Below are 42297 nucleotides of genomic sequence, written 5' to 3'. Positions count from 1 at the left end.
GGTGGACATTGCCATAGCCGCTGACATCAGCGTAGCCCGTGTGGTAGCTCGACCGTTAAGGAGTTCGACTGTGGTAACCAGACGAAGCAAACGCGGCGTGTGCTGCTTTGCAGCCGCGGCAGGGTTTACTATCGGAGCGGCTTCTTCGCCTGCATCGGCAGACAAGACCGTTTACTACACTGACAGTTGCGTGGAACGGGAAAGCGGTGACATCGGCGGCTATGTTGTCATCGTCTCGGACGGCAAGCCTTTCCCGGTGATCCAACTCAGTTGGTCTGAAGGCGCACTGAAGCAGCCCGTCGCCGCCAGAGTCACCAACTATGATCGAGGGTCCGGCCAATTATCATTTCAGCTTCGATCCAATGGGATGAAGGTGAGACGCGCGATATTCAGTTCGACGGCAAGGTTACAATTGATCGGATGACAGGCACGTTCGCGGTGCCATGGGAGATTGCCCGGAAAGCCGTAGAACTCAAGGTCCGGTCGCGCAAAGCTGCATTTGAACCCACAACGACTTGCCGAACGTAGCTGACATGCCGTGATACTTGCTATCGTCTGTGCGCCGATCGGTATCGCTGTGCTCCCCCATCCTGCAGATGCAGTCATCTCAGTGGCTGAGACGATTCGGATCGGTGTGCGTTGCCAAGGCGTTCTAATTCGCGCGTGCGTTTGGCGATGTCATCCAACTCGAAGCTCTGCGAGGTCATGAAGGCCCCCGAGCCCGCGTCCGGGTCGCTCGCGAGACGGCGGGTTTCGCTCAAGTGATGATGGAGCCAGGCCTTCTGTTCTGCCTGCAGCTTCGCCCGCCCTGCGCCGCTTTCTCGATGCAGCAGCAGTTGGTATGCGGCGTTCAACCGCGCATCCCATTTGTCGATCTCGGTCTTACCGCAATCCAGCATCCTGCTTGAAACGCCGTCCGAACGATCGACGCATGCTGCCATCTCGTCGTCCGATTGTGCATGGGCGCACGGAGCGATGATCACGAGCAGGCCGACAAGGCCATATTTGAAGGTCACGGGAGATGACACCTATCGTTTAGGGACGCTCAATGGCGCAATGATTTCGTGTCGCTTTTGCGGCGGCACGCCCGCAAAGGTGCTGCGACAAGCGTGGCAGCGCGATCCACGGCAACAAAAAGCCGGCGTTGCCGCCGCGCCTCGAAGATGCCGCGTGCTCAGATCGGCTGTGCCATCCAGCGCAAGAACCGGCTGATCGCACCGGGCGGCCGTGCAACCGCCGGCTCATCGGGTTGTTCGGCCGCGAGGCAGCGGTTGTTGATGTAGTCCAGGAACCGGATGTCGTTCGGCTCGGTGACGGTAAAGCTCTCGCCGCCGGTGAACACCGTGTAGTCGTAGAAGAACGGGCCGACGTACGGCGTCGCCACCAGCGAGGCGAAGTCCTTCGAGAACACGAAATCGGACGGCTCGAGCCCGCCCTCGGTCATCGCCCGTTCCAGCCCAGGCAGCCTGCTCATGAACTCGGCGGAGAAGCCGCCGGCGGTGGATTGCAGTGTGATCGGCATTACGACCTCGCATTCGCGCCTCGCCATCTGCGCGAGCGCTCCATGCGTTGGTCGGATCGAGGCCATCAGAGGTTCGCTTGCGTCCGCCAGGCGCGTGTTGCAGGTCACGCCCAAACAACCGCTTGTGGTCCATAGCCAAATGTCTCTGGGGTTGCGTCGGCTCATCGGACTGGAGCGGGCGCCGCCCGGTTTAGCCACCATGGACGGCTATTGACCCATCAGCGACATGCGAGGCGAAGTCTGCTACCGTGCAAGCGGGTGCGGGGCGTCTAGCTGGACGAGATGGCCCACATGTTCGACCTCTTGAGTGATGTCTTTGAGACCATCAGGCTCAAAGGAACACTTTACTTCCGTACTGACTATTCGCCACCTTGGGCCATTACCGTTCCACCATATCAGCAAGCCGCACGGTTCCATTTTGTGATCCAGGGGTGCTGCCATGTGAGCCTCCCGTCCGGCAGCAATATCGTTCTTGAACCAGGCGATGTCGTTTTGATTCCCCGCGGTCGGGGGCATGTCCTTGCCGATCGTCTCGGCCGAGCGCCGGCGCCGCTAGAACGCGTGATCCAAGAATCTGGTTACGACGGCAAGGGCGCGTTTGTGATTGGCAAGAGTGACCCTCAGGCCACGACGCAAATGGTTTGTGGTCACTTGGGCTTTTCGCAGGGCGCCGATCATCCGCTGCTTGGCGCATTGCCCGAAGTAATCCTGATAACCCAGCCCGACCGCGCTCGTTATCCGCTGCTTGACGAGTCATTGCGCTTGGTTGCGCGGCGAGCACTGAGTGACGAGGTCGGCGCCGCCGCTTCGATCGCCCGTCTGTCGGAAGTTTTTTTTATCGAGGCTGTGCGGGCAAGCGTCGAACGTCATCTGCCACTGGCCAACGTCATGGCCGCAATGACCGATCTTCATATCGGCCGCGCCCTTGAACTGGTGCACAAAACGCCCGGCGATCCATGGACGGTCGAAACTCTCGCAAAAGCAAGCGGCATGTCGCGGAGCCGCTTCGCGGAGCGGTTTACGGAACTCGTCGGTGTTGCGCCTATGGCTTATGTCACGGAATGGAGATTGCAAAAAGCTTTGGCCAGGCTCAGCAGTTCCAAAGCAAGCGTGAAAGAGGTTGCAGCTCAGGCTGGATACCAATCGGCGGCCGCCTTTGCGCGGGCATTTTCCCAACGCTTTGGAATTCCTCCGACCGATACTCGTGATCTTGAATCGTCATAGGTTTGCATATCGTCCCAACTGTCTTGCAGACAGTCCATACTTTGCTTGCGTGTCTTGCTCCTGCCTCCTGCGCGATCCTAGGTGATTGGTGTTGCATAGCGGCCACTCAAACCAAAGGAGTCCATCGTGCAAATCACTCGACAGGCCACCCATCCCGTCACTCGCTTCGATCCCAGGTTCGTCACCAAGACGGTGCACGCTTACCTGGACTATCCGGTTGCTGCGAGCTTGATCGCCTTGCCCTTCGTGCTCGGACTCGGCGGCTCAAATCCTTCGGCAAAATGGATCGCCGTCGTCACTGGCGTGGCGGCGATCATTCTGACGTTCTTCACGGATCACAAGACCGGCGTGATCCGGATTATCCCGTTCTCATTTCATGTCGCGGTTGATGCTCTCGTCGGCATCATCTTCGTGACGGTGCCGTTTGTCCTCGGCTTTACCGGGTTCGATGCCTGGTATTACTGGGCAAACGGCGGGGCGCTGCTGGTGGTGCTCTGCCTGCAGAAGCCTGATGCGATGCAGATGCAGACAGCAAGCGCTTGAAGTCCACTTGCTCCAGCGCTGCAACATTTCCGGCAAAGAGACAAATGACTCAGGAGAAAATCGCCATGAAGGCAATTCTGGTAACGGACCAGGCTGCGGGAAAGGCCGGGATGAAGCTGGTGGAGCGGCCCGAGCCGCAGGCAGCGATAAACGACGTCGTCGTTCAGGTTCATACGTCGGGATTCGTCCCGACTGAACTGGAGTGGCCCTCGACCTGGACCGATCGCCTCGACCATGATCGAACACCGTCGATCCCCGGCCACGAGCTCGCTGGGGTCGTCAGCGCGCTCGGCTACGGCACGACGGGGCTGTCGGTGGGACAGCGAGTGTTCGGCCTCGCCGATTGGTATCGCGACGGCACCCTGGCGGAGTATGTAGCCATTGAGGCACGCAACCTCGCGCCGCTCCCGGATGATGTCGACTTCACGGTGGGCGCAAGTCTGCCAATCTCGGGCCTCACCGCGTGGCAGGGACTGTTCCAGCACGGTCGCCTTCAGGCGGGGCACAGCGTACTCGTGCATGGTGCGGCCGGCGCAGTCGGTTCGATGGTGACGCAGCTCGCACGAGAGTTCGGCGCTTACGTCATCGGTACCGGACGCGCCGCCGACCGTCAGACGGTGCTCGACTTCGGTGCGAAGGAGTTCGTCGACCTCGACCACGACACACTGGAAGGCGTCGGCGGCGTCGATCTGGTGCTCGATGGCATCGGCGGCGAGGTCGGAAAGCGGTCCGCACGCCTGATTCGAGCCGGAGGAACGCTGGTGTCCATCGTCGGGCCGGTCGAGGCCCAGCCCGCCGACGGCCGCGCGGTCGACTTCGTCGTCGAGTCCGATCGTGCCCAACTGGGTGAGATCGTCCAGAGGGTGCGGGACGGACGACTGCGCACGAACATCGGCAACGTCGCGACCCTCGACGATGCCGTCGCCGCCTTAAACCCGACCGAGCGACGTAAGGGGAAGACGATCATCCGCGTTCGTCCCTGAGCTACGCACTCGGTGTCCGATGTGCTGGAATTTGCATAGTTGAGGAGTCCGGTCCTGGCAGGGGGCCTGCAGTCTGCTGCCCATGAGACTCGCGCGCCACACGCCGTAGATCGAGGTGCGTGCCGAAGCATCATGCCAAAAACCAGCCCATCCTGCAGACAAAACAAAAAAGCCGGCGTTGCCGCCGGCTTTCGTGTCTGTTGGTCGCCGCCTCGCGATCAGTGCGCGGCTTCGAGTGCTGCTTCCTGCCGGGCAATCGTGCCCTTGACGGCCGACTGCACCTTCTCGAAGGCGCGGACCTCGATCTGCCGCACGCGCTCGCGCGACACGCCGAACTCGGCGGCGAGGTCTTCCAGCGTCATCGGCTCGTCCGCCAGACGACGCGCCTCGAAGATGCGGCGTTCGCGCGGGTTGAGCACGCCGATCGCGCCATTGAGGGCCTGGCGGCGATGATCGAACTCTTCGCTCTCGGCCATCAGGGCTTCGGCGTTGGGCGAGTTGTCGACCAGCCAGTCCTGCCATTCGCCGGCTTCGCCGTCGTCGCGGATCGGGGCGTTGAGCGACGCGTCGCCACCGAGGCGGCGGTTCATGTCGACCACGTCCTGATCGGTCACGCCGAGGCGCTTGGCAATCAGCTTCACCTGGTCGGGGTGGAGATCACCCTCTTCCAGCGCGGAGATCTTGCTCTTCGCCTTGCGCAGGTTGAAGAACAGCTTCTTCTGGTTCGCGGTGGTGCCCATCTTCACGAGCGACCAGGAACGCAGAATGTACTCTTGTATTGACGCCTTGATCCACCACATGGCGTAAGTGGCGAGACGGAAGCCCTTCTCGGGCTCGAATCGCTTCACCGCCTGCATCAGGCCGACATTGCCTTCCGAGACGACCTCGGAGATCGGCAAGCCGTAGCCGCGATAGCCCATGGCGATCTTGGCCACGAGCCTGAGATGGCTGGTGACGAGCTTATGCGCCGCGTCGCGATCATCATGCTCGCGCCAACGCTTGGCGAGCATGTACTCCTGCTGGGGCTCCAGCATGGGGAACTTGCGGATCTCGGCGAGGTAACGGGAAAGACCGGATTCTCCGTTGAGGACCGGTAACGTAGCTGTACGGGCCATTCGAGCGCCCTCCAGTGGTTCAGACCCCCGATAGCGGCGGGCCCGGCAGGTGGCCGCTGGGCTAAAGCCGGCCAGGCTGCGATGTTCCGCGCTGGATATTCAGCGCAGGTGCAACATACACCAAACTGTCCGTGATAGGGAAGGATTGCTGACGTCACGTCCCCGTGTGGCAGGTATAACCTGTTGTCATGACGTGCCTTTTCCGGGAGGGGTGCGTCATACCGCCGCTGCCAGCGCCCGCTGCAGGAGAAGCAAATCCTCCGGCAGGGCCGACTCCCAGCGTAAAAGTTCCCCGGTGCGGGGGTGTTCCAAAGCCAGCAGATAGGCGTGCAGGGCCTGCCGGTCGAGGGCGGTAAGTGCGTCCTTACCTTCCGGCCCGAGATGGCCGGCCTTGGTCTTGAAGTGCGAGCCGTAGACGCTGTCGCCCATCAAGGGGTGGCCGAGATGGGCAAGGTGCACCCGGATCTGATGGGTCCGCCCGGTCTCGAGCCGGCAGGCCAGCAGCGAGGCGACCGGTTTGCCGTCGCGGCCGGCAAAGCTCTCTCGCACCTCGAAATGGGTGATCGCCTCGCGGCCGCCCTGGCGCACCGCCATTTTCTCGCGGGCATGCGGGTGGCGGTCGATCGGTGCGTCGATGGTGCCGTGGGGCCGGTTCGGCACACCCCAGGCGAACGCCATGTAGCCGCGCTCCATCGGGCCGGTGCGGCCGTGGTCGGCGAACTGTGCGGTCAGCGACTGATGGGCGTGGTCGTTCTTGGCCACCACCATCAGCCCGGTGGTGTCCTTGTCGAGCCGGTGCACGATGCCCGGCCGCTTGACCCCGCCGATGCCGGACAGGCTGGTGCCGCAATGCGCGATCAGCGCGTTGACCAGCGTTCCCGTGGCGTGGCCGGCCGCCGGATGCACGACAAGGCCCCTGGGCTTGTTGATGACGATGATGTCGTCGTCCTCGAACACGATATCGAGCGCGATGTCCTCGCCCTGAGGCTCGGCGGGCACGGCCTCCGGCACGTCGATTATGATCGTATCGCCCTTGGCGACATGATAAGCGGGGTCGCGCACGACGGCGTCCTTGACCGCCACGGAACCGGCGAGGATCAGCGCCTTCAGCCGGGACCGCGACAGCTCCGCAGTGCGCTGTGCGAGCACGCGGTCAAGCCGGGCCGAGCCCTCGTCGCCTGCGACGATGACCTCCAGCTTCCGACCGCCATTCGAAGAGACCTGATTCAAATCGACCTGTTGCAAAGATATAGAGCCTTGTGATGACCGACACCGCTGTGACCGAACCGACCCCCGACCAGGCCGCGCTGATCGCGCGGGTGCGGCGCATGATGCTGATCGCGGGCCTGACCTCGGCCTTGGCCGTGGCCGTCGTGTTGATTGCCATCGGCTACCGCCTTTATCGCAGCGAGGGAAGCCCCGTTTCGGTATCCGACGTCACTGCTGCGCTGCCGAAAGGCGCCCGCATCGTCGCAACCGGCGTCGCCGGCGAGCGGCTGGTGCTCACGCTCGATATAGGCGGTGCAACAGAGATCCGCACATTTGATGCAAAGACGCTGAAACCTGTCGGCAGGCTGAGCTTCGTCAACGAACCCTGATCGAAGCATTCGCGAAGCGGCGCGGCCGATCAACCAAAAGCTGTAGCGCATTTTTTGCGCATGCGTTCGTGCATCGAGAAGGTGTGTCGCCATCTTTTCGGCCGAGTTGCACGCTCAGCTTGCGCCATGCAGCAATCCAACCCCAGCGCTTCCATCGAACAATCCGCTGAATCCGATGCGGCAGGGGCGTGCACCGACCCGACGCGTCGCGCGGTGCTGACTGCGCTCGCGGGCTGCGCCTGTCTTGCCGCGATCGAGCCCGCAGCCGCCGATGACGACGAGCAGCCGGGCGCGAGTGAGCGACCGCAAAAAGCCGATCTGCTTGTGCGCGCCGAGGGCGACAAGGCCGGCCAGGTCATCAAGTCGGATGATCTGAAGCTCGGTGGTCCGCCGGTTCGCGCCTGGCCGCAAGATCCGAAGACCTCCGTCGTCCGCAAAGGTTCGCGGCTGAACGAGGTGGTGCTGGTCAAGCTCGATCCGAGCGAACTGGACGATGCCACACGCGCCCGCGCGCCTGACGGCATCGTCTGCTACTCCGTCATCTGCTCGCATGCCGGATGTCCGATCACCGCCTGGGTGAAGGAAGAGCAGGGCGACAAGACCGTTCTGAAATGCATGTGTCATAACTCCGAATACGATCCGCGGCAGAATGCGCAGGTCGTGTTCGGGCCGGCGCCACGTCGCCTCGCGGCATTGCCGCTGACGGTTGCCGACGGCGCGATCACGGTCGCAGCGCCATTCGTCGGGAAGGTGGGTGTTCAGCAGGGAGGATGAGGCCACACCGGGAGTTCTGCACGACCTAAACAAAACTGAAAAACAAAACAGAGCAGGGAGGTAGCATCTCATGACAAGCAAGCAGTGGTTACTGTCGAGTTGTGTCGCATTCACGTGCCTGATGTCGACCTACGCCGTCGCGGGGCCGATCGAAAACTACAGTTCGGTGACGTCAGCGCGCCTCGAAAATCCCGAACCCGGCAACTGGATGCTCTATCGCCGGACCTATGACGGACAGGGTTTTAGTCCGCTCAACCAGATCAACACATCCAACGTCAAGGACCTCAAGCCGGCCTGGACCTTCTCGACCGGCGTGCTCGAAGGCCATGAAGCGCCGCCGATCGTCAACAACGGCGTGATGTTCGTCGCAACCCCGATGGGGCAGGTGATCGCGCTCAACGCCAAGACCGGCGAAGAGTACTGGCGCTACAAGCGGCAGCTTCCCGACGATCTGTTCCAGCTGCATCCGACCAGCCGCGGCGTCGGCTTGTGGGAGGACAAGCTCTATCTCGCGACGACTGACGATCATGTCGTCGCGCTCGACGCCAAGACCGGCAAGGTGGTCTGGGACACCAAGGTCCAGGACTACAAGAAGGGTCAGTACATGACGCTGATGCCGCTCGTCGTCGACGGCAAGGTGATCGTGGGCGGCTCGGGCGGTGAGTTCGGCGTGCGCGGTTATGTCGTCGGCTACGACGCCAACAGCGGCAAGGAGCTCTGGCGCACCTTCACCATTCCCGGCGAAGGCGAGCCCGGTCACGAGACCTGGAGCGGCGACGACTGGAAGTCCGGCGGCGGATCGGCCTGGATGACCGGCACCTACGACAGGGACACCAAGACGGTCTATTGGGGCGTCGGCAACGCCGCGCCGTGGCCCGGATCGATGCATCCCGGCGACAACCTCTACACCAGCTCGGTGATCGCGCTCGATCCCGACAACGGCAAGATCAAGACCCACTTCCAGTATCACCAGAACGATTCCTGGGACTGGGACGAGGTCGACGCGCCGATGCTGATCGACATGCAGCGCGATGGAAAGTCGTTCAAGAGCCTGGTCCATCCCGGGCGTGATGCGATCTTCTGGGTGCTGGAGCGCAAGGCGGACAAGATCAACTATGTCGCCGGCTGGCCGTTCGTGAAGACCAATGTCTGGAAGGGTGTCGAGGCCGAGACCGGCCGGCCGATCCTCGATCCCGACCACAAGCCCGTGCTCGGTAAGCGGGTCGAGTTCTGCCCGTCGCTGTGGGGCGGCAAGGACTGGCCGTCGGCGGCCTATAGCCCGAACACCAAGCTCGTCTACGTTCCCGCCAACGAGAACTTCTGCGGCGGTTTCACCGGCGAGAAGCAGCCGTTGGTTCCCGGCCAGCTCTGGCTCGGCACCAAGCCTGAAGACATCGGACTGATCCCCGCGCCGAATGCCGACCATTTCGGCGAGTTGCAGGCGTGGGATCCGGCCACCGGCAAGAAGGTCTGGCAGCACGACTACAAGACGTCGCAGCTGTTCGGCGCGGTGACGGCAACCGCTGGCGATCTCGTTCTCGCCGGCGGCACCAACGACCGTGCCTTCCGCATCTTCAACGCCAAGACCGGCGAGCTGCTGTGGGAACAGAAGACCAACTCCGGCATCATGGCGATGCCGATGTCCTATGAGGTCGATGGAACGCAGTACATCGCGGTCCAGTCGGGCTGGGGCGTCGACGCCCAGCGCATCCAGGATGCATTGGCCGGCAAGGTCAAGGGCTTCGAGAACAACGTCCCGCAGGGCGGCGTAATCTGGGTGTTCGCGCTCGACAAGAAGTAATGCACGCGACCTGAGCCTCGGTTCTGACTAAATCAAGGCCGAAGCTCGGGCTCCATGGTTTGGCCGACAGGGGGCGATGCGATCGGGAAGCGGCGGTTGGGGAGACCGGCCGCTTCCCGGTCCGCTTACAACTCTATCCGCGTCATTGCGAGCGAAGCGAAGCAATCCATGCTGCCACAAGCGGAAGCATGGATTGCTTCGTCGCTGTCGCTCCTCGCAATGACGGCGCGGTTCCGATTCCGCGGTTCAAGTATCAAACTCATCCCTTCCAAGAAAAAACGCCCGCGAACAAGGCTGCCGCGAGCGTCCAGAATTTCTGAGGTGGGGTTCTCATCGATCTCCTCCGGAGTTTCGATGAGAACGGCCCGTCTCGCCTAGCGTTCCTGCCTCAAATCTCCAGCTGCTTGCCGATCGGAAGCGCGCGGATGCGCTTGCCGGTGGCGGCAAAGATCGCATTGATCAGCGCCGGCGCGAACGGCGGCACGCCGGGTTCGCCGACGCCGCTGGGCGGCGTGTCCGCTCCGGGCGGCACGATGTAGACGTTGGTGATCGCAGGCGATTCGTCGATCCGGATCACCGGGAAGTCGTCGAAATTGCTCTGCTGCACCTTGCCGTCCTTGAAGCTGATCTCGCCGTATTTGGCGAGGCTCAGCCCCATGATCGCGGCGCCTTCGATCTGCGAGTGGATCCGCTCCGGATTGACGTAAGTGCCGCAATCGATCGCGGTGTCGACGCGCGGCACCGTGAGCTTGCCCTTGTCGTCGACCGCGACCTCGACGATGGTCGCGATGTAGCTGACGAACGAGCGGTGCACGGCGACGCCGAGGCCGTGGCCTTTCGGCACGCTCCGGCCCCACTCGCCCTTCTCGGCGACCAGCTCGACCACCTTGCGCAGCCGCGCGGTGTCGATCGGGTAGCTCTCATAGGGCTCGCCGTAGTTCCAGGGATCCTTCACCGAGGACAGGTTGACGATCCGGGGCGATCCGATCAGCTCCAGCAGCATCTCCTTCTGGTCGCGGTTGGTCGCATGCGCGATTTCCCCGACCATGGACTGCACTGCGAAGGCGCGCGGGATGTTGGAGACCGATCGGAACCAGCCGATCCGCGTGAACGCGGCGGCTTCCGGATTCTCGCACTGCAGATTGGCGATCTCGAACGGGTTGTCGATCAGGCCCATGCCGAGCTCGAACGGCGCTTCGTGATTGGCGCCGGCGGCGAAGGTCGAGGCGATGGTCGGCGCCACGCTGCGGTGCCGCCACGCAATCACCTTGCCGCTCTTGTCGAGACCGGCCTCGATCCGTTCCACCGAGACCGTGTGCAGGAAGTCGTGATGGACGTCGTCCTCACGGGTCCACTGCACCTTGACCGGCGCGCGAGTTCCTTCGACAGCAACGCCGCCTCGAGCGCGAAGTCGCATTTCGACTTGCGGCCGAAACCGCCGCCGAGCAGCGTCACGTTGACGGTGACATTGTCCTCGGGGATCCCAAGCGTCTTGGCGACATCCTCGCGGGTGCCGCCGGGACTCTGGACGGGGGCCCAGATCTCGGCCTTGTCGCCCTTGACGTCGGCAACCGCGACCGGCGGCTCCATGCTGACATGGGCGAGATGCGGCAGATAATACTCACCTGTGATGACCTTGTCGGCGCTCTTCAGCGCCGCATCGACGTCGCCTTCCTTGCGCACGATCAGGCCGGGTTTTCGCGCGGCCTCTTCCAGGGAAGCACGATAGGTGACGGAGTCGTACTCGGCGTTGGCGCCGTCATCCCAGACGATCTTCAGCTGGTCGCGGCCCTTGATCGCAGCTCCCGTGTTGCGTGCTATCACGGCCACGCCGCCGAGCGGCTGGAACTTGGACGGCCAAGGCCAGCCCTTGACCTCCATCACCTTCTCGACGCCGGGCACCTTCATCGCGGCAGCGTCGTCGAACGACTTGACCTTGCCGCCGGTGACCGGCGGACGGGCAATCACCGCGTATTTCAGGCCGGGCAGCCTGACATCGGCGCCGTAATTCGCCTTGCCGGTGGTGATGTCGTGCAGGTCGACGATCGAGACCTCGCCCTTGCCGAGATAGCGGAAGTCCTTGGGGTCCTTCAGCTTGAGGCTCTTGATGTCGGGCACCGGTTCCTTGGCGGCGTCGGCCGCGAGATCGCCGAAGCCGATCTTGCGTCCACTTGAGCTATGCACGACCTCGTGTTTCTCGGCTTTCACCTCGGTGACCGGCACGCCCCATTTCTTGGCGGCGGCGGCTTCCAGCATCGCGCGCGCCGAGGCGCCGATCTGGCGCATCGGGATCAGATAGTGCCGCGTGCTGCGCGAGCCGTCGGTGTCCTGGTTGCCGAACTTGACCTCATCGCCATGCGCCTGCTGGACATGGACGCGCGACCAGTCGGCCTCCATTTCCTCCGCGACGATCAAGGGCAGGCTGGTGCGGACGCCGGTGCCCATCTCGGCGCGGTGCGCAAGGATCGTGACGATTCCGTCGGGGGCGATCGCGACGAACACGCGCGGGTCGACCACGACGCCGTGCGGCATCTTGCCGGCACCGGTTTCATAGGCGAACGCCTGGCGCGTCATCACGGGTGCGGCGAGCACGAAGCTGCCTGCAATGCCGAGCCCCTTGAGGATGCTGCGGCGCGAAACGTTCTCTACCTTCACGTGCTTCTCGAAGCCGCGAAGCCTGTTCGGATTGGTGATGATGTTCATGTCACACCCCCGTCGATGCGAGATGGACGGCATTCTCGATCCGCTGATAGCAGCCGCACCGGCAGATATTGCCCGACATGGCTTCACGGATCTGGCCGTGGTCGGGCTTCGGGTTCTGGTTCAGCAGCGCAGCCGCCTGCATGATCTGGCCGGCCTGGCAGTAGCCGCATTGCGGAACATTGACCTGGCGCCACGCCTTCTGCACCGGATGGTCGCCGGTCGGGTGCAGGCCCTCGATGGTGGTGACCTCGCGGCCGACGACGTCGGAGACCGAGGTGATGCAGGCGCGGACCGCTTCCTTGTCGACGATCACGGTGCAGGCGCCGCACAGCGCCTGGCCGCAGCCGAACTTGGTGCCCGTGAGGCCGGCCTCGTCACGGAGATACCACAGCAGCGAAAGATCCGGGTCGCCGTCCCAATTCTGTTCCTGGCCGTTGATTTTTAGTTTGATCATGGTCTGTCCTCGCTCTGCTTAAGCTATTGACCGGTTGCGGCGCGAGGTGCGGAACGTCTTCCATCGCCTGCGGCCGCGCTGATGTTTGTTTTTGCCAAGATATATTCGTGAGCCAAATTGCCGCGCTAAGGCCGTGCGCTTTGTTCCAAGCACTCCTCTCGCTATCCGGCGCCGTGCAGGCGCAGCATGGTGAATGGCTGCGATGTTAGCAGAGGCAGGCCGACGGTGACTTCACAGCCAGGTGTTTTGCATTTCCATTTGGCGAAAGCAGGGCCGTGCATGATGCAGAGATGACATCCTGACGTGGTCATCATGCAATCGACGATGGTGTGCGGCCGCATGGCTGATCCGCGCGCCGGGCCCCTCGGGCAGGGCGCTCCGGGACCCCTTTCCGTGCTGAAAACACGGGCACGGCATGGTAAGCATGGATGACAAAATCCCCGCCGCAATGCACAAGCCATCTTGCGGCGGGGCGATTTCGAGGTTATTGCCTTCCCCCTCAACGCTCCCTTCGTCTAGCGGTTAGGACGCGGCCCTCTCAAGGCTGAAACAGGGGTTCGATTCCCCTAGGGAGCGCCATTTCCTCCGATTTCCTGCATGATCGCACCGTAATTCCCGCGGCCTCACGCCGCGGCGAGCACCGGTTGTGCCGGCCGTCGCGTGATCATCAGCGACAGCACGGCGGCGATGATGCCGGTCAGGCCGGCGATCATGAAGGCCTGCAGATAGTCGCCCTGGCTGGAGCGCATGAAGCCGGCGAAGAACGCGGCGCAGGCGGCGCCGAGTTGATGGCCGGCGACGACCCAGCCGAACACCAGCGGCGCGTTCTTGTCGCCGAAGGCTTCGTTGGCGATCCGCACGGTCGGCGGCACGGTCGCGATCCAGTCGAACCCATAGAACACCGCGAATACCGACAGGCTCACAAGCGAGAAGTCCGAGTAGGGCAGGTAGATCAGCGACAGGCCGCGCAGCCCGTAATACAGGAACAACAGCTTGCGCGGATCGAAGCGGTCGGTGAGCCAGCCCGACAGCGTGGTGCCGAACAGGTCGAAGAATCCCATCAACGCGAGCAGGCTCGCGGCCTGCACCTCGACGATCCCGTGGTCGCCGCAGAACGCGATCAAATGGGTGCCGACGAGACCATTGGTGGTGAAGCCGCAGATGAAGAAGGTGGCGAACAGGAACCAGAACGCCCGCGTCCTGGCGGCGCGCGCCAGATTGCTGAGCGCGGCGACGAACGGATTTCCCGCAGCAGGCGGCGCGGCTTGATCGTCGTGCCGGCTGCCGAACGAGCGCAGGCCGACCGAAGCGGGCCGCTCCGGTACCAGAAAATACACCAGCGGGATCAGCGCCGCGCAGCATGCGGCGACCGTCAGCACCACCGGCTTCCAGCCGCCCCACGCCACCAGCGCCGCGAGGCCCGGCATGAAGATCAGCGTGCCGGTCGCGGTCGACGCCGTCAGAAGCCCCATGACGAGGCCGCGATTGGTGGTGAACCAGCGATTGACGATGGTGGCGCCGAGCACGTTGGCGACCGCGCCCGAGCCGATGCCGGAGAGCAGCCCCCAGGTCAGGAACAATTGCCACGGCGCGGTCATGAAATAGCTCGCGCCTGTTGACGCCGACATCAGCACCAGCGCGCCCAGCACCGTGCGGCGTATGCCGAAGCGCTGCATCACCGCCGCGGCGAACGGGCCGGCGAGGCCGTAGAGGAAGATGCCGACCGCGGCCGACGAGGAGATCACGCCGACGTCCCAGCCGAACGCCTGTTGCAGCGGCAGCATCAGCACGCCCGGCGTTGCGCGCAGGCCGGCGGAGGCGAGCAGCGAAAGGAAGATCACGGCGACGACGACGAACGCATAGTTCTGCCCGAACGGGCGTCTCGACACGGGGGCGGCTTGAAGCGGGGTCTGGGTCATGTTACTAACCGGTACGTATTGCGATGCGGCGTGTATACGTACCTGTTAGTAACATTGTCAAGACCCCCTGCGGGAGGATCCGGAGAACGTCATGAAGAAAGCCGTCGAACCATCAGCGGAACGCCCGGCCAAAGCGTTTTCGAGCGAAGTGGCTACCGGTTCGCGTAAAGAAAACGCGTCAAAACAAGAATCTGGAGCCCCGTTCCGATCCCATCGGAACGGAAAAGGCCCCAGGGCGGCCGACCGGATCCGCGCCTCCGCCAGCGAGCTGTTCTATCGCGAGGGCATCCGCGCCGTCGGCGTCGACGAGGTGGTCGAGCGCGCCGGCGTCACCAAGCCGAGCCTCTATCGCAGCTTCGCCTCCAAGGACGATCTCGCCGCCGCCTATATGCGCGACTACGACCTCGACTTCTGGGAGAAGTTCGAGAATCCCGGCGGAAAGTCGTACAGCGATCCGCGCGAGCATGTGCTCGCCTATATCCGCGTGCTGTCGACGCGCGCGGTGCGCAAGGGCTATCGCGGCTGCGGCCTCAGCAACGCCACCGTGGAATATCCGTCGCGCGACAATCCCGCGCGGCAGGTCGCCGAAGCGCACAAGAAGGTCTTCCGCAAGCGCTTGCGCGAGCTCGCAAGCAGCATGGGCGCGCGCCACCCCGCCGTGCTCGGCGATGCCTTGCTGCTGCTGATCGAAGGCATCTACGTCACCGGCCAGCAATCGGAGGAGGGGCCGGCGCAGTCGGCGCTTACCGTGGCGAAGCTCCTGATCGATGCGAGCGTGGCGAAGGCGTGAGGCGGATGACCGGCGGCGAAGCCGGCCGCCTCAAGCCCAGCGTCGAAACACCAGGCTGGCGTTGACGCCGCCGAATCCAAAACCGTTCGAGATCGCGTGTTCGATCGCCATTCGCCGCGCAACGTTGGCGACCAGGTCGATACCCTCAGCGGCGGAATCGGCATTCTCCAGGTTGAGCGTGGGCGGCGCAACCTGGTCGCGCAGCGCCAGGATCGTGAAGATCGCCTCGATGCCGCCGGCTGCGCCGAGCAGATGTCCTGTCGCCGACTTGGTCGCGCTGACGGCAATCCCTCCCGCGCGTCCGAACACGCGCTTGATCGCCTCCAACTCGCTGAGATCGCCGACTGGCGTCGATGTCGAATGCGCGTTGAGATGCTGGATCTGGTCGGGCCGCAATCCCGCCTGCTCCAGCGCCGCCAGCATCGCACGGCGGGCGCCGTCGCCGTCTTCGGGACCTGCGGTGATGTGATAGGCGTCCGCCGTGGTGCCGTAGCCGACGAGCTCGGCGATCGGCTGCGCGCCGCGCCGCAGCGCATGTTCGAGCTCCTCGATGACGAGCACGCCCGCGCCTTCGCCCATCACGAAGCCGTCGCGGTCGCGATCGAACGGCCGCGAGGCGCGGGCCGGCGTGTCGTTGAACGACGTCGAAAGCGCCCGCGCCGCCGCAAAGCCGCCGAGGCTCACCGGATCGATGCAGGCCTCCGCGCCGCCGCAGATCGCAACATCGGCCTCATTGGACCTGATCAGGCGCGCGGCATCGCCGATCGCCTGAACGCTCGCGGCGCAGGCGGTCACCGGCGCGCCGATCGCACCCTTGAAGCCGTAGCGGATGCTGATGTGCCCGGCAGCGAGATTTGCCAGGAAGGCGGGCACGGTGAATGGCGACAGGCGGCGTGTCCCGCTCTTCTCCACCGTGCGCACGGCGTCCGCGATCGCGGGAAACCCGCCGATCCCGGTTGCGATCACGGTCGCGGTGCGCTCCTCGGCCCGCGCCTCGGCCGGCATCCAGCCGGCCTGCGCGATCGCCTCCGCCGCGGCAAGCAGCGCGAACAGGATGAACCGGTCCATCTTCTTCTGGTCCTTGCGCGGCGCCGCGAGATCAGGATCGAACCCGCCCTCGGCATCCCCGGCCTTGTCAGGAACCACGCCGGCGACGCGCGCCGGAAGGCTCATCGCCCACTCCGGCAATGCGCAAAGCCCCGAATGCCCCGACAGCAGCCTCGACCAGACCAGTTCGGTGCCACAGCCCAGCGGGGACACCGTCCCCAGGCCCGTCACAACAATTCGACGCATGGTGCTCCTGTTGGGCTCCTGCCTGCGTGGCTGGGACTGCCGGGGGTTTCTAGCCTGTTTCTATGTATGACGATCATCATTTATACCTTCGACCAGTCGGGCGTCAAGGAGCCGGAGCACGCCGCTCGCTGGGGCTCCTGCGCATCTTGCAACGCATCGCGTTACCCGGCGCGGCAACGCCGCGCGCTCGGACCATTTCGAGAATGGAAATTGAGTGCACTGTCACCGTAACGCGAGCCGCGCGAAGTGCTATTCGTTGGGCTCAAAGGCCCAATGATCAAGCCTTCTTGCTTTTCTCGTCGCGTTTGAGCTGCTGCTGCTTGTACTCGGCTTGTATTGCCGGATCGTCGTTGTTTCCGCGAACGGTATCCGTCTCGCCCCTGCCTCCATCGAGCCCCTTGGCTGCCGCGATCTGCTCTTTGAGATCGCTGACTGCCGGCCGGATGTAAGGTTCGAGATATGTGTCGAGGATGCCTTTGCCAGGGTCGTCGAGCTCGTTCGTGAGCGCTTGGAGGTAGGCGGTCTTGTCTGTGGCGGCCCAATCGATGCTGAAGCCGGCGCGTTGAGCCAGTATCGAGTGAACAACCATGATCGTGCGGCCATTGCCATCCAGAAAGGGATGGCCGTGGGCCAGATAGCCCATGACCTCACCGGGCTTTTCGCGCATGGTCTTGGGATCGTTGCCGAGCCTCACGGCGTGCTCGATTGCGTTTTGGATGGACTTGGGATGCGCGAACAAAACGCCGCCCCGGCTAACGGCGATGTTCGGTGCCGTTTGAAGACGGTCCTGCCCGGCCCACGGATACATCGCTTCGAAGAGGGTCTTATGCGTGGTCAGCACGTCCGCGTGGGTCAGGGCCTTCTTTTTCTGGAGCGCTGCGAACGCATCGTCTATCCCGGTCGTGAAGGAGGCATGTTCGAGCCTTCTTACAATCGCGGGATCTTTCTCTTGGGCAAGATTGCGTAGGTATCCGCGCGCTTCGAAGTCGCCGAACGGATCGAACGTCACGGCCTGGCTTCACGCAGATACTGGGCCTGAAGCAGGATCATTTCCGGGCGTGTGATCCGCTCCGCGCGGACCAGGCCAATAAGCAGCCGCTCGATCTCGTCCAACTCGACCGTATCCCCGGCCAGGCGCGAGATATGATGAGCCAGGCGGTCGTTTGGACCCTCGGAATAGGACACGTGAAACCTCCGGGCGAGGGCCCGGATGTACTCTGCGGTCGAGGAGGCGGTGACCTTAGCCATACCGACAATGTAGCACTTTCTGACTGAGATTTCATTAACGAAAAGGCATCTGAAATCAGTGAGTTGAGGGTGCTTTTTTGGACGGTCGATTCGAATTGCGACAGTGCACTCAAATGTTTGCCGTCACTGCGATCGATCTCAATCGCGGTTTCGGCTCAACAAGTGTGGGGCGGATAACGCTCGCAATTGCGGTCACAGTGCGGGACTGCCACCGTAACGGACCGGTTGTGTCTCCCAAACACTAGCGCCGCCGGATCGCGCGCTGCGGGGAAGGCCTAGACCTCAATCTCGATTGGAACCGGCACTGGCAGACCGATGCCGGTGCGGATCGGCGTATAGATGTCCACGTCCGGGTTAAGCGCCCGGAGCGTGACGATCAACGCGTAGCGGCTCTTGCGATTGCAAATCTCAAGCGACGCCCGATTCCGCCACCATCCATTGACTGGCTTCACGCACAGCGTATCGCGATCCAATAGATCGATAGCCGGTCCTGTCCACACATCGCAGTGCAACGATCCCGCGCTGATGCTGTCCTCGCCAAGCATCCAGTTCGGGTCCGCGCCCTCGAAGGTGGGCCGGCGCATGCCGCGTGGCCGCTCTGCCGTGTTCACACGCTGCTTGAATCTGGCAACCGTCTCACGGCGGCGCTGATGGTCAAATCGCATGCCGTGCGATTGATAGCGCTGCGGGTCTACGTTTGCCGATAGACCGGGGTTTGGGTCGATGAAATACGAGAGCGTGACTTTGAGCTCGACGCGCTCGTTGCCAAGCCCCTCCAACAAGTTCGGCGGAATGGGCAGCGTGTAATAATGGCATTTGTTGAACTTGCGACCGCCACGCTTGAATGGCTGAATCTCCGCCTGCGCGAACAATGCGACATGGTTGTTGGCCGAGGCGAGCGCTCGTTCAAGACTTGGAACGCCATACCCAAATCGCCGGACCATTGCGTAGCGGGCGCGTTTGGATTGAGTCGCTGTTAATTCCTCCAACATGGCGGGCGTCCACTCCGCGCTATGCACCATCATGGCGCGGACGGTCTCGGGCCAGTATTCCGGATGCTGCGCTTGGATCTGCGCTGCCATCCGTGCCCCTTGGGCCGCCGCCGCACTGGTTGCATCAAACGGCACCAATGGCGCCCTCGCAACGTCCCTGCCGGTTGTCAGAAGTGAGAGCGAGCCCATGGATGCGCACGCAGTCTGCGCTGGATCAATGGCGCGATTCCCGGCCTCAATTACAAGTTCTGGCTTGATTGGGGAAATGCCCTGACGCCATGCCGTGCTGGTCCGGCTATGGGGTGACAGCGTTCCAACCGAAGCCATTGGCGTCCAATGCTCGAACCCTTCATCGTGGATGTTCACCAGATCGGTGCATCCGCCGATGGTCAGCGCATTCCATGCTTGTGCCGGGTCTTCAATCGGGAAATCGTCCTGCGGACGGAGCAATGTGCAATCCTGCTCCGGCGGCGTATTGCCCGCCGATACAATGAACAGCCGTTTGCGTCGGTCAGATTCTGGAACATCTTCATCTTCGCCATCGCCGATCATCCGGCCGACCGCGGCTTGATCAATCGCCGCGCTCCAGGTCGAAGCTGTTGCGCCTGAGACGTTTTCGTTTGTAACTGCCATGCAGAAAATACGGCCTCGTTCCGGTGCATGAAACTCCGGTAGCGCCACAGCCGCTTGCGTTAGGACGCCGTAGCTACGAGGGTCGTTCGGATCGAAGCCACGCGGCGGTAAGATTTTGACCGACTCCAAGCGGTGGCGGAGCGTGCGCGGTTCGGTGTCTCCGAGCGGAGCTGTCAAATCCCCGTGCAGGACCAACCCGGCCATGCCGGTACCGTGGCCATACCTATGATGGTCGTCCGTGTTCCAATCGTCGTCCAACGCGTGCAAATCATCTTGGGCGAGCGCTGGTTCAATCAACGCATGACCGCGATTTACACCGGTATCGAAAATACATACGGAAGGCACATTCGCGCCCGGCCAGACAATTCGCTCGGCAAGACCGTCCACCCATTCGTGTTCATCACCCGAGATTTCATCCGTGTAAAACGCTGGGTTGTCGGTGGCGCGACGAAGTTCAGCAATTCCACCGGTTGCGAACAACATCAACTCTACCGTCGCACGTGTCGTGTAAACCGGAATAACGACGATCTCCGGAAACAACAGTCGACGATCAGCAGCCGCCATTTTTACGTCGAGGCGTTCACGAACCGTTTCAACTTCAACGACAAGATCGCGGTGACACCAGAGCGCCCACCAAATCGAGTCTTGCGGATTCGGTGGCAACGCCTCCGGGTCATCCGTCCATGCGCTTGCCAAACGAAATTGGCGGAACTCCTCAATCGCTTCGACCTTGGTACTTTTTGGCGGTTTACCCGACTTTTTCAGCAGTTCGCCGTTTAGGTAATCATCCAAGATAGCTTCAAGCACTGACCGCGCCTCGTCGGGAACGTAGAGCGCAATGGTGCGAACGCCGTTGTCGGCATTGTATTTGCTGGCACCGGCACGGATGCCGTCACGCTTGAGATTGAGCACCTCCGGATCAGTGCCGCGTCGCAGTTCAACTTCAATTCGTGAACCCGTAACCGCCGGTAACCGGTCGTCTTGGGGGCGCGTTTGATCGGCAAGGGCCAATGCCGCCGCCAACTCACCTTGCAGTCGGCGTCCATGCTCTTCGCGTTCACGGGCTCCCGGATCGCCGCCCGTACCTTCGCTGGCATAGTCCTGCTCAGCCGAGAAACGCCCAATGTCAATGTGCGGAAGATTGAAGCGGGACGGCATACATTACTTGCTTTCCGAATCCAGAAAAGCCGTCCGCATCGCGTGGCGCTCTTGCAGACGATTGACAATATCATCCGTAGTCACCGATTTGCGCTCATCTAAGATCGCCATTTTTACGGCGTCGTCCGCCGCACGCACGATCTCGGATTGGCTCAAACCTTCTGCCGAATGAATGATCGATGTCCATTTGGCAGCAACGATCTTCATGGGGGCGGTGTTCGCAGTAATAAGCTGTTTGATCTGCGCCGAGGTCGGAGTGTCAAACTCAAGAACTTGATCGTAACGGCGCAGCAATGCGCGATCGAGCAATGACGGGTGGTTGGTGGAGCAAATGATAACGCTGTCCGTGGAATTGCCTTCTTCCATGAACTGCAAGAACGAATTGAGCACGCGGCGCATTTCGGCCACGTCATTGACCGCCGTACGCTGGCCACCCACGGCATCAAACTCGTCAAATAGATAAATGCCGCGGCGTTTGGCGGTCTCATCGAATATCAGACGCAGTTTCGCTGCCGTCTCGCCCATGTAGCGCGTGATGAGACCTTCAAGCCGGATGATGAAGAGCGGCAAGTGAAGCTCGCCCGCAACGGCCTCCGCCGACATGGTTTTGCCGGACCCCGGAGGGCCTACAAAGAGCAAATGCCGATTGGGCGTCTTGCCGTGTTCGCGCAGCCAATCGCGGCGGCGCTGCTGGCGCAGAATATCGGTAAACCGAGTCATCAGACGGTCGTTGAGAACCACGTCCTTGAACTTGTAACGCGGCTCGCGCATCTCAAGCAGCCCTTCCAGACTGCCACGCGGATGGGCAAAGGGGATCGGTACCGATGCGCCGCGCGATTGCTGCGCACGCGCCTTTTCGATTTCCTGACGCAGCTCTTCAGCGGTCGTGCGTCGGCCTTGCCGCGCCTCAGCAGCGGCGATCTGCAAAGCAATCGAGAAGAAAGCATCGTCGTCGCCTTCAGCACGGCTTCTCAAAAGCGCTAGTATGGCCTTCGTATTCGACACTGGACCCAAAACCTCTTCTGACGGGCGAATCTTACACGATGGGGGGGCGGGCTTCGACGGAATTCTAGCGGCGGTCCCCAGATGCGCATGTCTGGGTTGGTTTTATGTGAACTTTTGCGGCGGTGCGTCAGTCGTACGGGCCGGAATCAGGAGCAACGCCGCTGGCGCGGCAAGGCTCAAAGCGGATGTGGCTGCCATCACCTGGTCGCCAAGCGGCACAAGCAGCGGGCCGAAGGTGTGCACGGCAAGCAAAAGCCACTTACTTCATCCCCTCCAACATCCTCCGCGCCTCCCCCAGCAACGCGCGTATCTCCCTCCGTTCAACGATCGCAGCCCTGCTGAACAAACCATGCTTGCGCGCGTTCCGGTTTGCCCTGGGCGCGCCGGATCCCGGTGCGCCGCCGTGCATGCGGCAGCGCGTCTTGCCGTGGACCGCTGGCGCGCGGCACGCGCCGCCGATGCGGGTTTTGGCGCCGCAGCGCGGGCTCGCCAGCATCGGGCCCGTATCGTTGGCGTGATCGCTCATGCTTGTGCAGCCTGCGTGCTATCTGCGGCTTCGCGCCGTCGCCTGGCGCGCGAGGCCTTCGGCGCGGTCCGCGCGGCGGATGTCGGGGTCTGATCCGACACGATCACGCGCGCATGCTGGGTGACGTTGCCGACGATGGCCTTGCCGCCGTCCTCCACCTTCACGTTCTGCACGGTGATCGCGGGCTCGCCGCGGCTGCGGTAGCGGTTCAGCGCCTCGATCTGGGCGGGAAAGGTGTGGGCGAGCCGGCCGAGCGCGCGCGCGGCGCTGTCGTGCTGGGCGAGGTCCTTGGCATGCGCGAGGTGATGGGCGCAGCGCATCGCCATCACGTGAACCGACACCATCTGCGCCACCAGCATGGCCTCGATGGAATCCCGTGGGCCAATGCTTCTCACCATCGAGAGCATGAAAGCGAGGTTGACCTGGTCGGGGCTTCCGCCGCTCACGCTGGCCTTGATCAATTGCCTGAGGATGCCGTCCATCGCCTCGCGGTCGGGGACTCCAAGCGCTTCCACCATCAGCTCTGCGCCCAGCTCGGGATCGGGATGGTCGATGCAGAAGCCCTGCGCCGAGAATTTGATGCGCGGCGCTGCGGCAGCTTCGGTCGGGTTGGATGCGGCGATCGCCGTTGGCGTCGTGAGGTCGGGAGCGGTGTCCATGTCGGGTTCTCCTGGCAGGCGCGCGGCCACGCGCCGGCGATCGTTCGCCGCGGCGAGCCGGTGCGCGTTCAATGGTGGTGAGTGTTTTCGGGCCGCAAACCGGCGCGCCCGCCGGGGCGGGACGACGCGGGGTTGCACGATTTCGGAATATTGGAAGTGTGCCGCTGAGTTGCCCGACGTGTCAAGTCGGCATGCGAGCGTCGGCGGCCGCCGCCGCCGCCACTGTGCATGGGGTTGTTCCTCGAAATTTGGCAGGCACGAGTGCTGCGCCTGGTCGCGCGGGAGTTCCTGCGTTTCCCGCAACCCTGTATCCGAAGACAGCGGGGCGCGGATCGTTATACTGGCGACATGTTTGTGACCGGGCTCGACGCCCGCTGCGAAGGACGCCGCTGAATGTCTGAGACCATTGGCTACCCCGATCCCGGCCTCGATCTGTCCGATGGTTTCAAGCCGCACACCTCGCATTGGGGCGTGTTCTCGGCGCGCCTCGGCAAGGCCGGTCTCGAAGTCCGGCCCTATGCCGGCGATCCAGATCCGAACGGCATCATCAACAATTTCCCCGGCGCGCTGCGCCACCAGGCGCGCATCGCTCGGCCTGCGATCCGCCGCGGCTGGCTCGAGCGCGGTCCCGGGCCCGACGATCGCCGCGGCCGCGACGAGTTCGTCTCGGTCAGCTGGGAGCAGGCGCTCGATCTGCTCGGCGGCGAGCTGACGCGGATCCGCGACACGATCGGCCCCGGCGCGGTGTTCGGCGGCTCCTATGGCTGGTCGAGCGCGGGCCGCTTCCATCACGCGCAGAGCCAGGTGCATCGCTTCCTCAACGTCGCACTCGGCGGCTATGTCCGCTCGGTGAACAGCTATTCCTCGGGCGCGTCCTCGGTGCTGCTTCCGCAGATTCTGACGGGTTACGAGGACATCACCAAGCGCAACGTCACCTGGGAGCAGATCGCCGCCGAGACCGACATCGTGCTGGCGTTCGGCGGCATGGCGCTGAAGAACTCCATGGTGGCCGGCGGCTCGATCAGCAAGCATGTCGAGCGCGGCGCCATGGCGGCGGCGCAGCGGCGCGGCTGCCAGTTCATCCTTGTCAGCCCGCTGCGGGACGATCTGCCGGTCGAGGCCGGCGCCGAATGGCTGACGGCCACGCCCGGCACCGACACCGCGCTGATGCTCGGCATCGTCCACACCCTGGTCAGCGAGGGCCTGCACGATCAGGCCTTCCTCGATCGCTACACCGAAGGCTGGCCGGTGTTCCTGCGCTATCTCACGGGCGAGAGCGACGGCGTGCCCAAGAGCGCCGAGTGGGCCGCGGCGATCTGCGGCATCGACGCCGACACCATCAGGACGCTTGCGCGTCGGCTCGCCGGGCGGCGTGCGTTGATCACCGTGTCGCATTCGCTGCAACGCGCCGAGCATGGCGAGCAGCCGGTGTGGATGGGCATGGTGCTGGCGGCGGCGCTCGGCCAGATCGGCCTGCCCGGCGGCGGCTATGCCTATTCGCTCGGCGCGATCGGCTATTACGGGCGCCGCGTCAACGCCGTGCCCGGGCCGACGCTCGGTCAGGGCCGCAACGGCGTCGCCGACTTCATTCCGGTGGCGCGCATCGCCGACATGCTGCTCAATCCCGGCATCAGCTATCGCTACAATGGCGAGACGCGCACCTATCCGGATATCCGGCTGGTCTATTGGGCGGGCGGCAATCCGTTCCACCATCACCAGGATCTCAACCGCCTGCGCAAGGCGTTTGCGCAGCTCGACACGCTCGTCGTGCACGAGCTCGCCTGGACCGCGACCGCGCGTCACGCCGACATCGTGCTGCCCTCGACCATGACGCTGGAGCGCGAGGACATCGGCTATTCCAGCAACGATCCCCTGATGGTCGCCATGCACCGGATCGCCGAGCCGTTCGGGCTTGCGCGCGACGATTACGAGATCTTTGCCGATCTCGCCGAGCGGTTAGGGGCCCGCGAGCCCTTCACCGAGGGGCGCACGTCGCGGCAATGGCTTGAACATCTCTACGAGCCGACCCGCAAGGCGCTCGCCGCGCGCGGGCTCGAGGCGCCGAGTTTTGAGGAACTCTGGGAGCGCGGCAGCCTGGTGGTGCCGCAGCATCTCGACGACGGTGGCTCGCTGCGCCGCTTCCGCGAGGACCCGGTGGCGCGGCCGTTGCCGACGCCGAGCGGCCGCATCGAGATCTTCTCGCAGAAGATCGCGGATCATGGCGATGCGGATTGTCCGGGCCATCCGGTCTGGCTCGAGAAATCAGACACGCCCACGTCAGACTCGCCGTGCTTCCTGGTCGCCAACCAGCCGGTGACGCGGCTGCACAGCCAGCTCGATTTCGGCGGGCACTCGGTTGAGGCCAAGCATCGCGGCCGCGAGGTCGCGCGCATGAATCCGCGCGATGCCAAGCCGCGCGGCATCGCCGATGGCGACATCATCCGCATCTTCAACGCGCGCGGCGCCTGCCTGGCCGCTGTCCATGTCACCGACGGCGTCGCGCCCGGCGTGGTGCAGTTGCCGACCGGCGCCTGGTACGATCCGATGGACCCCGAGGACGAGGCGCCGCTCTGCGTGCACGGCAATCCGAACGTGCTGACGCGCGATATCGGCACGTCATCCTTCGCGCAGGGCTGCACCGGCCAGCTGACGACGGTTGAGGTCGAGCGCTTCAACGGCAATCTGCCGCCGATCCGGGCGTTCGATCCGGCGTAGCCGATCACGAACAAATCATCGGTGGACGCTGGATGGCGCCCATTCGTTCGGCTACGGCATCACGAGATCATTCGTGATTGTTGGACCCGTCGAGATGCATCTGAAAGCACTATTTTTCGCCGTCGCCGCGACCGTAGCGCTCGGTGCGTCCAACGCATGGGCGCAATCGGCCGCCGAGCCCGCTTATGGGCCGGAATTGCAGGGCTTCGATTATCCCTATCCGGTCGAGCACTATCGCTTCAGCTCGCAGGGGCAGGAGCTCGACATGGCCTATCTCGACGTCAAGCCGGCGACGCCGAACGGCCAGACCGCGGTGCTGCTGCACGGCAAGAATTTCTGTGCCGCGACCTGGGACGGCACCATCAAGGCGCTCAGCGGCGCCGGTTACCGCGTGATCGCGCTGGATCAGATCGGCTTCTGCAAATCCTCCAAGCCGGAACGCTATCAATTCACCTTCCAGCAGCTCGCCGGCAACAGCCGCGCGCTGCTCGCCTCGCTCGGGATCGAGCATTCGATCATGGTCGGCCACTCGACCGGTGGGATGCTGGCGATGCGCTATGCGCTGATGTACCCGGACGCCACCGACCGCCTGGTGCTGGTCGATCCGATCGGGCTCGAGGACTGGAAGGCCAAGGGCGTGCCGTGGCTCAGCCTCGACGGCTGGATGCAGCGCGAGACCCGCGTCACCGCCGACAGCATCCGCGCCTATGAGCGCGCCACCTATTATGCCGACACCTGGGATCCGTCCTACGAGACCTGGGTGCAGATGCTGGCCGGCATGTATCGCGGGGAGGGCCGCGCCGCTGTGGCCTCGAGCTCGGCGTGGCTCTACGACATGATCGCGACCCAGCCGGTGTTCTACGAATTCGAGCAGATCAAGCCGCCGACCTTGCTGTTCGTCGGCGACAAGGACACCACCGCGATCGCCAAGGACACCGCGCCGCCGGAGATCCGCAAGACGCTCGGCAATTATCCGGTGCTGGGCAAGGAGGCAGTGGAGCGGATTCCGCATGCGCAGTTGATCGAATTCCCCGATCTCGGCCATTCGCCGCAAATCCAGGCGCCGGCGCGCTTCCACGCGGCGCTGCTCGGCTGGTTGCAGCATCCGGAAACCGGCGCGATGCTGGTCAAATAGGGGCCGATGACATCATGACGACAGCAGAACTGGTCAGCGTGTTCACGGTGGATGGGCAGGGCGGCAATCCCTGCCCGATCGTGGTCGATGCAAGCGGCATGAGCGCGTCCGATATGCAGGCCGTTGCACGCCGCCACGGTCACGAGTCCGGCTTCGTGTTGCCGGCGCAGAGTGACGATTTCGACGCCACGTTCCGCTTCTTCGTTCCGAACCACGAAATGGAAATGTGCGGCCACGCCACCATCGGTGCACTGTGGCTGCTTGCGCGTCAGGGGAAATTGCCCGGCGACACGATCCGGATTTCAACGCGCAGCGGTCCCGTCACCGGCTTCATCAGCCGTGATCGCAACGGCGAGCCGGGTGTCCAGATCACCCAGCCGGCCGGCAACACCGTTCCGCTCACCGATGCGCAACGCGACGATGTGCTGCAGGCGCTCGCGGTCAGGCCGGATGCGATCGGCGCCGCAAAGCCCTGCAATGCGGTCACGTCGCGGATCAAGACGCTGATTCCTATGCGCTCGCCCGAAGCGCTGAACGCGCTCGATCCCACAGCCGAGGATGTCGAAGCTGTCTGCGGCCGGATCGGATCGACCGGCCTCTATCCCTTCGCGGTGATCGACCGCGACGCTCGTCTGTTCGAGGCGCGGCAATTCCCGCGCTCGTCCGGATATCGGGAAGATGCCGCAACCGGCATTGCGGCCGCGGCACTGGCATTCGGCTTGCTCGACAACGGTCTGGTCGCTCCTGATGACGAGGAGATCCGAATCCTGCAAGGCAGGGCGATGGGGCGCCTCTCGGAAATTCGCGTCCGCATCGGCTTCGCCGGCGGCCGTCCTGTCGGTTGCCTGCTCGGCGGCAGTGTCGAATTGATGGCTGCGCCGTCACACTGAAATCAGCGGCTGTGAACCCGCCGCTCGAGGCGCCGGTCCTGCAAGGACAGTCTAGGCCGACTCCGCGCTTCTCTTGGTGCGCTCCCGCGCGCTGGCGTGCACCGGCGACGATCGCCGGGCGCCGGGGCCAGGATGCACGTGGACGTGCTTCGCGCTCAGCGGCTCGCCGCATTCCGAGCAGACCATGACAGGGTCGAACATCTTCCCGCAGGTCTTGTGTTCGTGCAGCAACGGCCGGCCGCGCGCGTCGACCATGTGGACGTTGCCCCAGTGCACGATCGACATGATGATCGGATAGAGATCGAGGCCCTTCTGGGTCAGGATGTACTCGTAGCGCTTCGGCGCCTCCTGATAGGGAATCTTGCGCAGCACGCCGAAGCGCACCAGCTTCTTCAGCCGGTCGGCGAGCAGATGCCGTGTGATGCCGAGCGATGCCTGGAAGTCATCGAACCTGCGGATGCGCAAGAAGCACTCGCGCAGGATCAAGAGGCTCCAGCGGTCGCCGATCACCGCGACCGTGCGGGCCAGCGAGCACGGCTCCTCCTCGAGGGTATCCCATTTCATCAGCGTCTCCTGCAGTCACGCAAATCAAATTCTAAAACAGAACTTACGTCATTTCAATAGGATGCCTGCAAATCGGCTGCAAGTCAGCCATTGGATGATAAATATCATATTGACAGTTCTAAAATAGAACTTATGGTCGCGGCCATGATCAACCCGGCCAGGCTGACGGCCGTTGCCAATCGAAGGGAAGGGCGTTCCATGGCTGCTCCGCTCAAAGTCGAATTCCATTTCGATTTCGGAAGTCCGAACGCCTATCTCGCCGAGCTCGCACTGCCGGATATCGAGAAGCGCACCGGCGTGAAGTTCGACTACATCCCGGTGCTGCTCGGCGGCGTCTACAAGGCGACCGGCAACATGTCGCCCGGCGAGTCGCTGCGCGGGATCAAGAACAAGCCGGAGTACAACGCGCTCGAAACCGAGCGCTTCCTGCGCCGCCACAACATCACGACGTTCAAGACGAACCCGTTCTTTCCGGTCAATACGCTGATGCTGATGCGCGGCGTCATCGCGGCCGATTTCGAGGGGTTGTTCGAGCCCTATTTCCGCGCCGCCTATCACCACATGTGGTCCGAGCCCAAGAAGATGGACGATCCGCAGGTGTTCCGTGAGGCGTTCCTGTCCTCCGGCCTCGATATCAACCGCATCATCGCCCGAGCCCAGCAGGATGACGTCAAGAAGAAGCTGATCGAGAACACCAGCGACGCGGTCGCGCGCGGCTCGTTCGGGTCGCCGACCTTCTACGTCGGCAGCGAGATCTTCTTCGGCAAGGACAAGGTGCGCGAGGTCGAGGAAGAGATCGTCGCGCAATTGGCCGCGGTGCGGCGCAAGACCGCCTGAGCGGGAAATTCCTCAACACAACAAGCCCAAAGGGCTGCGACAGGGAGGTTTCAGTGCAGGCGTCGACCCAGATTGTTGAAGGAAGTGTGGAAGGCTTGCCGAACCGCATCCATGAGGTGATGGATCACCACGTGGTGGCGACGCCGGATCATCCGGCGCTGGTCGACGACAAGATGCGGCTGAGCTACCGCGAGCTCGATGAGACGGTCGGCCGCGTCGCCGAGGCATTGCAGGCGCTGGGCATCCGCGCCGGCGACCGCATGATGATCGTGAGCGAGAATTCGATTCCGTTGGCCTGCCTGCTGCTGGCGGCGAGCCGGCTCGATGTCTGGTCGATCGTGGTCAACCCGCGGCTGTCGCTGCGCGAGCTGGATCAGATCAGGGATCACAGCGGCGCCCGCCGCGTGTTGCTCACCGCTGACGTCTCGCAGGAGGCGGCTACCCATGCCGCGCGCTACGAAGCTGCCGTGCAGGACGTCGGCCCGCTTCGCGGCATCGCCGTCACCGGCCTGAACCTGGCAACCGTGGCCGAGCCGGTCGAGGCCGACGGCGCCAACCAGGTCGCGGTTCTGATCTACACGTCCGGCACCACGGGCGCGCCGAAAGGCGTGATGCTGACCCATCGCAATCTGCTGTTCAGCGCCCGGGGCACCGCGGGCTTCCGCAAGATGTCGGCCGATGACGTGCAGTATTGCGTGCTGCCGATCTCGCATATCGTCGGCATCTCGCTGCTGACGATGACCTTGATGGTCGGCGCAACCGTGCGTCTGGTGGCCAAATACGATCCGGCCGCGCTGGTCAAGGCGATGGCCGAGGAAGGCATCACGATCCTCAATGGTGTGCCGGCCACCTATCAGCGCCTACTCGAATACCGCCGCAATGCCGGCCTGCCGAGGCTCGATCGCGGCCGGTTGCGCGTGATCTCGGTGGCCGGCGCGCCGCTCGATCTCGATCTCAAATCCCGGGTGGAGCAGGAACTCGGCCTGCCGCTGCTCAACGGCTACGGCATCACCGAATGCTCGCCGGGAATCTCGGGCGTCCGGCCCGACAATCCGCGGGCCGACCACGCGGTCGGCACCGTCATGGCGGGCATCGAGGCGCGACTGGTTGGCCGCGACCTCAAGCCGGTTGCATCAGGCGAAGTCGGTGAACTCCACGTCCGCGGCCCCAACGTGATGCGCGGCTATTACCGTGCGCCGGATCTGACCGCCAAGGCGATCGATCCCGACGGCTGGTTCAACACCGGCGATCTGGCCCGCTTCGAGAATGACGCCCTCTACATTGTGGGGCGCACCAAGGAGATGATCATCCGCTCCGGGTTCAATGTCTATCCGGCCGAGATCGAGGCCGTGCTGAGCACGCACGACGCCGTGGTGCAGTGCGCCGTGGTCGGCCGGTCGGTCGAGGGCAATGAGGAGGTCGTCGCCTTCGTGCAGCTGATCAAGGGCTCGACGGCGACGGTGCAGGACCTGATGGCCCATGTTGCTCCGCAACTGACCTCGTACAAGCGTCCGTCGGAGATTATCCTCATGGACGCGCTGCCCGCGACATCGACGGGCAAGCTTCTGAAGCACAAGCTGGCGGAGTCGCTGCGCAGCTGAGGCTGAGCCGTCGCCGCAAGCCAGTTCACTCGAACAAGACCGGAGTACACCATGCAGAAGAGAAACAAGACGGTGGCCGTCATTGGTGCCGGTGATTTCATCGGTGGCGAGATCGCCAAGAAGTTCGCCTCCGAGGGCTTTACGGTCTTTGCCGGCCGCCGCAACGGCGACAAGCTCGCGCCGCTGGTCAAGGAGATCGAAGCCGCCGGCGGCGAAATCCATGCGCGCTCGCTCGATGCGCGCAAGGAGGAGGAGATCACTGCGTTCCTCAACGACGCCGACAAGCACGCGCCGCTGGAGGTCTGCATCTTCAATATCGGCGCCAACGTCAATTTCCCGATTCTCGAGACCACCGAGCGCGTGTTCCGCAAGGTCTGGGAGATGGCCTGCTACTCCGGCTTCCTGGCCGGACGCGAAGCGGCGCGGTTGATGACGGCACGCGGCGAGGGCAACATCTTCTTCACCGGCGCAACCGCGTCGTTGCGTGGCGGCAGCGGCTATGCGGCCTTTGCCAGCGCCAAGTTCGGCCTGCGCGCGGTGGCGCAGGCAATGGCGCGCGAGCTCGGGCCGAAGAACATCCATGTCGCGCATCTGATTATCGACTCCGGCGTCGACACCGAATGGGTGCGGCAACGCCGCATCGAGGCGCTCGGCCCGAACGCGCTCGACGATCCCGATCTGCTGATGCCGCCGGCCTCGGTCGCTGCGTCATACTGGCAACTCTACCAGCAGCCGAAGAGCGCCTGGACCTTCGAGCTGGAAATCCGGCCCTTCGGCGAGAAGTGGTAGGGAGCATCGGAAATGGAGCTCGCGCTATCCCCTGACGATGCGGCGTTTCGCGACGAGGTTCGCGCGTTCATCAAGGACAAATATCCGGAGGAGATGCGCGTCGCCAATCCGGAGACCGATCTCTCCAAGGAGCAGATGCTGCTGTGGCATCGCATCCTGCACAACAAGGGCTGGATCGCGCCGCTCTGGCCGAAGCAATATGGCGGGCCCGGCTGGTCGATCACCCGCCGCTTCATCTTTGAGCAGGAGACGACGCGCGCCGGCACGATGCCGCCATTGGCGTTCAGCGTCACCATGGTCGGGCCGGTGATCTACACCTTCGGCAACGACGCGCAGAAGCAGAAGTTCTTGCCGCGCATCCTCTCCGGCGAGGACTGGTGGTGCCAGGGCTATTCGGAGCCGGGCTCCGGCTCCGACCTCGCCACCGTTCGCACCAAGGCGGTGCGCGACGGCGACCACTACATCGTCAACGGTCACAAGACCTGGACCACGCTGGCGCAGCATGCCGACTGGATATTCTGCCTGGTCCGCACCGATCCCACGGCCAAGCCGCAGTCCGGCATCTCGTTCCTCTTGATCGACATGAAGTCGCCGGGCGTCACCGTGCGCCCGATCATCACCATCGACGGCTCGCACGAGGTCAACGACGTCTTCCTGGAGGATGTCCGCGTCCCTGCCGAGAACCTGATCGGCGAAGAGAGCAAGGGCTGGACCTACGCCAAGTTCCTGCTCGGCAATGAACGCACCAGCATGGCCGGCATCGGCCGCTCCACGCGCTATATCAGCCGGTTGAAAAAGATCGTGAAGGCCGAGATCCCGGAAGACGATCCGGCCCATCTCGAATTCATCAGGGACATCGCCCGTGTCGAGCTCGACGTGCTGGCGCTGGAGGCAACGGAGTTGCGCGTCGTCGCCCAGATGGCGCGCGGCATCGACCCCGGACCTGCGGCGTCATTGTTCAAGATTCGCGGCACCGAGATCTTCCAGAACATTACCGAGCTGACGCATCGGGCGATCGGCAATTACGGGCTTGCGATCCGCGAGCATCCGATCAGCGCCAACCACTTCATGCCGGGCCCGGACTACGGCCACACGGCGTCGGAGAAATATCTGAACTCGCGCAAGCTCTCGATCTACGGCGGATCGAACGAGATCCAGCGCAACATCATCGCGAAAGCGGTGCTTGGTCTTTAGCTACAAGGCAACGAGGATCCGATGGATATCCAGTTCACGGAAGAGCAGGAATTGTTGCGGTCCAGCGTACAGCGGCTGCTGCGGGATCAATATGATTTCGACGCCCGTCGCAAGATCGTTGCGAGCGAGGACGGCATTGGCCGCGAGCAATGGGCCGCTTTTGCGGAGCTCGGCCTGCTGGCCGCGCCGTTTTCGGAAGCAGTCGGCGGGCTCGGCGGTGGGCCGCTGTCGACCATGATCATCATGCAGGAGTTCGGCCGGCATCTCGTCGTGGAGCCGTTCGTCGAGACGGTCGTGGTTGCCGGCGGCCTGGTCGAGCAGGTTGGGTCTGACGCGCAGAAGCGGGCCTTCATTGCCGACATCATCGCAGGGTCAAAGCTCTGGGCGCTGGCCTGGACCGAGAAGGGCTCGCGGTTCGATCTCGCGACGGTCACCACCACGGCGCGCCGGGACGGCGACGGCTATGTGCTGACCGGCGAGAAGACGGCTGTGATGGCCGCGCCGTGGGCGGATTACCTGATCGTCTCCGCGCGGACCTCGGGCCATCGCCACGATCGTGGCGGCGTCAGCCTGTTCGTGGTCGATCGCCGTGCCGCCAATCTCGATCTGCAAAGCTTCGGGACCATCGATGGTCGCCGGGCGGCCGAGATCAGCCTGCGCGGCGTGCGCGGGGAATTGCTCGGCAAGGAAGGCGAGGGCGTCAAAGCGCTGGAAGCCTGTCGCAACCACGCGATCGGCGCGCTCTGCGCCGAGGCGGTCGGCGCGATCGGCGAGTTGAACGCCGCGACGCTGGACTATTCCAAGACGCGCAAGCAGTTCGGCGTCACGATCGGTAGCTTCCAGGTGCTGCAGCACCGGATGGTCGACATGTTCATCGCGCATCAGGAGACGCTGTCCCTGATGCAGCATCTCAGCCTCAGTCTCAGGGACGACGAGGCCGGCGTCTCCCGGTTGGCTTCAGGCGCCAAATCCAAGATCGGCTATGCCGGCAAGTTCGTCGCGGACCAGGCCGTGCAGCTGCATGGTGGCATGGGCATGACCGACGAGCTCAATGTCGGCCATTACTTCAAGCGGATTTCCTCCATCAACATCCAGTTCGGCGATCCCGCCTACCACGTGCTGCGCTATGCCCAGCTCGATGCGGCCGCCTAATCAGAGAGGCAAGCATGTCGTCACCCGAAGCAGTCATCGTTTCCACCGCGCGCACCGGCGTCGGCAAGGCCTATCGCGGCGCGCTCAACAACACCGACGGCCCGACCTTGGCCGGCCACGTCATGGCCGAGGCGGTCAAGCGCGCCGGCATCGCGCCCGGCGAGGTCGAGGACGTGGTGATGGGCTGCGCGATGCAGCAGGGCACCATGGTGATGAACGCCGCGCGCAAGGGCGCGATCCGCGCCGGATTGCCTGTCACCGTCGCCGGCACCACCATCGACCGGCAATGTGCTTCCGGGCTTCAGGCGATCGCGGTCGCGGCACGCTCGGTGATATCAGATGGCGTCGAGATCGCGATCGGCGGCGGTATCGAGTCGATCAGCCTGGTGCAGAACGAGCACATGAACAGGTTCCATGCCGTCGACGACGAACTGATGGCGATGAAGCCCGAGATGTACATGTCGATGCTGGAGACGGCCGAGGTCGTCGCCGAGCGTTACGGCATCGGCCGCGACAAGCAGGATGAGTACAGCCTCGAATGCCAGCGCCGGGTCGGCGCCGCGCTGCAGGGCGGCCGCTTCAACGACGAGATCATTCCGATCACGACCAGGATGGCCGTGGTCAACAAGGACACCAAGGAAGTCAGCTTCCAACAGGTGACCTTGACCAAGGATGAAGGCCCGCGGCCGGACACCACGGCGGATGGACTGGCCAAGATCAAGCCGGTGTTCGAAGGCAAGACCATCAGCGCCGGTAATGCCAGCCAGCTCTCGGATGGCGCCTCGGCCTGCGTCATCATGAGCGACAAGATCGCCGCGCAGAAGGGGCCGAAGCCGCTCGGCATCTTCCGCGGCTTTGTTGCCGCCGGCGTCGAACCCGACGAGATGGGCGTCGGCCCGGTCGCGGCGATCCCGCGGCTGCTGAAGCGGCATAATCTGAAGATCGACGACATCGATCTCTGGGAGCTCAACGAAGCCTATGCGGTGCAGGTGATCTATTGCCGCGACAAGCTCGGCATCGACCCGGACAAGCTCAACGTCAACGGCGGTTCGATCGCGATCGGCCATCCCTACGGCATGACCGGCGCGCGGCTCACCGGCCACCTGCTGATCGAAGGCCGACGGCGCAAGGCGAAATACGGCGTGGTGACCATGTGCATCGGCGGCATGGGTGCGGCGGGCCTGTTCGAAATCATCAACTGATCGGCAACGCGGGAGAGACTTGTGAAGACAGCAATCACTGAATTGTTCGGCATCCAGCATCCGATCATCCAGGGCGGCATGCATTATGTCGGCTTCGCCGAGATGGCGGCGGCGGTGTCCAACGCCGGCGGCCTCGGCATCATCACCGGCCTGACCCAGCGGACGCCGGAGTTGCTGGCGAAAGAGATCGCGCGTTGCCGCGACATGACCGACAAGCCGATCGGCGTGAACCTCACCTTCCTGCCGAGCTTCACCGCGCCGCCCTATCCGGAATACATTGCGGCGATCCGCGAGGGCGGCGTCAAGGCGGTGGAGACCGCGGGCCGCAGCCCGGAACAGTACATGCCGGCGCTGAAGGCCGCGGGCATCAAGGTGATCCACAAATGCACCTCGGTGCGGCATTCGCTGAAGGCCGAGAAGATCGGTTGCGACGCGGTCAGCGTCGACGGCTTCGAGTGCGGCGGCCATCCCGGCGAGGACGACATCCCGAACATGATCCTGCTGCCGCGCGCGGCGGACGAGCTGAAGATCCCGTTCGTCGCCTCCGGCGGTATGGCGGACGCGCGCAGCCTCGTCGCGGCGCTGTCGATGGGCGCCGCCGGCATGAACATGGGCACGCGCTTCATCGCGACCAAGGAAGCGCCGGTTCATCCCAATGTGAAGCAGGCACTGCTCGACGCCGACGAGCTCGACACCCGCCTCGTGATGCGCGCGCTGCGCAACACCGAGCGGGTGCTGAAGAACAAGGGTGTCGATGAGCTGCTCGAGATCGAGCGCGAGAAGGGCGGCAAGCTGAAGATCGAGGACATCCACGAGCAGGTCGCCGGCGTCTACCCGAAGGTGATGATCGACGGCGAGATGGATGCCGGTGCCTGGAGCTGCGGCATGGTGGTCGGCCTGATCAACGACATCCCGACGGTCAAGGAGCTGATCGACCGCATCATGGCCGAGGCCGAGCAGATCATCCGGCAGCGGCTGACCGGCTTTCTCGACGGCAAATTCGAAAACAGGCCGGCCCGCGCGGTCGCTTAGGAGATTGCCATGACCGAGCATGTCAAAGTCGAAATCGCCGCCGGCGTCATGACGCTGACCTTGCAGCGGCCCGAGAAGAAGAATGCGCTGACCGGCGCCATGTATGACGCCATGTCGCGTGCGCTGAAGCAGGCCGAGGCGGATCCATCCGTCCGGGTGATCCTGTTCCAGGGCGACGGCGACAGCTTCACCGCGGGCAACGATCTGGCCGATTTCGCCAGCCAGGCGCGCGGCGAAAGCGCGGTGGATAGTCCCGCCCATCGCTTCATCGAGACCATCAGCAAGGCCGGCAAGCCGCTGGTCGCGGCCGTGCAGGGCAATGCGGTCGGCGTCGGCACCACGATGCTGCTGCATTGCGATTTGGTCTATCTCGCCGAGAACGCCCGGCTGATCACGCCGTTCGTCAATCTCGCGCTGGTGCCGGAGGCAGCGTCGAGCTGGCTGCTTCCCTTAAGGATCGGGCATGCGCGCGCCTATGCGATGTTCGCGCTCGGTGAGCCGATGGATGCGCCGGGCGCGCTGGCATCCGGTCTCGCCAATGCCGTGGTGCCGCAGGCCGATCTCCGCAAGAAGGCGCATGACGCGGCGGTCGCGCTGACCAGGCGGCCGGCGGGTTCACTCGGCCTGACCAAGCAGCTGATGCGCGAGCAGGAGCGCATCGCGGCGCAGATCGCCGCGGAGGGCGTGCTGTTCAAGGAGCGGCTGACGACGCCCGAGGCGCGCGAGGCCTTCGCCGCCTTCGCCGAACGGCGTCCGCCTGATTTCACCAAACTGTCGGCCTGAAGCCGCCAGGAGTTCGCGGAAACATCAAGGGAGTGAAGCATGCACGTCGTCGGCAGCCATCAATACCCCGCCATGGAATCCGTGATCTACGGCAAGCCTGCGGCCGAAGCGCTGCGCGAGGAGGCCGAACGGCTGGGCGCGAAACGCGTCTATCTGATCGCAAGCCGGACGCTGAACACCATGACCGACGAGATCGAGAAGATCCGCAAAGCGCTCGGCGATCGCCATGCCGCGACCTTCGACGGCGTGCCGCAGCACACGACCAGGGACGCGGTGACACAGATCGCGCGGCATGCGACGGAGGCCAAGGCCGACCTCGTCGTCGCCATCGGCGGGGGCTCGGTGGTCGATGCGGCGAAGATCGTGTTGATGTGCATCGAGCACGAGATCTTCGAGCCGGCGGGGCTCGATGGTTTCGAGACCACGCCGGACCGTCGCTTCGGTCCGTTCCGCAACCCAAAAGTCCGGATGATCGCGATCCCCAGCACCCTTTCGGGCGGCGAGTACAATTCCGGCGCGCTGGTCACCGACACCGGCCGCAAGCTGAAGCAGATATTCAACCACCCGATGATGATGCCGCGCAGCATCATCCTCGATCCCGCGATCACCAAATACACGCCCGAGAAGTTGTGGCTCGGCTCCGGCACGCGCGCGATGGATCACGGCATCGAGGCGATCTGCTCCAGCCGGCCCAACGTGCTGGTCGACGCGGTGTGCCAACAGGGGCTGCGCTATCTGCACGACGGCCTGCTGCGCACCAAGAATAATCCCGACGACGAGGCCGCGCGGCTGAGCTGCCAGCTCGGTTCCTGGCTGTCGGCGTTCGGATTGCAGTCGCGGGTGCCGATGGGCGCAAGCCACGCCATCGGCCATGTGCTCGGCGGCACTTGCGACGTCCCCCATTACTTCTGCACGGCGGTGATGATGCCGAGCGTGCTGCGCTACAACCGCCCCGCGACGGAAGCCGCCCAGCAATCGATCGCGGCCGCGCTCGGCGCGCCGGGCCGCGACGCCGGCGAGGCGTTTGCGGCGTTCATCGCAGAGCTCGGCCTGCCGCGGCGGCTTGCCGATGTCGGTGTCGGCGAGGACCGTTTCGAGCTGATCGGCAAGAACGCCATGCTGTCGATCTTCACGCGCGCCAACCCGCAGCCGATCCGTGAACCCGGTGACGTCGTCAAGATCCTGAAGCTGGCAGCCTGACGCAACAGCACCCGGAGCAGCCACAATGGCCGCCTTGCGTATATTCTCTTATCTGCCGAACCCGCGCGTGTGGAAGGCGACCATCGCGGCGCGGTTCTGCGGCGTCGACGTCGAGGTCCGAGGCGCCTCCGGCAAGGAATTGCGCGACTGGCTGTGGGATTACGATGCCCATCCCTTGACGGAGCAGGAACGTACCGCGCTGTCGTCGCTGGCGCGAACCGGCCGGGTTGGGCTGACCGGCGCGCAGCTGTTCAAGACCGATGCGTTCATGGCGGCGCAGCCGTTCGGCAACGTGCCGGCCGCGTTCGGTGCCGACGGCAAGGTCGGGATATTCGAATCCAATAGCATCATGCGGGCAGTGGCGCGGCTCGGCGAGGCGAAGTTTCCGCTCTATGGGCACGACGCCTATGAGGCGTCGAGGATCGACAGCTTTCTCGATGTCAGCCTGGTGTTTGCGCGGGACTCGCAGATCTATCTGCTTGCGCTGTCGGGCGGCACGGTCGACGCGGCCATCCATGCCCGCGCCAAGGACGCGTTCGCGATCTATGCCTCCGGGATCGAGCAGGCACTGTCGCCGCGACGGGAGACGTTGGTCGGCAACAGAATCTCGATTGCCGACATCTGCTTTGCCGCCGAGCTCGCGCTGTTCATGAATGAGCATGCGCGGACCGAGCAACTGGGCAAGCAGGGGTTGGAGAAAATCCTGCATGAGGGCGTAAGGGACGAATATCCGCTGATGTTTGCTCACTTCGCCCGGCTGGTCGAGCAGGAGCATTTTGCGCCGGACCTCAAACCATACGTCGAGAAGCTGCTGTCGAAGGCGGTCGCCTGAAAGGCGCTGACCGCAACGCGGAGGAGTGATCGCATGACCGCACCCGTCTGTCTGATATCCGGCGTTGGGCCCGGCACCGGTTCGGCGCTCGCCAGGAGGTTCGCCGAAGGCGGTTATCGGGTCGCACTTCTCGCCAGGAACGAGGAGCGTCTCGCCGCGCTCGAGAAGCAGTTGCCGGGCGCCAGGGCCTATCGATGCGATGTGTCGGATGCCGCGCAGGTCGAGGCGGTGGCCTCGGCCGTGGAGCGCGATCTCGGCAACCCCGGCGTCGTGATCCACAACGCCGTCGGCGGCGCGTTCGGCACCTTCCGCGAGATCGATCCGGAGATTCTCAATCGCAATTTCCAGGTCAACACGATGGGCCTGTTGTACCTGGCACGGCGGTTTGCGCCTGCGATGATCGCTGCGGGCAAGGGCGCCATCGTCGCGACCGGCAACACCTCGGCATTGCGCGGCAAGGCCGGTTTCGCGGGGTTCGCGCCGACCAAGGCGGCGCAGCGGATTTTGGCGGAAGCGATGGCACGTGATTTGGGACCGCAAGGTGTTCACGTCGCCTATCTCTTGATCGATGCGGTGATCGACCTGGAATGGACCCGGAAGCGCTGGCCGGAGCGGCCGGACGACTTCTTCATCAAGCCGCGGGCGATCGCGGACGAGGTCTGGCACGTCGCCCATCAGGATCGCAGCGCGTGGTCGTTCAACGTCGAGATCAGGCCGTTCGGCGAGGCCTGGTAGGCGGCACGGCACTCGTGAGAGCAATTTCAATTCATAAGAGTTCAGGGGAGTTTCATGTTCTTGAAGACGTTTGCCGTGTCCATTGCCGTGCTCGTGGCCTTTGCCGCCACTCCAATTCGGGCCGAAACGCCGGGCGTGACGGAGTCGGAAATCAAGGTCGGCGCTACCTTCCCGTTCAGTGGTCCGGCATCCCCGCTCAGCAATACCGGCAAGGGCCTGATCGCCTATGTGCATTCCGTCAATGACCGCGGTGGCATCAACGGCCGCAAGATCAACCTCATCACCTATGACGATGCCTATACGCCGCCGAAAGCGGTGGAGCAGACCCGCAAGCTGATCGAGAGCGACGAGGTGGCGTTCCTGTTCAGTCCGCTCGGCACGCCCGGGATCGGCGCGACCATCAAATACGTGACCGCGAAGAAGGTGCCGCATCTGCTTGTCGTGAGCGGGGCGACCAAGTTTGCCAACTTCTCCGAGTTTCCGCTGACCACCACGGGATTGCCGAGCTACAACACCGAGGGAAAAATCTACGCCAGATACATCACCCAGACGGCCCCCGATGCGAAGATCGCGATCCTCTACCAGAACGACGATCTCGGCCGCGATTTCGTCGCTGCGTTCAAGGAAACGCTGAAGGCCGATTTCGACAAGAAGGTGGTGACGTCTCCCTATGAGGTCACCGAGCCCACCATCGAATCCCGCGTGGTCACGCTGAAGGCGTCGGGCGCCCAGGCATTCCTGATCGCCGGCACGCCGAAATTCGCGGCACAGGCGATCAAGAAGGCGAACGAGATCGGCTGGACCCCGCTCACCATCGTCAATTACGTGTCGAGCTCGGTCTCCTCGACCATCGTGCCGGCCGGCGTCGACAAGGCGGTGGGTGTCGTGGTGGCGACCATCGCGAAGGATCCGAACGACAAGAAATGGGCCGACGATCCCGGTATCAAATGGTATCGGGCGCATTTCGAGAAGTATCTTCCGGGCTCCGATATCGGCGACAGCAACTATCTGTTCGGCACCCAGCAGGGCCAGATCCTGGAGCAGGTGCTGAAACAATGCGGCGACGACCTGTCGCGCGAGAACATCGTCAAGCAGGCACGTAACATCAAGGGGCTGGTGCTGCCGACCCTGATGCCGGGCATCACCATCAACACAGGTCCCGACAACAGCATGGCGTACACGCAGCTCCAGCTGCAACGCTGGACCGGAAGCTCTTGGGAGCAGTTCGGCGGCGTGCTGGGCGCCGAGGCGAACTGAGCCGCGAGGTCGAGGGTGACGAAGCGCGCTAGCGGAGCCGTCGCGCGATCGGCTTCGCCAGCGCGCTATGCCAATCCGATTGCGACGGGCGGTCGCTCGACCGGAGGCTCGCCAGCAAGGCCGCGGTCTTGGGCTGAACCCGCGAGCCGTCGATCACCTCGAGCTGGCCGCACCGGTTGAGCGTGTGCAGCTTGCGTCCGGTCCACAGCGGTCCGGGTTTGAGCAGGTGTCGAACCGCCTGCCGGTAGGTCGTCGGCGACAGTTCGAGCACTTCCGCAAGTCCGAGCGCCGCGCCGTATCCGTTGGTGCAATCCTGCACCGGCCGCCACAGCCTTCCGTCGACGGTCACGAAATTTCCAGCCGGTCGGGCCGTTGCGCGATCCATCAGGACCGGATTGCTGGCATGCGGCTGCCAGGGGCCAAGCAGCCGCTCGGCGTAGTAGATCGCCAGCGTGTCCGAATATCCGCCGGTGCCGTCACGCCAGGCGCCGAACATGTAATAGAGGCCGTCGTGCTGCGTGATCGTCACGTCGGCAAGTTCGAGCCCGGACAGCAGCGTTGCGTGCCGCTCCCATTTGTCCGGAAAGCGGATGCATTTGTAGAGCGGAACGTCCCGATGCGCGGTGCTTTCCGGGATCATCCAGAGTTCGCCATCGTTCTCGATCAGGAACGGGTAGGACAGGTGCCAGGGCTCTTCCAGCACGGGCAGCACCTTGCCGACCGGTCCGTTGCCGTCGAATTCGATCGCGGAGATGATGCCCTTGCCGATCCGGTGGTCGAGGTCTTCGAAGAAGACGAACGTCCTGCCTTGCCATGTCACCGGGAAGGGATCGGCATAGAAGCGGTTGCCGGGATCGCCGAGCACGTTCCAGGCCGGTCCGGACAGGTCACCGGTGCGCCAGACATCCGCGTTCTCGGCGTAGCGCCAGCCGACATGCCAATGCGGCGCGTAGCAGCACAGGCGATAGATTTCCTTCGCGATCGAAGTCGCCACGCCACGCACGACAAAGGGCGTGGGATTTGGCGCTGCGCCGCTGTTCGCCGGAGCAGCCAATTGCGGCACCAGCCGTGGAGCCCCTGACAGAATTGGCGTCAGCATGGAGAGCGTGCGCGCCATGACTGCTTCGAGCCCGCCACTCAGGCCGGCTGCGATTTCCGCGGAAGGATGGCCGCGGTCCATGATCGTGCCATCGAGTTCATTGACGATTTCGATCACCGGCAGGTCACCGGCGAGAACGGCCGCTAGTGCGGCATTTTCTCCCGCGCATCCGTTGAATCGCGGACGGAGGTAGAGCTTGGCGGAGCAGTTCGGATCCCGCGCGGCACTGGTGAAGTCGACCACCACGTCGGGGCTGCCTGCGCGCGGCCGCTCCGGGATCGTCTTCAGCCTGTCGGCGCCGCCGGCCTTGCCCTTGCGCAGGACGATGCGTTCGAGCTCG

General features: G+C 63.9%; 39 protein-coding genes, 1 tRNA gene and 1 pseudogene. 24 read left to right on the top strand and 17 right to left on the bottom strand.

Translation table 11 applies throughout. The features are described from left to right. The coding region (locus H8A95_RS19480) for a hypothetical protein (RefSeq protein ID WP_229184548.1) at positions 1–424 on the top strand (424 nt) is incomplete at its 5' end. A 178-nt stretch (positions 425–602) separates the two neighbouring features. On the opposite strand, the gene H8A95_RS19475 is transcribed toward H8A95_RS19480, so the two are convergent. Together H8A95_RS19475 and H8A95_RS19470 are read right to left on the bottom strand one after the other, a co-directional pair. Then, positions 603–1016: a lysozyme inhibitor LprI family protein gene (locus H8A95_RS19475; RefSeq protein ID WP_229184547.1), complete on the bottom strand. Its 414-nt coding sequence runs from the start codon at positions 1014–1016 to the stop codon at positions 603–605. A gap of 158 nt (positions 1017–1174) precedes the next feature. After that, a complete protein-coding gene (locus H8A95_RS19470; RefSeq protein WP_229184546.1) occupies positions 1175–1522 on the bottom strand; it encodes a hypothetical protein in 348 nt (115 codons plus the stop codon). A gap of 291 nt (positions 1523–1813) precedes the next feature. Here H8A95_RS19470 and H8A95_RS19465 point away from each other — a divergent pair, with 291 nt between their 5' ends. The 3 genes from H8A95_RS19465 (at position 1814) to H8A95_RS19455 (ending at position 4272) form a co-directional block, all read left to right on the top strand. Next, positions 1814–2746: an AraC family transcriptional regulator gene (locus tag H8A95_RS19465; protein ID WP_229184545.1), complete on the top strand. Its 933-nt coding sequence runs from the start codon at positions 1814–1816 to the stop codon at positions 2744–2746. A 126-nt stretch (positions 2747–2872) separates the two neighbouring features. Next, on the top strand, positions 2873–3289 hold the full coding sequence (locus H8A95_RS19460) for an SPW repeat domain-containing protein (protein WP_229184544.1): 417 nt from the start codon (positions 2873–2875) through the stop codon (positions 3287–3289). 65 nt (positions 3290–3354) lie between these two features. Continuing rightward, positions 3355–4272: an NADP-dependent oxidoreductase gene (locus tag H8A95_RS19455; protein ID WP_229184543.1), complete on the top strand. Its 918-nt coding sequence runs from the start codon at positions 3355–3357 to the stop codon at positions 4270–4272. A 218-nt stretch (positions 4273–4490) separates the two neighbouring features. Here the strand turns inward: H8A95_RS19455 and rpoH are convergent, their stop codons facing one another. Both rpoH and H8A95_RS19445 read right to left on the bottom strand, forming a co-directional pair. Continuing rightward, positions 4491–5387, bottom strand: coding sequence for an RNA polymerase sigma factor RpoH (gene rpoH, locus H8A95_RS19450; protein WP_021077401.1), 897 nt, complete (start codon positions 5385–5387; stop codon positions 4491–4493). A 216-nt stretch (positions 5388–5603) separates the two neighbouring features. Further along, positions 5604–6584: an RluA family pseudouridine synthase gene (locus tag H8A95_RS19445; protein ID WP_229184552.1), complete on the bottom strand. Its 981-nt coding sequence runs from the start codon at positions 6582–6584 to the stop codon at positions 5604–5606. Between the two features lie 65 nt (positions 6585–6649). Here H8A95_RS19445 and H8A95_RS19440 point away from each other — a divergent pair, with 65 nt between their 5' ends. The 3 genes from H8A95_RS19440 to H8A95_RS19430 all read left to right on the top strand — a co-directional run bounded on the left by H8A95_RS19440 (position 6650) and on the right by H8A95_RS19430 (position 9560). Beyond that, a complete protein-coding gene (locus tag H8A95_RS19440) occupies positions 6650–6985 on the top strand; it encodes a hypothetical protein (RefSeq protein ID WP_050402671.1) in 336 nt (111 codons plus the stop codon). Between the two features lie 126 nt (positions 6986–7111). Beyond that, a complete protein-coding gene (locus H8A95_RS19435; protein WP_229184542.1) occupies positions 7112–7759 on the top strand; it encodes a QcrA and Rieske domain-containing protein in 648 nt (215 codons plus the stop codon). A 70-nt stretch (positions 7760–7829) separates the two neighbouring features. Then, positions 7830–9560, top strand: coding sequence for a methanol/ethanol family PQQ-dependent dehydrogenase (locus H8A95_RS19430; protein ID WP_229184541.1), 1731 nt, complete (start codon positions 7830–7832; stop codon positions 9558–9560). 388 nt (positions 9561–9948) lie between these two features. Here the strand turns inward: H8A95_RS19430 and H8A95_RS19425 are convergent, their stop codons facing one another. The 3 genes and pseudogenes from H8A95_RS19425 to H8A95_RS19415 all read right to left on the bottom strand — a co-directional run bounded on the left by H8A95_RS19425 (position 9949) and on the right by H8A95_RS19415 (position 12717). Then, positions 9949–10563 carry a molybdopterin cofactor-binding domain-containing protein gene (locus H8A95_RS19425; protein ID WP_338027887.1) on the bottom strand — a complete coding sequence of 205 codons (615 nt, stop codon included), beginning with the start codon at positions 10561–10563 and terminating at the stop codon, positions 9949–9951. 57 nt (positions 10564–10620) lie between these two features. Beyond that, a pseudogene (locus tag H8A95_RS19420) lies at positions 10621–12092 on the bottom strand (xanthine dehydrogenase family protein molybdopterin-binding subunit); the annotation flags it as partial. A 172-nt stretch (positions 12093–12264) separates the two neighbouring features. Beyond that, entirely contained in the window at positions 12265–12717 is a 453-nt protein-coding gene (locus tag H8A95_RS19415; protein WP_229184540.1) for a (2Fe-2S)-binding protein, read from the bottom strand. A gap of 504 nt (positions 12718–13221) precedes the next feature. Here H8A95_RS19415 and H8A95_RS19410 point away from each other — a divergent pair. Next, positions 13222–13296 (top strand) — tRNA-Glu (locus H8A95_RS19410). A gap of 44 nt (positions 13297–13340) precedes the next feature. Here the strand turns inward: H8A95_RS19410 and H8A95_RS19405 are convergent. Then, entirely contained in the window at positions 13341–14636 is a 1296-nt protein-coding gene (locus H8A95_RS19405) for an MFS transporter (protein ID WP_229184539.1), read from the bottom strand. A gap of 91 nt (positions 14637–14727) precedes the next feature. On the opposite strand from H8A95_RS19405, the gene H8A95_RS19400 reads away from it, so the two are divergent. Beyond that, positions 14728–15426 carry a TetR/AcrR family transcriptional regulator gene (locus H8A95_RS19400; protein ID WP_229184538.1) on the top strand — a complete coding sequence of 233 codons (699 nt, stop codon included), beginning with the start codon at positions 14728–14730 and terminating at the stop codon, positions 15424–15426. Between the two features lie 30 nt (positions 15427–15456). On the opposite strand, the gene fabF is transcribed toward H8A95_RS19400, so the two are convergent. The 7 genes from fabF to H8A95_RS19365 all read right to left on the bottom strand — a co-directional run bounded on the left by fabF (position 15457) and on the right by H8A95_RS19365 (position 22940). Next, positions 15457–16719: a beta-ketoacyl-ACP synthase II gene (fabF, locus tag H8A95_RS19395; protein ID WP_229184537.1), complete on the bottom strand. Its 1263-nt coding sequence runs from the start codon at positions 16717–16719 to the stop codon at positions 15457–15459. 277 nt (positions 16720–16996) lie between these two features. Continuing rightward, on the bottom strand, positions 16997–17728 hold the full coding sequence (locus tag H8A95_RS19390; protein ID WP_229184536.1) for a Fic/DOC family protein: 732 nt from the start codon (positions 17726–17728) through the stop codon (positions 16997–16999). Next, on the bottom strand, positions 17725–17904 hold the full coding sequence (locus H8A95_RS19385) for a hypothetical protein (RefSeq protein WP_229184535.1): 180 nt from the start codon (positions 17902–17904) through the stop codon (positions 17725–17727). Before H8A95_RS19385 ends, H8A95_RS19390 begins: the two co-directional genes overlap by 4 nt. Before the next feature lie 338 nt (positions 17905–18242). Continuing rightward, positions 18243–20750 carry a S8 family peptidase gene (locus H8A95_RS19380; RefSeq protein ID WP_229184534.1) on the bottom strand — a complete coding sequence of 836 codons (2508 nt, stop codon included), beginning with the start codon at positions 20748–20750 and terminating at the stop codon, positions 18243–18245. A 3-nt stretch (positions 20751–20753) separates the two neighbouring features. Then, entirely contained in the window at positions 20754–21755 is a 1002-nt protein-coding gene (locus H8A95_RS43640) for an AAA family ATPase (protein WP_229184533.1), read from the bottom strand. A 259-nt stretch (positions 21756–22014) separates the two neighbouring features. Continuing rightward, the gene (locus H8A95_RS19370; protein WP_229184532.1) at positions 22015–22281 is read right to left on the bottom strand and encodes an HGGxSTG domain-containing protein; all 267 of its coding nucleotides are present in this window, start codon (positions 22279–22281) and stop codon (positions 22015–22017) included. Continuing rightward, positions 22278–22940 carry a hypothetical protein gene (locus H8A95_RS19365; RefSeq protein WP_229184531.1) on the bottom strand — a complete coding sequence of 221 codons (663 nt, stop codon included), beginning with the start codon at positions 22938–22940 and terminating at the stop codon, positions 22278–22280. The genes H8A95_RS19370 and H8A95_RS19365 overlap by 4 nt, the downstream gene beginning before the upstream one ends. 393 nt (positions 22941–23333) lie before the next feature. Between H8A95_RS19365 and H8A95_RS19360 the strand changes: the two genes are divergently transcribed. The 3 genes from H8A95_RS19360 to H8A95_RS19350 all read left to right on the top strand — a co-directional run bounded on the left by H8A95_RS19360 (position 23334) and on the right by H8A95_RS19350 (position 27680). Continuing rightward, on the top strand, positions 23334–25655 hold the full coding sequence (locus H8A95_RS19360) for a molybdopterin guanine dinucleotide-containing S/N-oxide reductase (RefSeq protein ID WP_229184530.1): 2322 nt from the start codon (positions 23334–23336) through the stop codon (positions 25653–25655). A gap of 94 nt (positions 25656–25749) precedes the next feature. Next, positions 25750–26790: an alpha/beta fold hydrolase gene (locus H8A95_RS19355; protein WP_229184550.1), complete on the top strand. Its 1041-nt coding sequence runs from the start codon at positions 25750–25752 to the stop codon at positions 26788–26790. A 14-nt stretch (positions 26791–26804) separates the two neighbouring features. Further along, positions 26805–27680 (top strand): PhzF family phenazine biosynthesis protein, encoded by an 876-nt coding sequence (locus tag H8A95_RS19350; RefSeq protein ID WP_229184529.1) that lies wholly within the window; start codon positions 26805–26807, stop codon positions 27678–27680. Positions 27681–27731: 51 nt separating this feature from the next. On the opposite strand, the gene H8A95_RS19345 is transcribed toward H8A95_RS19350, so the two are convergent. Continuing rightward, complete coding sequence (locus tag H8A95_RS19345) at positions 27732–28244, bottom strand: winged helix-turn-helix transcriptional regulator (protein ID WP_163149608.1); 513 nt, start codon at positions 28242–28244, stop codon at positions 27732–27734. A 198-nt stretch (positions 28245–28442) separates the two neighbouring features. Between H8A95_RS19345 and H8A95_RS19340 the strand changes: the two genes are divergently transcribed. Genes H8A95_RS19340 through H8A95_RS19285 form a run of 12 tightly spaced genes read left to right on the top strand, consistent with a single transcriptional unit; the run spans position 28443 to position 40858 of the window. Then, a complete protein-coding gene (locus H8A95_RS19340; RefSeq protein ID WP_229184528.1) occupies positions 28443–29081 on the top strand; it encodes a 2-hydroxychromene-2-carboxylate isomerase in 639 nt (212 codons plus the stop codon). Positions 29082–29134: 53 nt separating this feature from the next. Then, positions 29135–30682, top strand: a complete 1548-nt coding sequence (locus H8A95_RS19335) for a class I adenylate-forming enzyme family protein (protein ID WP_338027886.1) — start codon at positions 29135–29137, stop codon at positions 30680–30682. A 51-nt stretch (positions 30683–30733) separates the two neighbouring features. After that, positions 30734–31471, top strand: coding sequence for an SDR family oxidoreductase (locus tag H8A95_RS19330; RefSeq protein ID WP_229184527.1), 738 nt, complete (start codon positions 30734–30736; stop codon positions 31469–31471). 12 nt (positions 31472–31483) lie between these two features. After that, positions 31484–32665 (top strand): acyl-CoA dehydrogenase family protein, encoded by a 1182-nt coding sequence (locus H8A95_RS19325; RefSeq protein WP_229184526.1) that lies wholly within the window; start codon positions 31484–31486, stop codon positions 32663–32665. Positions 32666–32686: 21 nt separating this feature from the next. Next, positions 32687–33817 carry an acyl-CoA dehydrogenase family protein gene (locus tag H8A95_RS19320; protein ID WP_229184525.1) on the top strand — a complete coding sequence of 377 codons (1131 nt, stop codon included), beginning with the start codon at positions 32687–32689 and terminating at the stop codon, positions 33815–33817. A gap of 14 nt (positions 33818–33831) precedes the next feature. Next, positions 33832–35019, top strand: a complete 1188-nt coding sequence (locus H8A95_RS19315) for an acetyl-CoA C-acyltransferase (protein WP_229184524.1) — start codon at positions 33832–33834, stop codon at positions 35017–35019. A 21-nt stretch (positions 35020–35040) separates the two neighbouring features. Beyond that, positions 35041–36051 carry an NAD(P)H-dependent flavin oxidoreductase gene (locus H8A95_RS19310; RefSeq protein WP_229184523.1) on the top strand — a complete coding sequence of 337 codons (1011 nt, stop codon included), beginning with the start codon at positions 35041–35043 and terminating at the stop codon, positions 36049–36051. A gap of 9 nt (positions 36052–36060) precedes the next feature. Beyond that, on the top strand, positions 36061–36834 hold the full coding sequence (locus tag H8A95_RS19305) for an enoyl-CoA hydratase-related protein (protein ID WP_229184522.1): 774 nt from the start codon (positions 36061–36063) through the stop codon (positions 36832–36834). Between the two features lie 39 nt (positions 36835–36873). Further along, positions 36874–38034 carry an iron-containing alcohol dehydrogenase gene (locus H8A95_RS19300; RefSeq protein WP_229184521.1) on the top strand — a complete coding sequence of 387 codons (1161 nt, stop codon included), beginning with the start codon at positions 36874–36876 and terminating at the stop codon, positions 38032–38034. A 25-nt stretch (positions 38035–38059) separates the two neighbouring features. Next, positions 38060–38866 carry a glutathione S-transferase family protein gene (locus H8A95_RS19295; protein ID WP_229184520.1) on the top strand — a complete coding sequence of 269 codons (807 nt, stop codon included), beginning with the start codon at positions 38060–38062 and terminating at the stop codon, positions 38864–38866. Between the two features lie 33 nt (positions 38867–38899). After that, complete coding sequence (locus H8A95_RS19290) at positions 38900–39601, top strand: SDR family NAD(P)-dependent oxidoreductase (protein WP_229184519.1); 702 nt, start codon at positions 38900–38902, stop codon at positions 39599–39601. Between the two features lie 54 nt (positions 39602–39655). Then, positions 39656–40858, top strand: coding sequence for an ABC transporter substrate-binding protein (locus H8A95_RS19285; protein ID WP_229184518.1), 1203 nt, complete (start codon positions 39656–39658; stop codon positions 40856–40858). Between the two features lie 28 nt (positions 40859–40886). Here H8A95_RS19285 and H8A95_RS19280 read toward each other — a convergent pair. Continuing rightward, positions 40887–42297 (bottom strand): glucosamine inositolphosphorylceramide transferase family protein (locus tag H8A95_RS19280; RefSeq protein WP_229184517.1); only part of this gene is annotated, 1411 nt, incomplete at its 5' end.

Origin of the sequence: Bradyrhizobium oropedii, from assembly GCF_020889685.1 — a bacterium.
In the GTDB taxonomy this organism is placed as follows: Bacteria; Pseudomonadota; Alphaproteobacteria; order Rhizobiales; family Xanthobacteraceae; genus Bradyrhizobium; species Bradyrhizobium oropedii.
This window is presented reverse-complemented; position numbering and strand designations above follow the sequence as displayed.

Coding starts and splice junctions, on each gene's coding strand:
- H8A95_RS19470 (WP_229184546.1), bottom strand. CDS start 1,522: ATGCCGATCACACTGCAATCCACCGCCGGCGGCTTCTCCGCCGAGTTC.
- H8A95_RS19465 (WP_229184545.1), top strand. CDS start 1,814: ATGTTCGACCTCTTGAGTGATGTCTTTGAGACCATCAGGCTCAAAGGA.
- H8A95_RS19455 (WP_229184543.1), top strand. CDS start 3,355: ATGAAGGCAATTCTGGTAACGGACCAGGCTGCGGGAAAGGCCGGGATG.
- rpoH (WP_021077401.1), bottom strand. CDS start 5,387: ATGGCCCGTACAGCTACGTTACCGGTCCTCAACGGAGAATCCGGTCTT.
- H8A95_RS19440 (WP_050402671.1), top strand. CDS start 6,650: ATGACCGACACCGCTGTGACCGAACCGACCCCCGACCAGGCCGCGCTG.
- H8A95_RS19435 (WP_229184542.1), top strand. CDS start 7,112: ATGCAGCAATCCAACCCCAGCGCTTCCATCGAACAATCCGCTGAATCC.
- H8A95_RS19430 (WP_229184541.1), top strand. CDS start 7,830: ATGACAAGCAAGCAGTGGTTACTGTCGAGTTGTGTCGCATTCACGTGC.
- H8A95_RS19425 (WP_338027887.1), bottom strand. CDS start 10,563: ATGCTGCTGGAGCTGATCGGATCGCCCCGGATCGTCAACCTGTCCTCG.
- H8A95_RS19415 (WP_229184540.1), bottom strand. CDS start 12,717: ATGATCAAACTAAAAATCAACGGCCAGGAACAGAATTGGGACGGCGAC.
- H8A95_RS19405 (WP_229184539.1), bottom strand. CDS start 14,636: ATGACCCAGACCCCGCTTCAAGCCGCCCCCGTGTCGAGACGCCCGTTC.
- H8A95_RS19400 (WP_229184538.1), top strand. CDS start 14,728: ATGAAGAAAGCCGTCGAACCATCAGCGGAACGCCCGGCCAAAGCGTTT.
- fabF (WP_229184537.1), bottom strand. CDS start 16,719: ATGCGTCGAATTGTTGTGACGGGCCTGGGGACGGTGTCCCCGCTGGGC.
- H8A95_RS19380 (WP_229184534.1), bottom strand. CDS start 20,750: ATGCCGTCCCGCTTCAATCTTCCGCACATTGACATTGGGCGTTTCTCG.
- H8A95_RS19370 (WP_229184532.1), bottom strand. CDS start 22,281: ATGAGCGATCACGCCAACGATACGGGCCCGATGCTGGCGAGCCCGCGC.
- H8A95_RS19365 (WP_229184531.1), bottom strand. CDS start 22,940: ATGGACACCGCTCCCGACCTCACGACGCCAACGGCGATCGCCGCATCC.
- H8A95_RS19360 (WP_229184530.1), top strand. CDS start 23,334: ATGTCTGAGACCATTGGCTACCCCGATCCCGGCCTCGATCTGTCCGAT.
- H8A95_RS19355 (WP_229184550.1), top strand. CDS start 25,750: ATGCATCTGAAAGCACTATTTTTCGCCGTCGCCGCGACCGTAGCGCTC.
- H8A95_RS19350 (WP_229184529.1), top strand. CDS start 26,805: ATGACGACAGCAGAACTGGTCAGCGTGTTCACGGTGGATGGGCAGGGC.
- H8A95_RS19345 (WP_163149608.1), bottom strand. CDS start 28,244: ATGAAATGGGATACCCTCGAGGAGGAGCCGTGCTCGCTGGCCCGCACG.
- H8A95_RS19340 (WP_229184528.1), top strand. CDS start 28,443: ATGGCTGCTCCGCTCAAAGTCGAATTCCATTTCGATTTCGGAAGTCCG.
- H8A95_RS19330 (WP_229184527.1), top strand. CDS start 30,734: ATGCAGAAGAGAAACAAGACGGTGGCCGTCATTGGTGCCGGTGATTTC.
- H8A95_RS19325 (WP_229184526.1), top strand. CDS start 31,484: ATGGAGCTCGCGCTATCCCCTGACGATGCGGCGTTTCGCGACGAGGTT.
- H8A95_RS19320 (WP_229184525.1), top strand. CDS start 32,687: ATGGATATCCAGTTCACGGAAGAGCAGGAATTGTTGCGGTCCAGCGTA.
- H8A95_RS19315 (WP_229184524.1), top strand. CDS start 33,832: ATGTCGTCACCCGAAGCAGTCATCGTTTCCACCGCGCGCACCGGCGTC.
- H8A95_RS19305 (WP_229184522.1), top strand. CDS start 36,061: ATGACCGAGCATGTCAAAGTCGAAATCGCCGCCGGCGTCATGACGCTG.
- H8A95_RS19300 (WP_229184521.1), top strand. CDS start 36,874: ATGCACGTCGTCGGCAGCCATCAATACCCCGCCATGGAATCCGTGATC.
- H8A95_RS19295 (WP_229184520.1), top strand. CDS start 38,060: ATGGCCGCCTTGCGTATATTCTCTTATCTGCCGAACCCGCGCGTGTGG.
- H8A95_RS19290 (WP_229184519.1), top strand. CDS start 38,900: ATGACCGCACCCGTCTGTCTGATATCCGGCGTTGGGCCCGGCACCGGT.
- H8A95_RS19285 (WP_229184518.1), top strand. CDS start 39,656: ATGTTCTTGAAGACGTTTGCCGTGTCCATTGCCGTGCTCGTGGCCTTT.